The following is a 57671-nucleotide window of genomic DNA, read 5'->3' as shown; positions in this document are numbered from 1 at the left end:
TTTATGGCCTTTGCTCAAAAATATGATTTTACAAAATATAAAACGCTGATTGATGTAGGCGGTTCGGCGGGGTTGCTTTCACTTATGGTTGCAAAACATAACCCCCATATGCATTGTACAAGTTTTGACCTGCCACCGATTGAGCCTATTGCAAACGCTACCATACAGCAATTTGGCTTATCGGATCGTGTAAAAACCGCAAGCGGCGACTTCTTCACAATGCCAATACCCAATGCAGACATTGTGGTAATGGGAAATATCCTGCATGATTGGGACGAAGAAAATAAAATATCATTAATGAGAAAAGCTTATGACGCACTCCCAGTGGGCGGGGCATTTGCAGCTATTGAAGGCATAATAGATGATGAAAGAAAGCAAAATGCTTTTGGCATGATGATGAGTTTGAATATGCTTATTGAAACAGGAACAGGATTTGATTACACATTTGCCGACTTTAACAGGTGGGCAAATATTGTCGGGTTTAAATCAACGTCAATCATTCCGTTAGCAGGGCCATCAAGCGCGGCAATAGCATACAAATAAAACCGCGTTAACATTGCCACCCTTGGCACAATTCGTGACCTGTGGCTTATGCAGTCCCCGCGGGTTCTCTCGGAGAGGAACCTGCGGTTGTACAAGGCCGTCGTGGTTCCCCAAAGCTGCGTTTGTGTAAGATGATCGCGAGTATTGTCCACTCAAGCCCAAATCGCTCCTGCAACTATAAAAGTCCGCTTTGATGTTTTTATATTAGTCCAATAATCATACTTCATATAATACCTTAGCCCAATCACACCTACAACCCCAAACCATGCCCGATATAAACGACAAGCTAACCACCCTCTACGAAATTTTGATTGATAACTCAGAGACGTTTGAGCAAGAGATAATTGACCTGATTAGCGAACCAAACAAAATAAACAGCTGCAATAGTTTTGCATCCTTAATGGTCCTCCTTAAAAACGCCAGGTTTATTGAACCACTGCTGCTACAAATTAGCCGTGGCGAAAAAGGTGACGTTTGGTTATGCGAATTTTTGTATGCCGCGAGTGGATTATTAGGAGAGCTTCCGGAAGACGAGGACTTTGACACGCCAAAGAACTTAGTTTCCAAATTGGGCTCATGGATTATTAATTACACGGGCGAACTTGCCTGGATGGCTGCGAGCTTGTTAAAATTCAGCCCGGGCAAATCGGCAGAAAAAATCCAGCTGCAAAAACTGGAAGAACGAGGAGATTTCTTTTTAACTTATGTTGAGTGTATTTCGGGGCTTTTACGTTACCATAAAAGCAAGTACCTCCCATTGGTAAAACAAATTGGGGCAGATGAAACAAGAGACATTAAACTGCGGGAGTTTTGTCAGGGTCTTATCGATAATGAACAGTAATGGTTGTATAATTAAATAGTCGCCATCCCTTTGTTACTGCAAGTACTTCCCGCTTAGCCCGATAGTTATCTCGGTGCTTTAAAATTAAAACCCACATTTCCCCCCTCATCGGCTCTATCCGCCAATTCGTCTATTCATTCCGGCCCAATGACGATTACACAAAGCGGTACCAGCACTAACGTTCTGATATTGACTGGTCAAACCTTTGGTACGGGATAACTGTTATTGAAGCAATAATATTTATTTATACCATGCCATCAAATTTGCTTATTAACTGCCAACGGTTACTTAAAGAACAACACCTTACTATTGCCTTTGCAGAAAGCGCGACTGCCGGCCGTCTTTCTGCTGAATTTTCCCTGATCCCGGAGTGCGGTGATATATTAAAGGGCGGTATTGTTTGTTACGACGCTTGTATCAAGCAGGATGTTTTAGGAGTGCCTGCAGAACTGGTAGAGAAATACACACCGGAATCGGCAGAAATAACCAAAGAACTTGCCGTACGGTTGGGAAATTTGATGAAGGCAGATATACAGGTAGCCGTTACCGGACTAACCATGCCCGGCGGCAGCGAAACACTTGAAAAACCCGTAGGCACAATGTTTATTCACGTTTGGATTAAAGGGAAGCACCTGGCCACCAGGGACGTTTATAAAGGATCGCCAGAAGAAATTGTATTGCAAACAATAGACAAGGTAGCGCAATTACTCATTAATGAACTATCCTGATCGTATTAAAAACTGTAGTCATGCCATCTTCAGTTATTTCGGTTATAAGCTATGATGCTGCTTCGTTGACATTAAAAATAACGTATGTATCTGGGGCAATTTATGAATATCACCACGTTCCGGAAACCATTTATAGGGAAATGAAAGCTTCGGGCGCTAAAGGAATTTATTTAAATCACCATATAAAAGGCAAATACCCGTTTGAAAAGATCGGTTAAATTATGAACTGTTTAATATGCCGATCCCCCGCCGTAACTCATATTGGAGTCCTTTATCGCCAGGTAGGCTCCAACACATTTATTCCATCTACTTGCTCTAAATTATTACGGGGTTAGGCCTGTCTTATCAGATGAAAAATATCTTTTTAATTAAGTTAATTTCCAATAATAACATTACATACTTTAAAAAAGAAAACAGAATAGCTCCTCCATTGTATAATTTTTAGCATGAAAACAAAAGCATATACATCCAATTCAAGAGATGGGCTTCGGGAAAGTCCCTGGCAGGAAGCTTTGCCCCCATTGGCAGCGGCGCACTCCGAATTTGATCCTGCTGCTATTTATGATTGCCTGGTAGCCGGAGGCGGCATTACCGGATTATCGGCGGCATTATTGTTGCAAAATGCGGGTAAAAAGGTATTGCTGGCAGAGGCCCGCAATATTGGTTTTGGAACCACCGGCGGCACCAGCGCGCATATCAATACCTTTGCCGACACTACATACAAGGAAGCAGAAGACGCGTTTGGAACAGAGGGCACCATTTTATTTGCAGATGCTATAAATGAAGGTTTCGGGATTATTAAGCAAAATATAAAAACGTACCGTATTGACTGTGATTATGAAAGCCGGGCTGGTTATTTATATGCCGAAGATGAAGACCAGGCCAAACAACTGGACGATGTATATGCAGGCGCCGTTAATGTAGGTGTGCCTGTCCAATACACGGATAATGTACCAACCCCCATACCATTTCAAAAAGCATTATTATTTGATGGCCAGGCGCAGTTTCATCCACTAAAATATTTACTCGGCCTGGAAAAGTCTTTCCTGGAAGCGGGAGGAACCATTTTAGAAAACACCAGGATCAATCAACTGAGCAGCGATAATGGCATCCATATAGCGGCGGCTGGTTTATTGCGTATTAAGGCTAAAAAAGTTATTTATTCAACCCATATCCCGCCAGGCATTACCTCATTTAATTTTCGTTGTGCACCTTACCGTAGTTACGTATTGGCTGTTAAGCTGAAAAGCGGTACCTATCCCAATGCGCTCATTTATGATATGGAAGAGCCTTACCATTACTTCAGAACACATATCATTGATGGCGAACCGCTATTGATAGCCGGCGGCAATGATCATAAAACCGGACACGATGATCCTGAAAAAGCTTTTGCCGACCTGGAAAAATATATTCGTAAACATTATAGTGTTTCTTCTGTGAAATATAGCTGGTCGTCCCAGTATTATGTTCCGGTAGATGGGTTTCCTTATATCGGCCAGATGCCCGAAGCTTCTGACGGTGTTTATTGTGCAACCGGCTACAACGGTAATGGCATGATGCTGGGTTCGGTAGCTGCTAAAATACTAAGCGATTTGGTATCAGGGAAAGAAAATAAGTATACGGCCGTTTTTAGCCCGGCGCGGATTAAACCAATTGCTGGTTTTACTGAATTTGTAAAAGAAAACTCAGATGTAGCTTATCATTTGGTAGCAGATAGATTTAATATACCTGAAACCGACTCTTTAAAGCGCCTGCGCCCTGATAGCGGTAAAGTAATTGAAGTGGATGGTAAAAAAATAGCGGTTTATCGCGATACCGCTGGAAACGTTCATGCCCTTAGCCCTGTATGTACCCATGCTGGGTGTATTGTAAACTGGAACCCGGAAGAAAAAAGCTGGGACTGCCCCTGCCACGGAACCCGGTATGATATAAATGGCGAAGTACTGAACGGCCCTGCTGATAAAAGCTTACAAAAATTCAAAAAGGATGAATAAGTTGGAGAAAATAGCGATTTCGGGCGTAGCCGGTACCAGCTTTATGACACTGTTCAGCTACCTGGTTTCGCTTATTGAAAAGGAAAATTATAGTGAGCCCGAGCATCTGGGCACACTAATACACCGCCTGCTACCAGGCACTAAAAAACTGAACCAGGCGCAGGGATGGGCTGCACATTATGCGGTTGGGTTAATATTTGCAGCGGCTTTTACCGAACTATGGGAACGGAAAAAGATAAAGCCCTCATTAAAGAATGCTTTAATACTTGGCAGTATTAGTGGCGCTTTAGCCGTTGGGGTATGGAAACTCACTTTTAAATTACATCCCGCTCCGCCGTGGATCAGGTATACTAAATACTATACCCAGTTGGTGCCCGCCCATTTTGTTTTTGCGTTGTTTGCAACAATAAGCTATCGTTTAATTAAACAAATAGAAAGCAAGGGTAACAGCACACACAATTAATGAGTGCTTATACCTACCGTTTTTAAACATCCCGGATAAACGGCCAACCTCATGGCGTCTTTTTCTGCCCATCCCGCCTTTGTTTTCTTATTTAAAACCATCCTTTGTTGTATAGCAATTTATACAGGGTTTTCTATCAAATGGTACAACAGCTTGCTTAACCCGCTATGCGATACAATGACGCCATTGGTTGACTTCTAATTTACCTATTATATAATTTCGTTTCGTTCAAATTTAATTCAAGCAAAAATTGGCATGGTTTTTACAATCTTATAAGTACATCAAACCATAAAAGCTATGAGATCATTATTGTATATCATCGCAGTTATCCTGATTATAGGATGGGCGATCAGTGTGTTTGCTTATTCAGCAACCGGTTTAATTCATGCCTTGCTTGTTATCGCAATAATTGCACTTTTACTTGGCATCATTCAAAGATCATCTTCAACAATTTAAGCTGAACATATGTCATTTAAAAAGTATTAACGCGGGTTAACAGCCCGCGTTTTATTAAATAAGCAGAATACAATGGAAGCAACCTCATCTGAGCCAAAGAAGAATATATTTGAACAATTTGCCAATGCCGTTACCAGTTGGACCGGCAGTTCTTCGGCATTTATTTTAGCCGCGCTTACAATCGTGGTTTGGGGAGCAACCGGCCCGGTTTTTCATTATTCAGAAACCTGGCAGCTGGTGATCAATACAGGTACTACTATCATTACGTTTTTAATGGTCTTCCTGATCCAGAAATCGCAAAACAAGGAATCTAAAGCGATCCAGTTAAAACTAAACGAATTGATAGCTGCCAACCGGTTTACCAGTAACCGGATGGTAGACGTGGAAGACCTTACCGAAAATGAACTGGATGAGCTGCGCGCCTTTTATGCCAGAGTATCCAAGCTTGCAGAAAAAGACCGCGATATTCACCAATCACATTCCATTGATAAAGCAGAACGCCTTGAAAAAAAGAAAAGGGAAATAAGGAAGGTAACCAGGAATAATAATGAAAGAAATACCCATGAATCTTCTCCAGGCCAAAAAATGGATGACTTATAATTATTAAAAACCATATTGTACTGCATAAAATAATTTACCGTCTCCTCGGGTTTTCTCACCGGTGAGCTTGCCACTGTTTTAAGCCCAAAGTGTTCCCAAAACCGCGTTTTGCAAAGTGATTGTGATACCGAAAAACCATATTGCAGCGCACAGCCAGCCACCGCCAAAAACGTAAAACCTAACCTACCCTGATTTACACCGGCCACAGCCGCTCTTTACCCTTTTTACTGCCTTAAATAAAGGGTAAATAAACCCTTCTAAATACCCCATAAACCACCATGCCTGCCCATGGCCTTCCCGCTACTTTTACTTCATCAGGGATCACCAATATCCCGAATTGAAAAAAAAATTTTAAAACACTTAACACATCAAAAAAATGACAAACGAGAAGAACGGCAATCTGGATGACATTCATCAGTATGCTATTGCAACAGGAAAGAATTTTTCTGTTGAAAAAGGAGCGGGAGCTTTCAGAGGGGTACAAACGGTAGTAAACCTGGGACTATTAGCTTCACCGCTTGAGTTTAGTTCCATTAAACCATCAGAGCCAACAAGCCCCGAAACGCGGTATAAAGTTGCCGCCTGTACCAGCGTATACAAACGCGACGAACTGCAGCGTGCTTCTACAGAAATTACCGGTTCGTACGGTGCGGCATCTGGTTCTGTAGCTGCCAGTTATGTTAAAAATATCAGCATATCAGAAACGTCGTCGAGCTATGTGGCGTTTTTCCGCAAGTCATACGGGCATGTGCACCTTAACAGCGATGCCAAGTTAACCGCCGATGCCATCACCTTATTAAAAAAAGACGCGAGACAATTTATAGCAAAATATGGTACCGTGTACATATCTGCCTACCAGCTGACTACCGAGCTTTACGGCGAGGTAAAAATTGATGCCTCCAGCATGGCCGATAAGGTTAAAATGGACGTGGCAGTTAGCGCATCGTACAACTCACTTTTAGATGCCAAAGGCAATTTTGAGAGCGACCTGCAAAAATCACAGGCCAAATACAACATGTCTGTTATGGTGAATACTATGGGTACCGATATACCAGGTGGCTCATCAATAAAGGAAATGGCCGAGGCTGTTGCCAAAATCAGAGAACAGAATACGCCAAACCTGGCAATCCTTACTGAGGTTACACTTACCAGTTGGATGCACCTGGCCAACTTTGCAAAAAACGTTAACAACGATGATGTAAAACTGTTTGATTGCCGCATTACGCCTGCACAGTTAGATTTGCATAGCGCAAATTACGAACGCGTAGAATGGATGGCCAATTTCACAAAGGAAAGCATAGAGAACCTGGACAATAAACTGGTTAGACAATGGCATGTTGACGACAAACCACAAAGGACCGAGAAGCTTAAAGAAGCAAGAGGTTTTGCAAACGATTGGGTAAACAAACTTTCAAAAATCACCGAAGAAGAGGTTGCAAAACCAGATTTCATTAAAGACCTTACTAACGCGATCATCCAGGTTCAGGAAGAAAAAATTGTACCAGCTTTAAAATTGCACCCTTTCAAGTTTAACATAGTGGCATCGATTGCTTCCAGTTACGACGGATATAGGCCGCTAATGTTTTACCGATTCTATGTAAAGGTTGACCCGAACGATAAAATCGCTGTGGTTGAAACTGTTATTGATGTAGATAATGATCATAGTAATTGCAGGCATTTTCATGGTCACCTGCATGCTAAATATACAGATGGCAGCCAGGGTAAAGACGGCACCGTAATAAAACCAACCCTTAGCTTCAGTAACTGGTGGGATCGTACCTGCGGCGGCACAGGCTGGTCAAACACGGTTACCTTTAACAATGGCACAAAAGAAAAGTGCGAATTGAACTACAATGATACCGTAAGAACCAATATTGAATACGAGTTTACACTCGGAACGTTAAAGACATTGCCTTCTGGTAATGAAGATAATGTAACCGAATTAGCGTACACATACTAAAATAACATCCAAGCCATATCTGCTTGTAGATTTTATGAGCAAAGCCTGTAGATTAACTTCTGCAGGCTTTCATATTTTTGTTTAAGCCTCCCCCACTTAACGCAAAATCATACGAGGCTGCCTGCGGGTTGATGACCAGCGATTTATTTTAGATTTTTGTACCGCCGGGGAGCAAAAAAATTCCGGGCCAATCATACTTAAAATCAAAGCACCAAATTGACTAAAAAGGAACCAGGTATTATTAATGCTGATAGCCCGGCAACAACGGCTATGTATGAAATACAATCATATATAGAGGAAATAGAAAAAGATACCCTGCTGCGCCAGGAGAAAAACTTTGATAAGCGGATGGAGGTTATAGATTTCATCGGTTTCCGGGTTATTGATCAGATTGAAGAACTCCTGCAGAAAACAGGAGAACCAGACAAACTGCTTTTGCTGAAATACTGGGTTGAAAAAGTAAAGGCCGAACTGGAAGAAATTGATATTAACCTGTTTCAAAAACTGCAGGCAAAGATCAGGACAGGGAGATATACAGGAAAAGAATTCAAAAACCTGGTTAATGAATACACCGGTTTTAATTCAGACCATAAACACCAGGAAGAACCAGGTTATGATAACCTTGATGTTTTTATCAACGGTTTATTCCCCCTTCAGACTATGCCGGAGCAGACTAAAGATTTAGCGCCGGAAATGGTATACTACCAAAAAACGTCTGCCAGGATCGTTTTCGAACTTGCAGAGAAATCCCATTTCACGAAAGACGATGTTTTTTTTGATTTGGGCTCAGGCCTGGGCCAGGTAGCCATCCTGATTAATCTCCTCACCGGGGTTACAGTCAAGGGTGTAGAGTTTGAGCCGGCCTTTTGCGATTATGCGGCCGATTGCGCGGCAGCGCTCAATTTATCCAACGTGACCTTTATAAATGTCGACGCACGGAAAGCAGACTATTCTGAAGGGACTGTATTTTTTATGTTTACGCCTTTCATGGGTGAAATGCTGCAGGAGGTTTTAGAGATCTTGAGGAAAGAATCGTTGCAGAGAAAAATCAAGATTATTACCTACGGACCTTGCACGGCCCAGGTAGCTTTACAAAGCTGGCTTGATTTTGCTACCCCGAAAGACAATAATAGTTATAAGCTGGCTGTTTTTACCAGTTTATAAAATGAATGTACCAGGCCCGGCTCCTATAAAGAAGACAGGGACTGACACATCATTTGCAGGCTATTCTTTTTTAAGCCAGCAAGTTAGCTTCAGCGCCAAATGCCTGGTCTATTACTATTTTCCAGGTACCATCGGTCTGTTGTTTCATTACTTCGATGCCTTTGGCAGCTATTTTTACTTCACTGCCATCGGTAATGCTCCATTCAGATCGCCCCAGGGCAATATCGCCTGTTTGAAGGCAATAAACGGTTTTAATTTCCATTTTGCCTTTAATGGATAAAATGGCTTTTATCGATTGTTCAAATTGATCTTTGCCGGATACCGGCTTGTTTGGTTCAGGTACAATAATACCTGTAACATCGTACATGCTCATTACTGTGGCTACATCGCCAGTGTTAAACGCGGCGGCAAGTGTGGCATGAGCATCCTGTGCTCTTGTTGGTAGGTTCATCTTTTTTTGCTTTTATTGGTGAATAGAAAATTATGACAGAATGGATGAGAAGTTTTGATCGCTAATGACAGCCTTTGCCAGTTTCCCGGCGGTATCATAAACTTTGTTAAAAAGAAATGGCCCCATGCTAATCCTTTTTACACCCAGGCCCCCCAGCTCTTCGAAACCTGGCAAATCGGGCATACACATAACATTAATGGGAAGCTTGGTGGCGTTCACCACCGCCTTAATGTCATCCCCGTTGGTGATACAGGGCACAAAAATCCCGCTGGCGCCCGTGTTTTCGTAGCTCTTGATCCGGGTGAGCGTTTCTGAAAGTGCTGTTGGCAAGCCTAAAAGAAATCCATCCGTCCTGATGTTTAAAAACAATTTCAAATTGTTCCTGTTGATATGGTCAGCTATGGCCGCAAGGATTTTTTGAAATTCATCAACAGGCAATAAATTACGGGTAGCGCCGGCAATCGTATCTTCCAGGTTTATGCCAGCCACACCGGCATCATGCAGTTTATTTATATTGGTGATAACACCTGCTATTGTGCGGCTATAGCCGCCTTCCAGGTCTACCGAAAAAGGGATATTAACTACCTCAACCACCCGTTTGGCTAATTGCAGCAAGATTTCGAAGGGCAGGTTTTCTCCGTCTTCATAACCCCATGAATTTGCCAATGCCTGGCTGGAAACGCCAATAGCTTTATAACCATTGGCTTCAAATAGTTTTGCACTATTTACATCCCATATATTGCCTAACAGGAAAGGCGTTGGGTTTTGGTGCAGCTGCGAAAATGTTTCGAAAGTATTCATACAATAAATGTTTAATATTTAATTATACCAAAGGTATGGCAGTGGTAAATCTTAAAATTGTATAAACCGGAACCGTTTGAAATTTTATTGAAGTAACAGCTGGTTAACAGGAGTTATGTTTTCCATGTACGCTGAGGGTGTAAGGCCGGTAAAAGATTTAAAATCCCTTATAAAGTGTGATTGGTCGAAATAACCGGAGCTATAGGCAATGGCAGTAAAAGGCTGTTCGTTTTTGGCAATAAGCTTAAGGCTGAACTGGAATCTGTTTATTTTATTGAACGATGTTGGCGAGAGGCCAGTATTCTGGTAAATTAATTTGTGCAGGTAGCGTGGGGTAATACCGTGTTTCGCTGCAATATTACCAAGGTTATTTTCTGCCGGGTTCTTTTTTATGCTTGATAAAATATGGGCTACTTTATCAATCTTAAAAGATCTTTTTTCGCTGCTTATTAATCTTTTCAATAAAAAAATCTCTATCAGCTCTATCCTTTTATCCTGTTCTTTTGTTTCTAAAAGCTGCGCGTGTAAAGTTTTTGCCGGGCTGCCTATGATATCAGTAAGATCGGAGATCTGGTCGTTAAATACCCCTATTTCGTCATTAAAAAAATAAGCTGCGGAATGCGTAAAAAATTTAATTCCCAACATGGTATGCCTGCCCTTTGACCTGATAGCAAGGGGTTTTGTGATCTGTCCCCATAATTCTATTGGCGGGGTTTTGAGGAATTTATTTTCAACTGACGATTCCCACGTACCTTCACCCAGGTTAAAGATCACTTCCATATCGCCGCTTGGAAATACGGTGTCCTCAAATTCAATGTCCGAATCTGATTCAAAGATATAATAGTGCCTGATGTAAGGCTTTAAAATATCTGATGGAAAAAAATGCTTAAATTCCATATCGTGAATTTATGATTTTTATATTTCTTTTACATCAACAGCAATAGCAGATATTTCTATTTATTCCTGTCGCTGCTGAAAGAATCCCTGAACATTTTCCAGCCTTTTGCAGTTTTCTTCCACAATACCAGGAATTTACCTTCATCAAACAGTTTATTATTAATATCAAACGACTGCCAAAACCCCACTTCGGTTACAAATTCTTCACCATCGCCAAAAACATCAATGGTAATAAACTTACCATTCCTGAGACCGATTTGCTCATAAGCTATTTTAAAAAATTTGAGCGGCGCTTCTGTACCGCACATTGCCGGTGCATTTGGTGGCATAATCCAGCAATCTTTTGCATAGCGATCAATAAATATGGATGAATCGCCTTTTGCAAAAGCCTGGAAATAGATGCTGTTACTTTCGGCTATCGCTTTCTTAGCCTCTTCAAGGCTGGTGTTTTTCTTTGCTTGCTGCGCATCACAATGGCTAAACAAAAATAGCAGGACAAGTAATTGCATCGCAGCGGGAATATTGTTTCTATTGATCATAACATTAACTTAATTTGAATTTATTTATCAAAATTACCGCTGCTATCGGCCTTAAAATTGTACAAATCGGAACAAGCATTTAGGTTTATCGCCGATACTTTCACCGTACCATTTTTCCATATCCGTCTCCCGTCAAAACATAATAGGGCGTCCCCTGTTTACCCTTTAAAATTTCAGTCCCATGACCGATCAACCTACATCAACCTGGCCCGTTTTGGCTTACCACGATCTGAAGGAAACAATCGCCACAGCACATATGTATACCCAGATAGTTGGTAAAATAAGGCTGCAGAAAATGCCCTGGATCAATCATTCATGGCAGGTAACGCTGTATGTAAGTTCAACAGGGCTAACTACAGGCAGTATGCCCTATGATGGCGGCGTTTTCCAGATAGACCTGGATTTTATCAACCACCAGGTACAGATCACTACCAGTGAAGGGATCAGGCTTTATTTTGCACTTGGTGGCCAAACAGTGGCCGGTTTTTATGGTGAACTGATGGATAGTATTCAAAAAGCAGGTGTAGAGGTAGCTATTTACGCGGTACCAAACGAGGTAGACCCCGCTATACCATTTGCTGAAAACCATGCACCCTGCGGTTACAACGCCGCGGTGATGCATAATTTTTGGCAGGCTTTGGTCAGGATCCATAATGTATTTACCGATTTCAGGGCCGGTTTCCAGGGCAAAAACAGCCCGGTACACTTTTTTTGGGGCGCATTTGACCTGGCTGTTACACGTTTTTCGGGCAGACCGGCGCCATTGCACCAGGGGGCTATGCCCAATATACCAAAAGAGGTGATGCAGGAAGCTTACTCACAGGAGGTAAGCTCATGCGGTTTCTGGCCGGGCTCAGAGGAGTTTCCGCACCCTTCTTTTTATTCGTACTGTTACCCTGCACCGGATGATTTTGGCACTCAACAGGTGGCACCGCCGGAAGCGTTTTATAGCAGCGAAATGGGTGAGTTTTTTTTAACCTACGAAGCCGTACAACGATCTGCCAAACCAGAAGAAACGTTGCTGAAATTTATGCAATCTACTTATGATGCAGCCGCCAAAACCGGCAACTGGGACAAAAACCTTCAATGCGACCTGTCCAAGCTGAAAAATAGCCGGGATTGATAAGGGATGAAAGAAACTTTTGCAATTGCGAGGCATAATTCGCGAAAATCTGAAGATGCTGTGTTTCTCTAATCGTGCAAAAACTTACGAAGATTTGAAACTTCGTAAGTTTGGTGCTAAGGTTAAAACCCTTTACTTAAAATCCAGATCTCCGATATATACCGCTCCTTTCGAATCCTTTTTCATTTGTAATACAATAAGCTCCTTTTTTTCCTGTGGGGTTCCGTAATGGGTAAATAGTTCGGCCATAATGGTTGTCGGCCCCGCAATGGTTGCCTGCCTGTCGCCATAATAGTTAATCTCAATTTTGTAGGTGCCTTTTATCGCCTTTTTTAATAAAAACTGCTCCGGGCCAAATCCCTGGGTCATGTCATCCGAAATGCGTCCGCCAATTTCGGTGCGGTTGTGGCCGTAGTAACATTTCTCGTTATTCGGATCGGTTACCCAAAGGTCAATATCGGTATTATTCATATTCCAGTCCATTACTATGCGGATATCTGCCGGTAAGGACTTTATAACTGTTTTAGAAATTGCAGAAAGATTAAGGCGCTCTTTATTTAAGGCGATGATCCTGTTTATTTCGGGTAAAAATATTTCCTGTATGCCATTATAAAGGCCGTCGGCTTCGGCCGTATAACTCTTTTTCATGGCAGCATAAAGTACATCTAAAGCCTTCTGGTGTTCGCCGGCATCCTCCAAAGCCAGGCCATAATCGCGGTAACTTTGCGGATCTAAGGGGCGCAATTCGGTAACTTTTTTAAAGGCAAATACCTCACCCTCGAAATCTCCGGTTTGTTTTAATTTATAGCCCAGCATTTTATATAGCTCATAGCTGCCCAGGTCTAACTCGGCCAAATTACTTAATATGCGCTGGCCCAGTTCTTTGTTCCCGGTTTTTATAAAATAGTCGGCCACATCAAAATAGTAAACAGGGTTGCCGCTAAAGGCCTGCCTTAACTCCAGGTACTTTTGATACTGCCCGGTTTTGGCTGTTTTTTGGATAGTTTTTAAATAATCGGCATTTGCTGGATTGTAGGTAATATTGATTCCCTCTTTTTGTTTTAATTGGCTAACAACAGAGTCGGGGTTGGCTGCCCGGCCATTTTTAGTAGTTACCACAATTACTCCATTTGCGGCTCTAACACCATAAATGGCTGTTGTATTGGCATTCTTTAATACATTTATTGATGCAATATCATTAGCATTAACATTGGGTGGATTGCTGGTTGCCACTCCATCAACAACGTACAATGGCTGCGTGTTACCCACGCTGGAGTTACCACGAATAAGTACTTTGTCGGCTGAACCCGGAGTACCTGGATTTACCGATAAACCTGCTACCCGCCCTTGTAAATAGGCCGGTTGTATTGCTTGCACAGCCCCTGTTGCAGATGTTTTTCTTTGTCCTCCGTATCCAATCACAACAACTTCATTAAGCTGGCTGGAGCCTGGTGCCGCCTGGTTTGCTTTATACCTGGCTACCTCGTTTGTTGTTGCCTGCCTCACATCCGTATTTCCTACGGGTTCATCTATAACCACAGCTGCAACTGCAGCAACTGTATTTTGACGAGGTGTTTTCCTGTTCCTGGGCCTGGGTTTAACCTCATGCTTAATATCGGCATTCCACCATTGCGTTAAGTCCTTTAGCATATATTGAGCAGTGCTAAGGTTTTCTCGTTGAGGTTGCACATTATTGGGTGCCCTTTGCTTCATAATGGCATCATACTGTTCGCGCAATTCGGCAGGCGGTTCAATCCCGTATTGAATATAATCGTGCACGGTTTCTAAAACAATGAGGGACGTGTTGCGGGTTACTATACCAAAACGTTTACCTAATGATTCGATGTCCTGCCGGTTGTTGTCGTAGTTAATATCCAGTTCGCTTATCTTTTTTTGCGCCCATAGTTTGGCCACATCAACATCTTCAACCGCGTTTTTTGCCAGGTCGAGCGTGATGACTTTTTCGTAGCTCACTTTATCGCCATAACCATATTGTAAAGTGATGGCCTGGTTAGGGTTTCGCGTAATACCTGCAATTGAAAATGTACGGCCGACCGCAACCGGCAAAGAAGGGTAATTTTCTTCGACTGAAGCACCGGCCTTTATCCCTAAAAAATGCAGCGGCTGCGTAGTTAAACTTTTTAGCGCCTTGTCGTTATCATCCCTGGTAAGGTCAATAAGTTCGCCATGCGTTTTCAAGGCTATCAGTTTCAGGTTACTATAATCGGCCGATGCTGATGAATTGATACAATAAACAGGTTTGCTACTCAATTTTATGGTCTTTTCGCCAAAGGTTTGATGCCCATCGCTCATTAATAAAAACTCGTCTGCCTGGTATTGCGCCAAATTGATGTTTCCCAGGTTGGTAGCCCCGTCATAGGTAATATGTTCCAGGTCGTTTTTAAGTGCCAACCAATTACCATTACTGATGCTATATGCTTTAGTGCTTAAAATGGCGTTACTAAAGCTTACCAAAGTAATTTCGGCATTATTTATCTTTCTGAAATAAGCATCCAGCAGGGCAAATTCCTTTTTGCTGTCGCGGTTGGCACCGCTTAACGATGCATCCCACAATAAACCGATGCGGTGAGGGGCGGGCTTGTTTATAATTTTAGCCTGCAGTGTAGTGTTGACGAAATAATAATACTTATTACCTTGAGCCTGTAACATTACCTCATTTGCATTCAATGGTTTTGGTATCGAGAAAGACAGGGAATGATCAGGTGTATAGTTGATTTTTTCGATAGAGGCAGTATAGGTATTTTGATGGTTATCAAATTGCAGGTTATCACCATTGGAGTTATCGGTAACCGGGGCCGTTATGCTTTGAATTACAGCCGCGTTAAGCGAAAACTTATCTACCGTATCTTTTACATTGAGGGGTAAAGTAAATTTCAGATTGCCGTTATCTGCCAGCGGGATCTCTTCTTCGTAACCAATAATTACAGTGCGCGTGCTGTGCGGATTAATGGGATAAATACGGGTACGAAAAGTGTTGCCCTCAACTTTTTCCAGCAAACCCGGATCAACCCTGCGGCGTTCAATAGCCTCAAAAACTACCGTACCCTTCCCCCTGTCAACCGGAACGGCCTCGCGCATTTTGCCGTTAATATCTAAAGCATACCGGCTGATGCTTACGCCATCTTTAAGCGGAAAAGTTAATGTGCCTTCCAAAATACGGGACGTGGTATTAAAGAAAGTCATTTGCCAGGTGGTACGGCTGATATTACCGTAAATGGCAACGTCAATTTTTAGTTGCTGCAGCTTTACGCCGTTATTGCTTTTACCATCTACAGTAAGTTGCGGGCTTTGGGCAAAGGCAGTTGATACCTGTAGTACTATGAATACAGTTACCGATAAAAAAAATAAATTTAGTCTTTTCATGGATTGCTTATTTCCTGTTAGATGCAGGGATTATAAACATTCCATAAAATGATTTAAAATTATCTCTCCTCCCTCCCTACAGGATCTCTCATCGGGGTCGTGTTTGCAGCATGCCGGGTTAATTTACGGCGGCGCCATAGCTATACAAACTCCGCAATAAAGGTAAATACTCATGAAAAACAGGTAAAAACACGGGGGTTTAAAAACAGGTATTTACACGCTTATCTGCGGTAGTATTTAAAAGCAACTTTGTTATGCAAAAGCTTTTGAAAAGTGGAGATCAGCTACCACTCAAAAAAACGGGCTTACCTGTAAATGCATCGTTACAGGGGCAAATCCCCAAAAGCCTTACGTAGGGGAAAACTAAAGCAATTCAAACATGAGTACGTTCTTAGATTTACAAAATGGTTGGTATAATGGATTCTCACAAGGCTTGGGACAAAGCTCGGATTCCTTCCAAATCATTCAGCCAGCGCCACCTATCGCAAGTGGCTCTGCAGCAAACAGTATATTCTGGGCATATTACAATAATATCCCACCTTTTTCTTTAACACAGCAGTTTGCAGCAAGCGGTGGTAATCAATTCTACAACGATTACAGAGGTTTACTGTCTGCCCTGGTTCCTTCAAGAGAAATAAATGTTAAGGAGGATATCGGTGCAGCCAATTATGCAAAATGGCAAGCCTACGTTTTAAGGCTCCCTACGCTTCCCAGTATGAATCAAATCCCTACTATGTTTAGAAACTGGGCTATGTTTTATGCACCAAGCGTTGCCAATATCGGTTCTTCTGATTATGCCGCTATTTTATTAGATCCTATTGCTACTGCTCAAAACGAACTGGCTTTAATTTATACAGATGCACAAGGACTTCCAATAAATTTCGATTGGCAGCTTAGTTATACCGATATGGTAAACCAGTTAAACAGTAGTCCTCAAAGAGCATTCTCGTTTAACAGCAACTCCATGAATTCTAATGTAAGCAATTCATGGACAGGCGGTTCCGATTCAGGATTCTTTGGACTTTGGGGAGGCAGCAGCTCTACGTCTTCAATCAGTGAGCAATTTGCCGCAAGTAATGTAACAGTTAATGCATCATTCGACAATGTATTGGTTTTTGCTAATACACCTGGCGCCTGGTACTACTCATCTGCAATGGGGCTGGCCTATGCTAACCAAAGCGGAAACCCATGGAGCCCGGGCTCATCTATCAATTGGAATAATACTTTTGGTACCAACGGAAACATGCAGCGTTTTGGCGCCAACGTAATTGTTGCTTCTGGTATGTCGGTAACAATAACTTCTGACGCTTCCTATTCTACATTGGATCAGCAGACTATTACATCAAGCGGATCTGCCGGATTCTGGCCATTCTATTGCGGCAGCAGCGGCAGCTCATCAACCAATACAGCAACCTTTAATGAGAAGGGTAATTTGCAAATTACCACATCAAGCATACAAGGTGTGCCTATTGTGCTGGGTGTTAACGTACTATCTGCAGGAGAATTTGTTGGGCACTCATCAGCGCCTGCAATTGCTCTTTATGCCTCAGCAAAAAATTTCGAAGAGGTGAATGCATAATTTCTTTTGAAGGCTGGCTAAAAACCAGCCTTCATTTTTAGGTTGATTATTATATACCGCTAATGATGACAAACATAAATCTTCCTTGCGACAGCATTACAGCAATTACAGACGCGTGGTACAACCAATTGGCCGGCAGCCTGAACTTGTCGATCAATAATTTTCAGCTGATACAACCTCTTGCCATACCAAAAGATGATGAAGGCCTTTGGGCTTATTTTAATACCGTTCCCCCGCCAACTTTAAAATATAATTACTGGTTATATAACCAGCCCAGCTTTTTTAGCCAATATGCAGCCGTAATAAATCAGCTGGCATTTCCTGACAGTACCTTTAGAAAAGACATCGGTGCTGCTAATTATGCAAGATGGACTGTTTATTTAAAGAGTTTATCGCCCCAGCCACCTGCCAATACATTACCAACTGTGTGGTTTCAATGGGCTATGATAAATGCGCCGTCTGTAGCTAACATAGGGCGTACCGACCTCTCCTATCAGTTGCTTATTAACAGCGGTCAGGCAGCTTTAAAACCCTATGAAGGGTCAAATGCAAAACCGGTTGATTATTCACCTTCTTTTTCTTATTTAACATYAACACTACGGACATCGGCACCCGCAAATTTCTCATTTAACTGATTAAACGATAATCCCAATGTATCAAAGTCATGGATACCCGGTTATGACCCTAATTTTTTTGGATTATGGACCGGGAGTTGGTGCGGCTTACATTTGAATAAAAAGTTTGCACTAAGCACCATTTCTATTACAGTAAGTTTCGCCCATTTTTGTGTTGTGCCCATAACACCCGGTGCATGGTATAACTCGGGATTGCTTCATCTTGCATTGGTGTCCAAAACGACTCCCCCATGGACAACGCCCGTTAACTGGGACAAATTTTTTGGCAGCGATGGAACGTTTAATTATGCTATTGGATCTGTGCTGGCTGTGGATGGAATTACGCTTAACCTTACTTCGGATGCTGACTTTACCGCCGATGAGCAAATATTAATTAAAGCAATGGTTGAAATGGGTTATTGGCCTCTTTACAGCCTTCAACAATCTTCTATTATAACCAACAACATTTCCTTTGAATCCGGAAAAATGACCATCCAGGTTCAATCTGCCCCTGGTAATCCTGTTTTAATAGGTAATAATGTTTTTGGTATAAACCAATACTTAGGTGGCAGTTAAATTGTAACAGCGGGATGCCGTCAACGTACCTGGGGCCAGGCAATAACATAATGCGATTGCGGTTATATCCTGTTAGTTTTCCTCGTCGGTAAAACGTATATTTTGCTTAATTGATTGAAGGTGGTGCTGGTTAATTTGTTGTTTCAATGTATCAAAGTCGAAGTTGTGATTTGTACCGCAATCCAGCATATTGAAATATACCGAGGGACTTATACTTTCAAAGTATTCGATAATATTGCTGGTCCATATGATCTGGCAGTTCCCTTTAATTAACGGGATTATTTCGGCAATACCCTCCTGGAACTTAATCGACCGGATATGACAGCTTTCCAGGTTTCCCTGCGGAAAAAACAGCAGCAGGTTACCCGGTTCGGCCAGCTGTTCGGCAGCATATGCAAAACTTTCCCTGATGGACTTTTTACCCGGCTCAACAGAAAAACTACCGCAATACCTAAGCCAGCGGTTCTTTTGCATCTGCTTTTTTAACGACATGATGTATAAACGCTTCATTTGCCCCTGCTTTAAAATTACCTTCCAGGCTAAATAGAAGCCTAAAAAACCATCGCCAAAGCCGAAGTGATTACATAATAAAATATAGGAATGGCCTGGCTTAATTTCAATTGGGTTAATAACCAGTTTATTTAAACGCGATTTTAAAACCCTTTCAACCAGGTACCCGGCAATGTTCAATAAAAAAAGGGGCAGTGGTTTTGATTTAATGATCATAACAACAGGCCTCCTAAAACTGCAGCAAAACGTTTATTAATTATTTCGTGGCTTTCATCCATATCTATTATTTCCGCGTTTTTTATCCCGGCTAAAAAAGCTTTCCCGATAGCAAGCGGGTACTTTTTATCACGCTTCCCAAAAATAAAAATGCTCCGTATAGCATATTCGTTAAGTAACCTGGTCAACTTAGCTTCATCGGTTATTAAAAACCGCAAATAAGTAAAGCATGCGTACATGTTAAACCTTAACTCTTCTGTTTCAATTTCTTTTAACAAAATATTATAGCCTTCGGCATCCATAAGGCCAACTCTTTTGCAGGTAACCAACAGGTTTACCATCGCGTTTTTACTTAAAACTATTTTCTCTAAAATTTTATTCCCGGCCGCATTCCTGCTAAAAAAACTAACCAGGCTACCCGGTTTAATAGACGATGGCGCCGCAACAATGTATTCGTTGATCAAAGACGGAAGTTCTTCAACAATCGCTGTTGCATAATGCGATCCCATGGAATAACCTATTACCGAAAACCGGTCTATCTGCTGGGCTTTGCAAAAGGAAACTATTAAATCAGCCAGTTGTTTTTTGGCAAGCCCGGTTTTTACAGCAGCTAAACTGTTATCCTTCAATTTGGTTTCCTTATGAAAGAAAAGGTCAAATCCCCAAAAGGTATATTTATTGCTAAGTTCGGGCGCTAAAGCTAAAAATTGTTTGCCATGCATACCAAAACCATGAAAACACAGCATATGCGCTTCCCCTGTCCCAAATTTATAATAATGGAGATCTACTAAGTCGGTTTGATAGTAATGTGAGGTCAATGGCTTAAGCTATTTTATCAATTAATGCCAAAGCCCAGGCGTAGTCACCATCATGCGATATGGTAAGACTTACCTGGTAACATTTAAGATTAGGTTGTAAAACCACATGCGGGCGACCGGAAGCTTTTGTCCGGATAATTTCTATTTTTTTCCAGCTTAAAGGCGACGGATCAATTTGCTTAACCGCCTTGTAAACGGCCTCTTTGGCTGCCCAGGTAGATGCGTAACGGAGAATTGAATCGCTAAAACTATCGCAGTAGTCCATCTCGGCAGCGGTATAAACTTTATTTTTAAACAGGTCGGTTAAAGAGTTTTTAAAATCGGCTAAGCATACCAGGTCGTTACCTACTGCAAATCGCTGCAGGGCTGTTAATTCCTTCACCGATGATTCTAATTTATGCTCCATCTACAGGTATTGCCATAATATTAAACCCGCCGTCAACAAAATGAATATTGCCGGTTACCTTTTTTGAAAGATCTGAAAAGTAATACAGTGCTGTATCCCCAACATCCCCGGCATCAATATTGCCCAACGGAGCCGTAATTTTTCCTAATTTCCTGATCTTGCGAATCCCGTTTATGCCTCCGGCAGACGATGTCATGACCAAGCCGGCCGAAATCGCGTTCACCCTCACCTGCTTATTCCTGAAATAACTGGCCAGATATAATACAATGGTTTCAAGGGCCGCTTTGTTGATGGCCATACCCGCATATTCGGGGAATACCCTGCTTCCGGCATTGTAAGTAAGTGTTAGGATAGATGCATTTTTTTGCAGCAGGTTTTCGGCCACCCGCGCTATCCTTAACAGCGAATAGGCGCTGATATTGAAGGAATCCATCAGGTCTTCAAACGGGATATCTATATATGATGGTGCGGGCTCTTTGCTGCCTGGCAGGGAAGAACACATCACTTTTTGATTGCCAAAAGCTACGGCGTGCAATATATAGTCAATGGGCCCCAATTCCTGGTATACAAAGTTTAAAAACGCTGTAATTTCGTCTTCATTCCTTACATCTACCTGTTTGGCAAAGCGGGTATCAATATTTAGCCTTTCCATCAGGTAAAGTACATCGTCTTTAGTATCCTCAACATAGCTAAGCGCAAGCTTACAACCAGATTGATTTAGTTTTAAGGCAACATCATAAGCAATGGAGCTATCGTTCCTTACACCAAATATTACGGCTACTTTATTGTTGTTACTAATCATATTTTATGCTTCGATACTTTTAAAGCACTATTTGTGCCGCCAAATCCGTAATTAAGGCAAACAACACTATTAATCTCTTTTGAAAAACTTTTTTGCGGCAACAGGTTCCGGTAAGCTTCCAGTGGTTTGGTGGGGCCTGTCCATTGGCTTGTTTTTTGGTAGCCTTCCAGTTCGGGGTTAAGTTGTACCGAATTTAAGCATGGCAAAACTTTCTGCTCTTTAAGCATCAGCAAAGCCGTAATAAACTCAACCGCTCCGGCTGCGCCAAGCATGTGCCCAAATTGCGATTTTGGCGCCGAAATATGGTAGCCGTCCTCGCCTAAAACATCTACTACGCTCAACAGTTCAATGGCATCTCCTGCCGGTGTAGAAGTACCGTGTACCTTTACAACATCCGGTTTACCATCCGACTCAGCAAGCAAACCCTTCCATAAGCGTTTCTGGCCGGCAAGGGATGGGAAAAACATATCGCCGTCACCATCAGAGTTATTAAAATAATCATCAATAACACCTAATATTTCGGCTCCCCTGGCAATAGCCTGCTCGTACTCTTCAAGCGCTACAATGCCTGCACCAAATGAGCATACAAACCCGTTCCTGTTTATATCAAAAGGGCGGGAACTTTCTTCGGGACCAAAGCCTTTGCTTAATACCTGCATACCATCAAAACCAATAAAGGTTTCTAACGATGTACCTTCAATCCCGCCGGCAATAACCCGGTCCTGTAAACCAAATTTGATTAACCGGTAGGCATAACCTATATTGCCAAGCCCGGTTGCACAGGCCGATCCGATAGCTTCACAAACACCTTTATTTTTTATCAGTATGGATACATTGGCAGCCTCGCGAAAAACCATGGTACGGTCAACAGTGTGCCCGCCGCTTAATCGCGTTTTTTTACCCAATTCATAAAAATTATGCCAGGCGTTCCGTAATATCACGTTACCGGCTCCACCAGAGCCTATAACCACACCGGTTTGTTCTGATTGGGTTTCTATGTCCGACCATCCTGCCATTTTTATGGCATCTAAAGTAGCCAGCATCGCCCAGATACTCCCAACATCCGCAGTGGCTAAATTGGCGGGAGGTATCCTGTCCAAAGTATCAACATAGGTTTCCGGGTAGTTTGCGGCTAATGATGAATAGATCACATCAATATTCATCTCCTGTTCTGTTATATAACCAGATACCGACGACCGGATATTTTTGCCATGGGCCAGGGCCTGGTCCCATGAACGGATCAGGCTTTGGTCTGCAAATATTTTCCGGCTAAAATCATCCAGATTTTCACAGGCAGGGAAAGCTCCGCCCATTCCTACAACCGCTACTTTCCTGCCTTTCATATTAGTCTTTTTCTTTTGATTTCAATATCAGGTTAACAATATCTTTAACCTGCGACCCTAAATCATCAATATCATCATCTTCAAACTCAACATCAAACTTCTGCTCGGTTTTAGCCACAATATTTATCATCTCGGTTGATGGTGTGTTCAGGTCTTTTATAAAATCAGTTTCTTCTGTGATGCCCACCAATTTATCCGGATTTATTGTTCTTACGGTTTTAAGTATCTCTACCAAACCATCAATAATTTCTTGTCTTTCCATTAATATTTTAATTGCTGTTAAATTAATTCTTTTTTAATTGATCTTCCTGTTATGTCATTAAATTCGGCAATAAGGGTAAAACCTTCTCCTATATCATATGCCAGTAAACGTTCTTCGGTAAAATCCTCAAAATGCTTATCCAGGTCAATACCCTCGGGGCATTTATAGATCCTTCCATCGCAAACTATCTGCCTGAATTTATAAAATTTTATATTCCCGATACTTATAAATGTATCGCCCTTTTCTAAATACCCTATAAAATTCACCTGGCCAATGCTCAAAAACCTGGGCATGAATTTTTTGGATAACTCTGCCGGAGTTGAGGCTAATTTCTGGCATTCTAAAAATACACTGCATGAACCGGAAGTGGCCTGCGCAAATGCTTCTATCTGGTCAACCCCTCTAAAAATATTGAAATGGTCTTCCACATCCCGGTCATTCGGCGTATAACTTGCAACAATACCTACATTTGGCGAATGCCAATGATAGTTGTCAACCAGCAACTTTGTTGGTCCGTGGTTAACCAGTACATCTTTCGGGTCCGACTCACTTAAATTGTGTATCAATACTCCCTGATCATAATAACCCGCCATTAATATGTATGTTAGTTCCGTTTATATAAGATGCTTTGTCTGAAACAAGAAAAGCCACCACTTCTGCCACCTCGTTTACGCTGCCAAAGCGGTTAGCCGGTATCGATGTTAAGAATTTTTGCTTTTCAGCTTCCGGGATCCGGTCAGTCATATCTGTTTCAATAAAACCCGGCGAAATGCTGAGTATTCTTATTGCATGCTCTTCATTAAGCGCTGCCACTTCTTTAGCCAGCGATTTTGAAAACGCTACCAAACCGGCTTTGGTAGCCGCATAAACTGCCTGGAACGCATTGCCTGTTTCGCCAACAACAGAGCTTACATTGATAATTACACCCCTTTTTTTTAACGTGAAAATTTTCATTGCAGCCTTGCAGATCATGACAGGGGCCTTAAGATTTACCTGCAGAATCCTGTCAATATCGTTTTCGGGCTGGTAAATTAAAGATTTGTCTAACGTTATGCCCGCGTTATTAATTACAGCTACCAGGGTATCCCCATGCTCTTTTTTTAAGCGGGTGCAAAACTCATTAAGCTCCTGCCGGTCGCTCAAATCGGCACAAAGTAAATGGGTTCCGGGCTCAATATGGGTAAAACTTTCTTTGCGGGTAGCATGTAATATTAAAGTATATTCTTTTGAAAGTATTCTTGATATTGCCAGGCCCAAACCCCTGCTTGCTCCGGTTATCAATATCTTTTTTTCAACCATTTGGTAAACGATTTTTTACGTATCAATTAAAAGTTATTTCGGTAGATGTATTTTCAATATTGCATTACGTTAACCAATGGATGATTAAATCAACATAAACCAAATTGTGGTTCGGAACAATAACTTACCAATACATTATTATACTTAACAGTGAAATCGCTTTTTAAATTAAATTAAAACTTTTACCATAGCGATGGCTTTCAAACCCATCGCTATTTGCCAATATGCTGGCCAAACAGTTTCATTTAATAGATTTTTCTGGCGTTTGACCCCTTAAACATTTTAAAAGCGATTTACCTGTATTATACTCAACAGTGAATCTGTATTTCAAATGTAAGTTTTAAATTGCAATTCTATAAACAGTTTGGCCCCATTTACCATTAAATAATAACCGGTACTGCTATAAATATGTACAATATTAGCAGGTATTAATGATTTATCCTGTTAAGGCCTTCTTTTGCCTGGGTATCTATGCTGTTTTGATATTCATGGTTCTTCATCTGCAAGGCCTGGTTGTAATAGTCGGCAGCTTTTTTATAATCCTTTTTTTGTTCGTAAATAACACCGGAGAATAATGCCGAATTGGCCGCATAATAATAGGTTTCTTTTTTGCCGATGTTAATGGCCCTTTGATAGTTGGTTAAAGCATCATTGAAAACATTCATACGGTCATATGTACGCCCAAACCTGTAATAAAGCTCAATTTTATCCCTTATGTTTTTAAGATCATTTACCTGTTTTGATTTTAACTGTACCAATGCATTGTTATAATAGCCCCCATCAAAATACAACCTTGCTTTTAAAAGCTCAAGATCGGGTTTAACATCATTGGCTTCCTTTAAAGCCTGTTTGTCCTTTTCGTCGGTGGGGTATCCTTTGGTACGCGTCAGCTTTATATAATTATTATAATTGTTTAAATCATTCCTTAAAAGATAATAGTAGGCCAATTTTTGATAGGAGTCTTTAATATAATTGATCCCCCTGGTTTCTTTTAAAAACTTTAATAAGTAAACATTGGCATCAGTATCCATTCGGCATAATTTTGCATTACCCAACAAATAACTTATTGCCGGCAATGCAGGATACTGGGCTGATTTTGGTGCGTTTTGAAGGTAATTAATAGCCTCGTCGTTATGCCCGGTTTTGTAGGCAACATAGCCTTGCAAATAAGCTTTCAACAGGCTTTTATCAGCCATCCCATCTAATAACTGCGCCAGGCGCGCATAGTTGTTCCTGCTGTGCAATACATCTATATCAGTAAAGCAGAGCAAAAAAACAGCCTCATCGTTATAATAACTATATGGCGAGCCTGCTATCTGGGTTCTGAATTTTTCCAGCTGTTTGTACCCGCTTGCAATATCCCCCCGAATGCCAAAAAAATTCGCTATCCCTCTTAAGTTCGATGGAATGGCTCCAAAAATCACATCCAGTAAAGCCAGGCTTTTTTGGTTGGGTAAAAAATCTTTGTATTTCTTGTTGTTTTCATTCAGCAGGTTTTTAGCCTTGTTTAAATCCAGGGTAGAGGCGGTGTAATCGCCAAACTTGGCTTTTAACATTCCCCATTGAAGATAGATCTCGGCCTGGGCAAATAAATAATAAGGGGAATTTTCATCGTTATCTTTTATGGCATCAATCCTGTCCGACTTCAGGTCTTTTAATTTTTCATATTCACTTTTATTTTCTGAAGTAAGCAGGTGCAAATAATCGGCGTAATTATCAAGCAGAACAGTAATGCCATTTTGAGGATTTCTTGATTTTTCGTCCTGGATATATTTTTTAGCATCATTAAATTTTAACTCATATATGGCTTTATAAGCCGCGATTGAATTGTTATTGAATACAAAATTCGCCTTTACAGACAATTGAAAACCTAATAAGAACGATAGTAGTAAAACAGATTTATAAAACATTTTAAAAAGATAACGATCAGCTTTAAGCTTTGTTTACGATTCAATATAGATTGGCCTCAAAGCTATAGGTTTAAATGCAGTTTTAAGCTTTATTGTTTATTTTTTGTCTTATACCGAATAACTTTCGATACAATCAGTTGAAGAAAAATATCATAAAATAGTTTTGCAAAAGTGTAAAAAAACAACTCCCACGAGGTTGGCGTAGCCTGACTTGTAGAAGGTCATTGGTTTAAGCTTCCGGCTTAATTCAGCTCTTTGAAGGGTATTATTCCGTAAGCCATCCTCCAAACATAGCGTAATACTACTCGCCCGAAATCAGTAGTAATACTAAGACTATTGCCTGCAGCCACCTATAACTTTACAACAAGGAAGCAAGCCGAAAATCCTGCAACAAAAAAGAGTAAGCACCCGGGGAGCCGAAAACGGGACAAATAGATTAGGCACAAACTAAACCTAAATGAAAAAGTTAATTTTTATGACAGCCGCTATGCTCATAATTGCGGCCAACAGTTTAAATGCGGCCGACCGTAGTGAAGGCGGATACGCCGGAACACGCGACCAGGGACATGATGAGGTGGTTTACAATTTTTTGAAGCACTTCAGTTATGAACAGTATTATTATGCGTACGATTTTCAATTCATCAGCAACAACAACGCCCGGGTTGATGCTATGGACTTTTCAATATTTGCCGGTCATGGTAATCAATGGTACATCGCCACTACATCGGGTGGGGTAAGCTTTCCATCTGCCGGTACAACGTCCGCCAAAGGATATGGTGACTGGAACTGCGAGTTTCTTGCCTTTGAATCGTGCGATGTAGTGCCCAGTCCTATTGAACAGGCCGACTGGTACACCAACTGGACGCAGGATGGGGGGATATTTGATGGCCTGCACCAGGCATGCGGTTTCAGAACGCTGTCATGGCAATCAACAGACCAGGATGTTACAGATTATTATGGCGGCGCCATTCATGCAGGTTACGCGGTTTGGCAGTCATGGTTTGATGCTATTAACAACGAAGCCCGGTCTGACGAAAAGGGTGCCTGTGTTATGAACCCTACCTGTGAGTTTGATACCCACGCCTCCTTTGCACCAGACCCCTCACCTAACGATAACAGTTTAAAGGTATGGTACCAATACTAATATTTAAAAAATAAAAAACTTATCATGAAAAATTTATTCAATATAACAAAAGCAACCCTGTTTACTGTTATTGTACTAACGGTTGCAGCCTGCCACGGGGTTGATAAATCTGAACCGGGCAAAAATAAGATCAGCTACGGTCCGGGTGCTACTTTTCCCGACTATGAAAAAATACCGTTGAACACCTACACAACAGATGAGGCCAAACTGGATGAAGGCGCTGCGCAGAAAATATTAACCCAATCACTGGAATACGCGGGTGCGGCAGGTAAATTTAATTTGAAGGAACCTGTTAGAGAAGGCGGTATGCTTTGGTATAAAAACCCGGCAGATCCATCGGCCATGTTGAACATTAATTTAGATAACGGCGATATCGCACTGAGTACCGGAATGCGCGCCTATGCCGGTAACGAATCGACAAAGGATCTTTTAAAGAAAGATGCGGCGGCGGCAATGGCTTTAACCCATTTAAGAAAACTATCCCTTACCGGCAATACCAAGGATGAGTATGTAATGGCACATGTTGGCGGGCTAAACGTGGGTGTACATGATAACAATGGTAAGAACACGGTTTTTGAAAAATTCACCACCGTAAGGTTCGACAGAAAATTTGGCGACATCCCTGTGGAAGGCCACTCCAGGATCATCATTCAAATGGCCGAAGGTGGTAAATTAACCGGCCTTACCCGGCATTGGGCCTCCTTTAAGGGCAGCAGGGTGCAGCCAGAGGCTATGGTTGTTACAGACGATTTAAAAAGATCGTTTGAAAAGCACATCCTGAGCGAAAATACAGACGCTATCAGCATCACTGTTAAAAAAATAAGCCTGGTGTATTTTGACCAGGGTCATGGTTTAATAGAACCCGCCCTGCGTGCCGAATGCGAAACTGTTTATAAAACCAGCAAAACAGATACTACCACCAGGGTTTTCCCTTATGATATTATCGAACCTATTTTAAAAGATCCGCGCCAAACGTATTCATTTATGCATGATAAGGCCCGTGCACCAAAAAATACAACCGACGATGGTAAAAACGAGCAACCAATTCCAAGAGGTAAAGACGAGGGCCGGCGAGATACAACCCGCTATAATCAATAATAAAACTTAATAAAACCCTATAAAACTTAATAAAACTTAAACTTTATTACATAAAACCCTGCCGGTTGATTTCCAGGCAGGGTTTATTGTTTTGATAGATTTCATTAATGTTTTTAAAAGTCGTCCCTTTCAAATACAAAACAGATAGATGTACGACAACCTGTGTCGTACATGTATTAAAAAAATATTAAAGTAATAAATTGATTATTAATTACTTATATGAGAAATTTATTTATTTCCGGATTTTTATGCACAGGTGTTCCACTTTTGAAACGGAACACCTTAAGCTTTCCGCTTATGCCGGTATTAAATCACTTCTGCCATCGGTGCCAAAACCTTTTCTTCACCCTTCCCTATCATTCCGTTTATCGAAAAATGCATTTTTAAACACTCTAAAAAGTTTTGGATGGCTGGTGTTTGCTTGCAGGTAGCGGCATACCAGGCCCGTTTTGCAATGCTGTGATGCAATGGTTTTGTAACAATATTGCGACCAGCAAGGTATGGTTTCACAATCCAGTCGGCCATAACGCTGATGCCGAGGCCCGCGTTCACCATCTCGATGGTGGCATCGGTGTAGTGGATCCGGTGCAAAGTTTTGGGCTTTACCTGCTGCGCCTGGATTAACGATTCTATCACCGGGGTGTCCTGGTATGAGGGATCATAGAGCGGTAAAATCAGCTCCTCATCCTGGAAATCGGTAACGTGAATTACGTCTTTTTTTGCCAATGGATGGTCCTTACAAATGATGGCCACCAGGTGGTCTTCGAAGATATGCTCGTACGTTATTTTAGGGTTGATCATCTGCGTACGCACGATGCCAATGTCCAGTTCGCCGCGCATCAAATACTCCAGCGGGCGTCGCGTTGCATCAGATAAAATGTGGATATTGATATCAGGCCAGCGGTTTTTGTAATATTTGATGATGCCTGGCAGCCAGTGGTAAGCCGTATAACATTGCATGCTGATGGTGAGTTTTCCGGTCTTCCCGTTCTTGTAATTCTGGATATCTTCCTCCAGCGAATTGATCTCCGCAAGGATCTTTTCGGCACTCCGCAGGAAGCGGTAACCATGCTCAGAAAGGTGTAGTTTTTTCCCCTGCCGATGGAAAACCTCGATGTCCATTTCGCGTTCCAATTCTTTCAATTGATGGCTCAGTGCCGACTGTGTAAGGTGCAAAGTTGAGGCCGCTTTGGTGAGCGATCCTTCCTTTGAAATGGTATCAACCAAACGGAAATGATGCAGCGCGATATTCATATATTAGTTTTTCTAATGATTATGACAAAATTAATTCATTTTCCTAATATATGCTATACCTCTACATTTGCCGTGTACAAAATACACCACAATGTTACAAATACCTTCAAAACGATTACTTCTGTTTTTAGGTGTTTTTTATGTCATCCAGGCTCAGGCTCAGCAAAAGGTTCTCAATATTAAAGATGCTGAACAAATGGCGCTCGCTAATTACGGTACCATTAAGTCGAAAGCAAACCAGCTAAACGCTGCGAAGGCATACTTAAAAGAAACACGTACAGAATATTTACCAGATGTAAGCATCTCGGCCCAACAGGACTACGGAACCGCTAATGGCCAAAATGGCCCTTTATTTGGTTATCATGGTTTATCAGTCGCGTCATCAGGCCCTGCACTACCTAAGCAGAACTGGAACTCGGCATTCGGCTCTCTTTACCTCAGCAACGTAAGCTGGGATTTTTTCAGCTTTGGCAAAGCCAAAGAGAAAGTAAAAGTGCAGCGCTCTGTAGTAACCCGCGAAGAAAGTGACCTTTCGCAGGAACAGTTTCAGCACCAGATACGCGTAGCAAGTACCTACCTTAATTTATTGGCAGCCCAGCAACTGGCAAAGGCCCAGCAGGATAACCTTAACCGTGCAATTGAGCTGCAAAAAGTAGTGACCGCCCGTGTAAAGAACGGTCTTAACGCAGGTGTTGATTCATCTTTAGCAAATGCCGAAGTATCAAACGCCCGGATAGCTTTAACCAATACGGAGCAAACCGTACAGGAGCAAAGCAACCAGCTTTCTATCTATTTAGGCGTTCCGGCACAGGAGTTTTTGTTAGATAGTGCTTTTATTACCAAAGCCCCGGCTAATCTTGCCGCACAAAGCGCCGTTGCAGCTACCGATCATCCCTCATTGCGCTATTTCCAGAATCGTATTGGTGTAAGCGACGAGCAGGCAAAATATTTAAAAACCTTTGCTTATCCCACCTTTAGTCTCTTCGGTGTTTACCAGGGCCGGGGATCGGGTTTTAATTATGATTATGGCTCCAACCAAAACAGCTTTAGCAGCAGCTATGGCGCCGGTGCCGATCCAACCCGCTATAACTACCTGTTTGGCGTGGCAATGGTATGGAATTTTACTACCCTGTTCAGAACGCATTACCAGGTGCAGTCGCAAAAATACACTTCGGCCCAATTCAAAAACGATTACGACCTGGTAGCCCAGCAATTACAGGCCCAGCAGGTATTAGCCGAAACCCGCATCAGCAACGCGCTTAAAAATTACCGGGAAGTACCGGTTGAAGTTAAAGCCGCCAGTGATGCCTATATACAAAAGTATGCCTTGTATAAAAACGGGCTATCAAACATTGTTGATTTTACGCAGGCTCTTTACACACTTAACCGTGCCGAAATTGACAAGTATATAGCATCAAACAACGTATGGCAGGCACTGCTTTACAAAGCTGCCGCTACCGGCGACTTTGGCTTATTTATAAATAATTTTTAATTACAGATACACATATATAATGGGAATGATAAAAGGGGCGCTTCAAAAACCAATTACCATATTGGTTATAGTAGCCGGGTTGTTTTTTTTCGGGATAAATGCGGTACGTACCATCAAGATCGATATTTTCCCTGATCTTAACCTGCCGGTTATCTATGTATCTCATCCTTACGGCGGTTTTACCCCAAACCAGATGGAGGCTTACTTTGGTAAGCAATATGTTAACCTGCTGCTGTTTGTTTCGGGCGTTAAAAGTATCGAAACAAAAAACATACAGGGTTTAACATTAATAAAAGTTACTTTTTACGAGGGAACCAATATGGCCCAGGCCGCGGCCGAAGTCACGAGTTATACTAACCGTGCCCAGGCTAACTTTCCGCCTGGGTCGCAGCCGCCTTTTATTTTAAGGTTTGATGCTTCCACGTTACCGGTTGGGCAACTGGTACTAAGCAGCCCCAAACGTAATAATAATGAATTGCTGGATTATGCGCTGGTATATGTAAGGTCGTCCTTTACATCAATACCCGGTTTGGTTGCCCCTGCCCCATTTGGTGGCAATCAGCGTACCGTAGTTATAAAGGTTGATCCGGGTTTGCTGCGTTCGCACAATTTAACCCCCGATCAGATTGTGACTGCCCTGCGCGAAAACAACCTAAATACCCCTGCCGGTAACGTACGCATTGGCGATTATAATTACCTTACCCCTTCCAACACCACCATTAAGGAGATCAAAGATTTTGGTGATATCCCGCTGTATAAAAACGGGATTCAAACGGTGTTTATGCACGATGTAGCCAGTGTTGAAGATGGCGCCGATATAACAAACGGTTACGCCCTCATTAATGGCAAGCGTTCGGTTTACCTGCCTATTACCAAATCGGCTACAGCATCTACATGGGATGTGGTACAAAATCTTAAAAAAGCCCTACCGCGTTTCCAGGCTTTACTGCCGCCGGATGTTAAGCTGTCCTTCGTGTTTGATCAATCGGTATATGTAATAAACGCGGTTAAAAGCCTGGCCGAGGAAGGAGCCATAGGCGCGGTACTTACAGGCTTAATGGTGTTACTATTCCTGGGCGACAGGCGCGGCGCGTTAATTGTAATATTAACCATCCCAACCTGTATCATATCTGCCATATTCTTTTTGGCCTTATTTCATCAAACCATTAACATCATGACACTGAGCGGCCTTGCGCTGGCCATCGGCATCCTGGTAGATGAATCAACGGTAACCATCGAGAATATTCACCAGCATTTTGATATGGGCAAACCCAAAGCGTTAGCCATATGGGATGCCTGTAAGGAGATAGCCTTTCCAAAATTGCTTATCCTGTTTTGTATCCTGGCAGTATTTGCACCTGCCTTTACCATGACCGGGATACCCGGCGCGTTATTCCTGCCGTTGGCTTTGGCTATTGGCTTCTCCATGATCATATCATACTTTCTGGCCCAAACCTTTGTACCTATCATGGCCAACTGGATAATGGTGAACAAACATGAAGACCATAGTCATCCTGATGGTTTTGCCCTGGAAGACGAAGGGGAGCCATGGGAGCAAAAGGAAAAAGCTATGAAAATAGCCCTTGAACATCACGGCGAAAAAGCAACCCGGTTTGATAAGTTCAGGGACAGCTTTATGCACCTGATGGACCGCATGCTGCCTTACCGGAAATTATTGGTAACCGGATATGTTATTTCGGCAGTCGGACTTGCTTTTTTACTCTTCAACATTATTGGCCGCGATGTATTGCCTAAAATTAACACGGGCACTTTCCAGGTACGATTGCGCGCCCCCGATGGTACGCGATTGGAACGTACTGAAATTATTGCGGTTAAAGCTCAGCACATTTTGGCCACGCTTGTAGGTAAAAACCATATTGCTATAACCTCCACCTTTGTAGGTTCGCACCCGTCGTCGTTTTCAACAAATCCTATTTATTTGTTTATGGCGGGGCCGCAGGAGGCTGTGATGCAGATTAGTTTAACAGAAGATTATAAAGTACCCAACCTGGATAATCTGAAAGAAAGATTCAGAATCGCGATTCACAAAGAACTGCCCGGCATCAAGCTTTCTTTTGAGCCGATAGAACTTACCGATAAAATTTTAAGCCAGGGATCGCCAACACCTATTGAAATTGCACTATCGGGCAAAAACAAAAAACAAAACCAGGAGTTTGCCTTTAAAATACTGGATAAATTAAAAGACATCAAATATTTACGCGACGCGCAGATAGCTCAATCATTCAATTATCCGTCTATAGATATCAACATCGACAGGCAACGGGCTGCTCAGCTGGGCGTTGGTTTAAATGACATTTCCCGTTCGCTTGTAGCATCCACTTCCTCATCAAGGTTTACCGAAAAAAATGTATGGCTTGATCAAAAGATAGGTTTAAGCTACCAGGTACAGGTGCAGATTCCGGAGTATCAAATGTCGAGCCTGAACGATGTACGCGAGATCCCGGTACTGAGTAACCAGGCCAGGCCGGTACTAAGTGATGTTGCCGATATTAAAACAGGAATAACCAATGGCGAAAATGATAATATCGGGGCCATACCTACACTATCGGTAACAGCCAACCTGTTTAACAAAGATTTGGGTACCGCAACAACCGATGTGCAAAAAGCAATCAACTCGTTAGGCATGCCACCCCGTGGTTTAACTGTGGAATTACGTGGCATGAGCCAGACCTTAACTGCTACGCTGGATAGCCTGCAATCGGGTTTAATAGTGGCTATTTTGGTTATCTTCCTGATGCTGGCGGCCAACTTCCAATCGTTCAAAATGTCATTAGTTGTATTGTCAACGGTACCGGCGGTATTGTTTGGTTCATTACTACTGGTTAAAGTTACAGGCGCTACGCTTAACCTCCAATCGTATATGGGCATGATCATGTCGGTAGGTGTATCCATATCAAACGCGGTACTGCTGATAACCAATGCCGAAGAGTTGCGCAGACACAATGGCGATGCCTTAAAATCGGCCCGTGAAGCTGTTGCTTTACGCTTACGCCCCATATTAATGACCAGCCTGGCCATGATTGTGGGTATGATCCCGATGGCATCAGGCCTGGGTGAAGGTGGCGACCAGACATCACCGCTTGGCCGCGCCGTTATTGGTGGTTTAATAGCCTCTACCTTTGCAGCCTTGTTAATACTACCTTTGGTTTTTGCCTGGGTACAAGGCAATGCCAGCACCCAATCTGTATCATTAGACCCTGAAGATAAAGAAAGTAAATTTTATGTCCCTTTGCATCATCATGAATAAATTTAAAAATACATCAATACTAATCCTTGTGGGGTTAGCTATTACTATAAGCTCATTGAGCTCATGCCAGTCGGGCGCCAAAGAAAAAGAGCAGCCAACCGAAGAGGAGCAACAGGAACAGGCGGTTGAAACACCATCGGTTGATCTTGTGCCGGTAACCAAAGGCAAACTGAGCAACACTATTGCTATCCCGGGCGAGCTGATTCCTTACCAGCAGGTTGACCTGTATGCAAAGGTTAACAGCTATGTAAAAAAAATACTGGTTGACATAGGATCGGAAGTGCATGCCGGACAATTACTGGTAGTATTGGAAGCACCGGAGATCAACTCGCAGCTGGCAGGTGCCCAATCGCGCATTAAGCAATACCAGGCTGTTTATTATGCCAGTAAAGCCACTTATGACAGGTTGCTAAACACCAGCAAAACCCCAGGTACCATTTCGCTTAACGACCTGGAACAGGCCGAGGCCAGGAAAAATGCCGATATGGCAAATGTCGAATCGGCTAAATCGGCATTGAAAGAAGTATCGGCTAATTTGGCTTACCTCCAGATCAGGGCGCCTTTTGATGGCGTTATCACCAGCCGTAATGTAAACCTTGGCGCCTATGTTGGTCCCGGAGGTAAAGGATCCGATCCGTTGTTTACCTTGCAGGATCAAAAAAGACTGCGCTTAGTGGTATCAATACCAGAAAACTACACCGGCTCATTAAGTAACAAAAGCGAAGTGAATTTTACTGTGAAAGCATTGCCAAACCAAAAATTCACCGCCAATGTAAAACGTATGGCCGGCGCGCTTGATGAAAAATTAAGAGCCGAACGCCTGGAGATGGATGTTTACAATAAAGACAAAAAACTGCTGCCGCATATGTTTGCCGAAGTTAATGTACCCCTGCTAGCGGGCGACAGTACTTTTGTTGTACCCAAAACAGCTGTAGTAACCTCAACCGAAAAGGTGTTTGTAGTAAAGGTGGCAAATCACAAAGCAAAATGGGTTAATGTAAAAAAAGGCCTTACCTCGGGCGATATGATAGAGATCTATGGCGACCTTAAACCCGATGAAAAACTGGTAAAAATTGCCAGTGATGAGATCAGGGACGGATCTACAGTAAAGGATAAATAGAGATAGGTGGCAGGCTAAAAATAAAAACCTTGCAACGTTTTGTTGGAACGTGCGTCATATAAAGAAACAAAGTGATCATGAAAAAACTTAGCTTCTCTTTGATGGCAGTACTGCTGCTAACAGTTTCAATGGCTTTTAATACATCCGCGCAAACGGTTACCAGGAATGTTTCGGGTTATACCGGTATTAGTTGCGGCGGGCCATTTAATGTGTTTATAAAGGTAGACGGAACGGAAAGCATAAAACTTGATGTTGATGCCAATGTAGTTAACGATATAAAAACCGAAGTTGAAAACGGAGTTCTTAAAGTTGAATTTAAAGATCATTGGCGTAACCATCGCAATATTAAACGTGCCAATATTTATATCACTGCAAAAACATTAAAATATCTTGGCAACAGCGGATCGGGTAATGCCACGGTGGATGGTGTAATGAGCGCCCAAAACGCGAAGGTAGCCTTAAGCGGATCGGGAAACATCAAAACGGCTGTTAAATCCAGCACGCTTGACTTAAGCATCAGTGGATCGGGTTCAATTGATATTAAAGGAAGCACCAGCATGGCCGATGTACATATTGCAGGCTCTGGTGAGGTGAACGGGAAATACTTAAAAACAGAAACCGTTGAAGCCAGGATTTCAGGCTCGGGCAGCATAAATATCATTGCCGATAAAACCGTTTCAGCCAGCATTTCCGGCTCGGGCAGCGTACTATATTCCGGCAATGCTACAACCGGAAGTACACACTATGCAGGGTCTGGAAGAGTAAGTAAGGTTGACTAAAAGATATAACTTGTTTTAAAACATGAAAGGACTGCTTAATCAAGCGGTCCTTTTTTATGAATGTTTAAATTGATGACCGGTGCTGTTTCCTACTGCAACTTTCTTAAAAGATTTATGCCCACACTATCTGCATTATCGCCGCAATTGGATAGCACCACTACAGCCAGGTTTTTCTCTTTATTAAAAGCTAAAAATGTGCTGCTTCCAAAGGTGCCGCCATTATGAAAAATATATTCAACCCCATTTACAGTGATGATATGCCAGGCCAGGCCAAGTTTGGCATCTTTTTTAAAGGTTACCTGATGTGTTAATTCCAACGCTTTGCCCAGCTTGTTGCCTACTGGCACCATATTGGCTTTTGCATAGATCAACAAGTCGTTCAATGATGAATGCAATGCCCCGCAGGGAGCAAGCGCCTCAAAATCCCATGCAGGGGTAACATTTCCTTCGCTGTTATAAACAGTGGCGAAACGGGTCTGCAAGGCAGGGCTTAAATGCTGTGCGGTGCTTTTCATGCCTAAAGGCTTGCAGATAACATCTGCCACCAGTTGGTCGTAGCTTTTACCGCTTATCTGCATTAAAATATTCCCCAATAAACCAACCGCCAAATTGGAGTATGCATAATGCTCACCCGGAACACTGTTTAGCTTACAGGTTTTAAGGTAAGCAAACAGCAGCTTTTTATCATATAATTTATATGGATTCAGCTGATCTGTAGCCGGGCTCAGGTTATCCGGTATCCGTGAAAGGCCCGAAGTATGGTTGCTCAAAGTAAGTAAAGTTACATTTTTAAGCGCCTGGTTGGCAGCAACAGAATCGGGCAGATATTTGGTTACAGGGTCTGTTAGTTTTACTTTTCCCTCGTTTACATAATAAGCCAGGATGGCTGAAGTGAATGTTTTAGTAATAGATCCTATTTCGAACAGGGTATTGGCATCAGGCAATTTACCATTGCCTTTAGTGGTTTCGCCATAGCCATAGTTGGTTATCTTGCCATCCTTTAAAACACCGATACTTAAGCCGGCAGTATTTGCTTTCTGAATATATGCCCTCGCTGCCGAATCTACTTTTTTATCCATAGCAGTAAGCATTTTATTTGAGGTAGCTGCATTTCCAATTCTTTCGGCATTAGCTTCTTTAAAAGGTTGAAAAAGCAGCATATCCATCTTGTCGCTTTGATCAATGCTCAGTAAAAGCTGGAGGGTTACACCACCAAATATCAGCTTATAAGTAGCTACTTTATTGTTAACAAAGCTGATGAGTGATGAACCCTTTATTTCGCCCAGCGGGAAAACCTGCTGTGTGGCAACGGTTTTAAAAGCATCCTGGCTTAACTGCTTCTTAAAACCTTCACCGGCAAGTGAGTATAGTGAATCGGCTTGCTTATCGTTAAAATAGGTTTTAACTAAGGCAAATACTGAATCGGTTTTGCGTTGCTGAAGGCTTTGGGCAGAGGCTACAGATGAAATTGCAATACAAATGGCTATAAAGCTTAATTTGAAAAGGTGTTTGAATTTCATCTGCAATGTTTTTTTAATTTGTAATCCTGAAACTATTTCGGCAGATAATTATTACCGTATTCAAGGCGTTTGCCCGGCCAGCAGGTACAGTACAGCCATCCTTACAGCCACACCGTTCTCTACCTGGTCTAATATAATCGATTGCTTGCTATCTGCCACGTCGCTGGTGATCTCCACGCCACGGTTTATAGGGCCGGGATGCATTACCGTGATCTCTTTATCCAATGAATCCAGGATGGTTTTATTCAACCCGAATAACATGGTGTATTCTCTTAGGGATGGAAAATATTTAATATCCTGGCGTTCCAGCTGGATACGCAGCATATTGGCAACATCGCACCAGTTAAGGGCTTTGATAAGGTTATGCTCTACCTTAACGCCTAAGGAGCCTATATACTTAGGGATAAGCGTAGTGGGGCCGCAAACCATTACTTCGGCACCTAATTGTTTCAAGCAAAGGATGTTTGAAAGAGCTACACGTGAGTGCAATATATCCCCCACTATAACTACTTTTTTCCCGGCCACATCACCATATTTTTCGCGGATAGAAAAGGCATCCAACAAGGCCTGTGTAGGATGCTCATGAGCGCCATCACCAGCATTTACTATCTGTGCTTTTACATGTTTAGACAGGAAGATGCCGGCACCGGCGTAGGGATGGCGCATCACCACCATATCCACTTTCATGGCCAGGATGTTGTTTACGGTATCAATCAGTGTTTCGCCCTTGCTAACCGATGATGAGGAAGCCGCAAAGTTCACCACATCTGCCGAAAGACGTTTCTCTGCCAATTCAAACGACAAACGGGTACGGGTGGAATTTTCAAAGAAAATATTGGCAATGGTTACGTCGCGCAAAGATGGCACCTTCTTGATCGGTCGGTTTAAAACGGATTTAAAAGTATCGGCCGTTTCAAATATCAGCTCAATATCTGCCCGGTTTAAATCTTTTATGCCTAATAAGTGCCTTGTGCTTAGTCCTGCCATTTCTTTTTGATTTCGGATTTTTTATCTCCGTTATTTTCTTCTATCCGTCATTGCGAGGTACGAAGCAATGACATTTTTTATAATTAGTCTTCTCTTTCTGATAACAGTACTATTTTATCTTCCCCATCTGTATCCTTCCAACTCACCACCACTTTTTGCGATGCGATAGAATCTACCTCAATTCCCACATAATCTGCGGCAACTGGGATATGTCTTGAATATCGCCTGTCAACCAAAGTTAATAGTTCTATTTTTTCCGGACGACCAAAGGCTTGCATCGCATCCATGGCTGCACGGATGGTGCGGCCTGTCCAGAGCACATCATCCATCATGATCACTTTTTTACCTTCTATAATAAAATCTATCTTGGTTTGATTTGGCACCAGCGGCGATCCTTGTCTGCGAAAATCGTCGCGATAAAATGTGATGTCAAGATCGCCCTGCATAATTGTTTTTCCGGGAAGGATCTTGCGAAGTTCTTCAGCAACCCGGCGTGCTAAATAAATGCCACGCGGCTGTATACCTATCAATACCGAACCTGAAAAATCGTTATGATTTTCAATTAACTGGCGACATAAACGTTGTATGGTAATCTGAAATTTTTGACCGTCGAGCAGCGTAAGATTTTGCATCGTATGGGTGGATTTGGGCAAAAATAGTAAATAGTTTTCAGTTTTAGGTGATGAGTTTTTAAACCCGGATTCAGCCTAAGCTAGCTAAAGCGCATTTATTTTTTTAACCTGCCAATTTCTTCAAAGCCAGCATCGCCTTATCCGCATCCTTCTTCGCAACAAAAATATGATCATGATAATAAGCTGCTACAACATTACAGCTAATATTTTCGGCTGCCAATGCATTGGCAAATGCGGCAGTAAGCCCGGTTGCAGCTAATGAGGAGTGAATGGTTAAAGTTATCCAGGCGGCAATGTATTCGTATTTTAAATCCAGTTGATCAGCAACTTCCTTTTTAAGAATGATGGTGATTGCTTCCTCTTCCCTGAAAAAACTTAAAATATCTTTGATATCAATAGTATTAATATCGGCTACTGTACAATAAACATAATCACCTTGGTTAAGTACAGGCGTCATGTTTTTTAGCAGGTTATTGAGGTTGGTTTCTCCGGGCATATCGTTGCAAATATAAGAAACCTCCCCTTTGAAGAGGACGGGAAAAGGCATAAAAAAAGCCCTCCCGAATTAACGGAAGGGCTTGTAAAATATGCTTCAGTTAAAGCTTATGCTTCTTCTTCGGGTTCAACTGCTTTTGTAGCAGGAGCTGGCGTAGCTTTGCGGGCTTTGTTTTCAGCACCTTCCATTTGCTCTTTTAACTGAGCTAATACGCTAAGGTCACCTAAAGTTGATTTCTCAACTGATTCTTTCACTTTTTTAACCGCGTTGCTTGCAGATTTTGCTTCTTTTTTGCGGTTTTCAAATTCCTGTACGCGGGCATCAGCACGGGCTTCTTCCCAAATACGTGAGTGTGAAATAACTATACGTTTGTTTTCTTTGTTAAATTCAATGATCTTGAATTCAGCAGCTTCTTCAGCTTTTACGCTTTTGCCGTCTTCTTTAACCAGGTGTTTGGTTGGCGCAAAGCCTTCAACACCGTAAGGTAAAGCTACGATGGCACCTTTGTCAGTCACTTTTAACACGGTACCTTCATGTATTGAATCAATAGTGAAGATGGTTTCAAAAGTATCCCAAGGGTTTTCTTCAAGCTGTTTGTGGCCTAAGCTTAATTTACGGTTATCTATGTCAAGTTCTAAAACAACCACGTTTAATTTTTCACCAACTTTAGTGAATTCATTAGGGTGATTTACTTTTTTAGACCATGATAAGTCAGAGATGTGGATTAAGCCGTCGATGCCGTCTTCCAGTTCAACAAACACACCAAAGTTGGTCATGTTTTTAACTGTAGCAACGTGGGTAGTGCCAATAGCGTATTTCTCGCCGGCATTTTGCCATGGATCAGGGGTTAATTGTTTAACACCTAATGACATTTTACGCTCGTCGCGGTCAAGTGTTAACACTTGTGCTTCGATCTCATCACCAACTTTCAGGAATTCCTGAGGATTGCGTAAGTTTTGTGACCATGACATTTCTGATACGTGGATTAAACCTTCAACACCAGGGATGATTTCAAGGAATGCACCGTAATCAGCAACAGTAACAATACGTCCTTTAACTTTAGATCCTATAACGATAGTTTCGTCAAGACTCTGCCAAGGATGCGGAGTTAATTGTTTTAAGCCCAAAGCAATACGTTTTTTCTCGTCATCAAAATCAAGCACAACAACGTTGATTTTTTGATCCAATGATAAAATTTCGCGCGGATGCTCAATACGGCCCCATGAAATATCAGTAATGTGTAATAAACCATCAACACCACCAAGGTCAATAAATACACCAAAGTCTGTAATGTTTTTAACAGTACCTTCCAATACCTGTCCTTTTTCCAGACGGGCGACAATTTCTGTTTTTTGGTTTTCTAAATCGTCTTCGATCAGCACTTTGTGCGATACTACAACGTTTTTGAATTCGTGGTTAATCTTAACAACCTTGAATTCCATTGTTTTACCTACGTACACATCGTAATCCCTGATAGGTTTAATATCGATCTGTGAGCCAGGTAAGAAGGCTTCAACGCCCATAATGTCAACAATTAAACCACCTTTAGTTCTGCTCTTCACAAAACCAGTAATGATCTCATCATTATCAAGGGCTGAATTAATGCGCTCCCATGATTTTTGAGTTTTTGCACGTTTACGTGAAAGTACCAACTGACCGTTAGCATCTTCCTGTGATTCTACAAATACATCAACTGTGTCACCTATCTTAAGATCAGGTGTATCACGGAATTCTGAAACTGAAACTAAACCATCTGATTTAAATCCTACGTTCAGAACTACATCTTTGTTGTTAACGTTAACAACAGTACCGGTGATAATTTCGCCTTTGGTGATAGAGCTGAAAGTTCCATCATACATTTTCTCAAATTTTTCACGGTCGCTATCGCTGTAGTTACCAAATTTTTTGTCATCTGCATCCCAGTCGAAATCTTCGCTTGGTGTAACTGCAATTTTTGACTTGATCTCTTCGATAGAGATTGAATCAGCCTCTGATTCAATTGTTTCCTTTTCGCCAGATGCGGTAACTGTACCCAGTTCTGCTTCTTTCGCTTTTAATTCTTTTTCTGCTTCTTGTTTTTTTGCCATTAAATAATTTTTCTCCTTTTCCCAATTTGTTAATTGGGACTGCAAAGGTACAGACATAATTTTATTTAAAAAAGAATATTTTAATGTTAATTACTGATATTTAAGGCTTTTTGAGCTGATTAGACAAGAATTGAGGCATTTGGGAGCAGGGAATAAAGGCAAAGGACTGATTTTATGCGTATGATGCGCAGGGGCATTGTATTAAGTAGTTGATAATTTCACCTCTATCTCGGCAAAAATCGACATAAAACCCTCCAGCAAGTAATTACGGTAATTATCCAGTACCTCATTCATAGCGGCTTCCTGCCGGGTTGTAAAAGGATTTTGCCATATGCGCATACAGATGCGTTTAAGGGCATAGGCTATCTGGTGGGTTTCGGCATAGGTATGCAGATACTGGCTTTTTTTAAACTCCCCGTAAAATTTGAAGAATGCATTACTATCATCCAGGCCCGAAAAGGTTAAAAACTCATCAATAATCCCGATTTTACAACCCGATAAATGCGCGTAAAAATCATCAACCTTAATTTTACCGGTGGTAAGCAGCAGGTTATCAATAATAAGCTCCAGCGCTATATGCCCCAAAAAGAAAGGTTTTACGGGGGAGCCCTCAATAGCGGGCAGCAATTGTTTTTTTAACTCGTGCGAGTGGGTTAAAAAAAAATCGGACGAGTGAAAATAACGGTCAACCGCCAGGTGCTTGTTCCAGCCGGTTATAATTGAATTAACATCATTATCCGCGTGATGAAGCTTTTCGGGGTGAAGAACAATATGCTTATCGGCATTTTTCAGCAGGTCGGGCAGTACGGTTCCCAATACATGGTAACAATTACCGGTATCCTTGTCGAAATAATAATGCGATAAAAAATTCATAAGCGCTGTGATGCAAAATACCCTGTTTTGCTCAATATACAAAGATTAAGTAATTATTTGAAATAGAATTTACCTGCAGTTAACCGTTCATGAATTATTCTGAATGTATCATTTTAGAATAATCTGCTTTAGCTTTATATCTTTGCAGCTTTTGAAACAGCACTTAATATGAACTTTGTTGAAGAATTACGCTGGCGGGGCATGCTGCATGATATTATGCCCGGAACCGAAGACCTGTTAAATAAAGGGATGGTTGCCGGTTATATAGGTTTTGACCCAACTGCAGACTCGTTACACGTTGGCAGCCTGGCGCAAATCATGACCATGATCCACTTTCAGCGGGCAGGCCACAAACCTTTTGCGCTGGTTGGCGGCGCCACAGGTATGGTAGGCGATCCATCGGGTAAATCGCAGGAACGTAATTTACTTTCCGAAGATGCTTTAGCGCATAATTTAAATGGCATTAAAAAGCAACTGGAGAAATTTTTGAACTTCGATTGTGGCGCCAACAGCGCCGAAATGGTGAATAACTACGATTGGTTTAAAGATTTTTCGTTCCTGAACTTTATCCGCGATGTAGGTAAACACATTACTGTTAACTATATGATGGCCAAGGATTCGGTTAAGAACCGTATCGGGGGTGATACTGGTATGTCGTTCACCGAGTTTAGTTACCAGCTGGTACAAGGCTACGATTTTTACTACCTCTGGAAAAACAAAAATTGCCTGCTGCAAATGGGCGGAAGCGACCAATGGGGAAATATTGTTACCGGTACCGAGCTGATTCGCAGGAAAGATGCGGGTGAGGCTTATGCTATAACCACCCAATTGATAAAAAAATCCGATGGTACCAAATTTGGTAAAAGCGAAGGCGGTAACATATGGCTTGACCCAAAAAAAACCTCGCCAACAGAATTTTATAAGTTTTGGCGCAATTCCAGTGATGTTGATGCAAAAACATACATCAAGATTTTTACATTATACAATAAGGGGGAGGTCGACAAATTAATCGATGAACACGATGCAGAGCCACATTTGTGGAAATTACAAAAGGCCCTTGCAAAAGAGATTACAACACTTGTGCATGGCTCAGAAGTGCTTGAATTGGTTATGTCAGAAATTAAATTTTCAAATGATCCTAATTATAAATGGCAAGACCTATCTTCTCTCTCTGAAGAAGCGCTTTTGAAAATGTTTGTTAAAAATGATGCCGCAATAAGAACCTCTTTGTTTTTTTCTGGAACTGGCTTTGAGCTGATATTTTCTGACGATATAGTTTCTTTTTTATCAGAGCTAAAATCTTACAATAGCATTTCCCAAGAATTTGAAAAACTATTTGAATCAAAGGGGGAAATTAAAAGACTCATCCAAAATGGAGGTCTTTCAATAAACAAAAAGAAAATATTTTTGGAATCTAAATTGACGGACTTTTATCGTTTATATGACAAATATATTTACGTTCAAAAGGGTAAAAATAAATCAGTATTAGTCGATTTTTGTGAGGATGTGAGTTTTGAGATTGCAAGGATAAAAACGTTACTAAATGATTAATTAATCTTGCTATTACTAAATAGCGATGGATTTAAACCCATCGCTATTTTTGTTTGAATAAATTTGAAAATCAGACAAATGGTAATTATATTTGTATATATGTCGTACAAAATAAAGCCAGAAACCAAAAATGAACTTAAGGAGCCTATGGTAGCTTATGGCATCCAGGGTACAATGCCTTCATTTTATAATTTATTGGGTGGTACAAAATCCTTAAAACTCACTACCGATTTCGATATCATTAACCTGGCCCGCAAGGGTTTCCCCAAAAGTGTCTTGCTTAACCTGGCAAAAAAAATCTCCTTAAACATCCAGGAACTTGCCAATATATTGCATATCAGTGAGCGTACTTTACAGCGTTACGAGGATGATGTCATTATTAAAACCGAGTACGCCGAAAAGGCCGTGGAGCTTGCCCGTTTATACACCCGTGGCGAAGAAGTTTTTGGTTCTATGGATAAATTTAAGATCTGGATAAAAACTCCCTCACTAATTTTTAAGGGCGAGGCGCCTGTTACTATCCTGGATACTTCTGCCGGCTTTGATATGGTTTTTAAAGAGCTCGGCCGCATAGAACACGGCATTTTTGCCTGATGATACTATACCGTATTGTTAATTGTAAATATGCCGATGACCTGAGCGGTAATGGCGCACGCTTATACGGCGGCAGATGGAACAGCGAAGGTAAACCTATGCTGTACCTGGCTTCGTCGAGGGCATTGGCTGTACTTGAGGTACTGGTACATTTAACGCCAATGATTATTCCCTATGATTTTTGCCTTACCGAAATTAAATTGCCAGCCGATAGCATTACCACGCTTGACACAACTTTATTACCTGCAAACTGGCGGGATGTATCCCCGCCGATAATTTTACGCGAAATTGGCGATGATTTTTTAAAGAAACAGCAACATTTATTAATGAAGGTACCCTCATCAGTTGTACCAGCCGAGTATAACTACCTGCTTAACCCCCTGCATCCTGAAGCCAAAGCAGTAAAGCTTTTAACAAAAGAACCTTTTAGTTTTGATGAAAGACTCCTTTGAGAATTGTTAAACCTTTCCTGCTTTTAATTGCCACATGTCATTTTCTCCTATCCCCTGCCCTTCAATTACAAAATACACCATAAAACAAAAAAGCTGCCCCTTTTTTGAGACAGCTTCTTTTGTTTTGGTTATACTATGTGATTATTTACCCAGCTTTGCTTTCAAATTTTCATCAATTGCAGCTAAAAACTCCTCGGTATATAAATAATCGGTACCATGTTGCACTTTTGGTTTAATGGTAATGGCCAAATCTTTGGTCATTTTACCGCTTTCAACAGTTTCAATACAAACTTCTTCCAAAGCTTTGCAAAAGTCAATAAGTTCCTGGTTTTTATCCAATATACCACGGAACTCCAAACCTCTTGTCCATGCAAAAATTGATGCGATTGGGTTAGTTGAGGTTGGTTTGCCAGCCTGGTGTTCACGGTAGTGGCGTGTAACGGTACCATGTGCTGCTTCGGCTTCCATTACAGTACCATCTGGCGTAACCAGGGTTGAGGTCATTAATCCTAATGAACCAAAGCCTTGTGCTACAGTGTCTGATTGTACATCACCATCGTAGTTTTTACAGGCCCATACAAAGTTTCCATTCCATTTTAAAGCCGATGCAACCATGTCATCAATTAAACGGTGCTCATAGGTAATGCCGGCATCAGCAAACTTTTGTTTATAATCTTCCTGGTAAATAGCTTCAAAAATATCTTTAAAGCGGCCATCATATTTTTTAAGGATGGTATTTTTGGTTGATAAGTATAAAGGCCAGCCTTTCATCAATGCCTGGTTAAAGCATGCGTGCGCAAACCCTTTTATTGATTCATCGGTATTGTACATAGCCAGGGCTACACCATCGCCCTTAAAATTATACACTTCAAATGATTGCTCTGCAGCACCATCTTCGGGGGTGAAAGTAATGGTTAATTTACCTTTACCTTTTGTTACAAAATCGGTAGCGCGGTATTGATCGCCAAAAGCATGACGGCCAATACATATAGGAGCTGTCCAATTGGGTACCAAACGCGGAACGTTTGCCATAACAATAGGCTCGCGAAAAACTGTACCATCCAGTATATTACGGATAGTTCCGTTTGGCGAACGCCACATTTGTTTCAGGCCAAACTCTTCAACACGCTGCTCATCAGGTGTAATGGTGGCACATTTTATACCTACACCATATTTTAAAATAGCATTTGCGGCATCAACTGTAACCTGATCGTTGGTTTCATCGCGATACTCAATACCAAGGTCATAGTATTTTATATCCAGATCAAGGTAAGGGGTAATTAATTTGTCTTTGATAAATTTCCAGATTATCCTGGTCATTTCGTCGCCATCCAGCTCAACTACCGGATTTTCTACTTTAATTTTTGACATATCAGATGTTGTTGTTTTATTTAAATGGCTCCAAATATATTAATTTGAGTTTATCAATTTAATTAAATAGTACATGAAAATGATTGATTGCGTTATAGTGACGATTTATTAGCATAGTTTATTGTTTTTATAAACTTTGATGCTATTTTTATAAAATTAAACGTTAATAACTCAAACCGGCTGCTAAACCAAAGCCCGGTTGTTACATTATGATAAAACTAATATCAAAAACCATCATTATACTAACCTTATGTACAACTTCGTTTTTGGCAAAAGCTCAAATTGGATATGATTATGCTCAGTATGATCTTGGTACAGCAGTTGGTGCTAATGCCGCTGTTATGGCCGATGTAAATACCATCAGAATTACGCCATCGGTTCATTTTAATTTCAATTATAACCAATCACCATTTGTTAACTATGTATTTGAGCTGCAGGTTGGTCGTATAGAGGGTGGCGATTCACTTAAATCCACATCGGGCCGGCAGTTTGAAAACCATTTTGCGGCTTTTTTATTCAGGGCACAGTTGCAAGCGGGCGAATTTATAGACTACTCAACAAGCCCGTTTATGAATGTGATGAAAAACTGGTATACATCGGTTGGCATTGGTTACATGGTAAATCACATAGTTGCCAAAAGCAATGATATCCGCAGGGTAGATCCTTTACCTGGCGATAATAATGCCCAGGTACCTTTTATACCGTTGCGTTTAGGTTATGAGTTTAAGCTATTTAACAGCTATAGCCAACCAAGTGTTAAAATTGATATTGGCTATCAATATAATTTGGTATTGAGCGATAATCTTGACGGTTATGCCACAGGGACAACTGCTCACGATGCTTATGCCCAATTTACAATAGGTGTAAAATTCGCCATCGGTGGGGTAACATCGTACCGTAAACAGATCCATTATTAATTATCCCTTTATTTTATTTTTAGTTACATTTTATTGATTTTTTGGCAAGGTTTTTTCTGTACATTTAATATAAAATACCAAACCCATGAACAACCAAAATATTATTGACGGCTATGATGACGACGATGACGCATCAACTGATAATATCAATGACCGGGACAGGACATTGCGAGATGAACTTGGAGAAACCACTGATAAAGAAGATCTGAATTATAACGCCGACGAAGACAGCTTTGAATACGATGTAAAAAGCGATGACCCGGACTATGATCATCCCGACCCTTACAAAACATCGGTAAAAAACGGTGAGGATATGAACTCTACCTATGATGAGGCTAACCCCTATGATACGGCTGATGGTGAATATTCGGGAAAAAGATCAATTGAAACAGATGTAGATGACCTGGCCATGCACATTGATAACGGCGATATCACCGAGGTTGATCCTGTAGACGCCGCACTGGCCCATACCCCCGAGGATGACAGAGATGACCTTGACGAAGAAGGTTACCCAAAGAATGATGAATTTTTAAAATAGAGTAGTCAGTTTTAAGAATTAAAATTCACTACTCGGTCCATCAATCAAAATCAAGATTAAAGCGGTTACGCAACTCCATCAATTGCGGATTACGGGATGCCATGTGCTGAAACTTCTCGCTTGTTGTATAAGGCTTCCGCACAACTTCCTGTTCATCAACCCTGGCATTTACCTCGATAGTAAAGTTGTTTAACCTGCTCCGCAAAAAGTTATGCATCTCTGCCCGTTCCTCCTTAAATAGGTTTTCCTGTACTTTATTGCCTACTAAAACTTCAAACTCATACGGTTTTATCATTCGGGGGGCATTGGAGGTAAAAATGGTAACAAGGTTCTTTTTACCATCGGCCTTTACTTTAGCTGCAAAATCACTCCAATGTTTTAAAAAACTATCCATAGTAAAATCATCACGGGCGTCGCCTTTTAAATAGGGGTCTTCTTCCTCAAGTATCTCCTCTTCAGTTTTGCCGGCATCCGTTAACGATGGTATAGAGAAAGAACCTAAGCTGGGACTGGGGATAAATATTTTAGGCTTTTCGGTCGCAGCATGAGCAGCTTCTTTTACCGGTGTTGATACATTTACCGGTGTCGGCGGATTACCCGGAACCTGCGTGGTTTTATTATAAACAGGAGGTAAATCGCTTAATACACCTGTTTCATTAATGATTTTGCTCTCCTGCGGCGGTGCTATTACTGAGGTATCAGGTTTTTTTTTTAATGGCCCTTCGGTAGCGGGCGTTGCGGTTAGTGGTGTGGTAGCCATATTAAAGGCTGATGGCAAATGGCACATCTTGAGCAAAGCCAGCTCAACCTGCAGGCGCTGATTTTTACTCAGCTTATAACTCACATCGCATTGGTTGGCAATATTCATGGCCGAGAGCAGGAATGATACCGAACCTGCCTGTGATTGCTGCAGGTATTTATTCCTGATCCCTTCACTTACCTCTAACAATTTCAACGTAGATTGATCCTTACTTACCAGCAGGTTACGAAAATGCTCGCTTAGGCCGGCAATAAAATGCGCGCCATCAAAACCCCGCGACAGGATCTCATCAAAAAACAACAGCACTTTTGCTGTATCCTCTTTAAGCAGGCTTTCGGTTATATTAAAATAGTAATCGTAGTCAAGTATGTTCAGGTTATCAATAACAGAACGGTAGGTTACCTTACCGCCAGAAAAGCTAACGATCTGATCGAACATCGATAGTGCATCCCGTAAACCCCCATCTGCCTTTTGAGCTATAATATGCAGCCCGTCGGTTTCATAGCCGATGTTCTCTTTCCCGGCAATTGAAGCCAGGTGCCCGGCCATATCATCAACCCTGATACGGTTAAAATCAAATATCTGGCAGCGCGATAGTATAGTAGGCAGTATTTTATGCTTCTCGGTAGTGGCCAATATAAATATGGCATAATGAGGCGGCTCTTCCAGCGTTTTCAGGAAGGCATTAAAAGCCGCCTGCGATAGCATATGCACCTCATCAATAATATAAACTTTGTAACGCGCAGCTTGTGGCGGTATGCGCACCTGTTCAATAAGGCTACGAATATCATCAACCGAGTTGTTGGATGCTGCATCAAGCTCATGTACGTTAAAGGAGTTGCCATTTTCAAATGCTTTGCATGAGGGGCACTCGCCGCAGGCTTCGCCATTTGGCTGTAAATTAGTACAGTTAATGGTTTTGGCCAATATACGCGCACAGGTAGTTTTGCCCACACCACGCGGACCACAGAACAAAAATGCCTGCGCCAGCTGGTTATTTTTTATAGCATTTTTGAGCGTATTGGTTATATGCTGCTGACCAACAACGGTTTCAAAAGTAGCCGGACGATACTTACGGGCCGAAACAATGAAATTATCCACAGCCGCTAAGTTAACAAGAAAATGCTTTAAGTTAAAGTAGCAATGAAACGAATGTTAAGATATTGACGCTCTTTTATTGCAGGTCATCATCGGGCAGGTGATCATCATCCCCGGGGTCGGGTTCATCAGTGTCATCGGCCACCAGTACCTCATGCAGGTTATCCTCGGCATCCAGCTGATCGTCAAAATCTTCGTCGTCCTCATCGTCCCAGTCGCCTTCTATAGGGTYGTCACCACCACCGTAGGATAAATTTGCCATAGGGGCATATTCTAAAGCTGCTGTGTTATTTTGAAGTGTGATAAATTGCATATTGATGTTTTTAATATTAAKAGTTACAGGCAATTTACTGATGTATTTTAATTATTAACGGTCTTTTTATTTAAAAACGGATAGTGTTTTTTGGCGCAAAGGCCCAGGGGTGTAAGAATGTGGAGTCAAACAGCGTAATTGGCCCGTTTTTCTTAGCGTCGTCGCGTCTTTGCACCAAATTTATGAACATAATATCCCCCCGCTCATACACCAGTAATAAATACTTCTGTATTAACCAATAATCATATTTTTACATCAACTTAAACATTATGAAAAATATTATTACAAAAGTGTTGGTTTTATGCGCCCTGATTTTATCCGGAAGGTTTGCCCTGGCGCAGAATCATCCCAACAATATCGAGATCATGGACTTCGAGATAGCCCAACCCGGTAAAAAGGCCATACAAATGAACTCCAGCCGGGAGGACCTCGTAAAGGCCTTTGGACAGCCCTTAAAGGTGGAGGATTATTATTTTGAAATGGACGAACAGACTGGTACTGTGGTAAAATACAAGGGGGCTAACTTTTATTATTCTAAAGATAATAAATTGATGGGGTTTGACTTTGGTGCCGATGGCGCAGGCTTTCTATTGAAGTTTAAAAGTCAGCAGTCGGCTACCGGTATTGGCCGATCGTTAAATAAGCTTAAAAAACTAAAAAAAGTTACCGGCGGAGCGTTTTATAACATTCAGTCGGCCGGCGCGGATAAGGACGAATCGATATCGTTTGAGATTGATAAAAATGGCCGGGTAAAAAGAATAATTTATGGTGATTACGATGCTAACCAGGATAAGAATACCTTAACACTCGATGATTTGCGAAAACCATTTGATTTATAAACAATTCTTCTTACATTTGCAGCCCCGTAATAGCGGGTAATTAATTAAAAATCAAAGTATAATAATGCAACAGTACGAAATCGTGATCGTTCTAACCCCGTTGTTATCAGAAGAAACAGCTAAAGAAGGCATTGCCAAATTTAGCAAAATCTTAACTGATGGCGGAGCCGAAATTGTCCAGGAGGATAATTGGGGTTTGAGAAAATTAGCGTACCCTATTCAAAAAAAGACTACAGGGTACTATCACTTAACTGAATTTAAGGCTCCGGGTGAATTAATTAACAAATTGGAGATTGAATTAAGGCGCGATGAGCGTGTTTTGCGTTTCCTGACTATAGCTTTGGATAAACATGCCATTGCTTACAATGACAAAAAACGCAGCGGTGCCTTTAACAAGAAACCTAAAGCAACAGAGGAGGCTTCAAACTAATGGCAAACGATCAAATTAAATACGTTACCGCTCCTAAAGTGGAGGATAACCGTAAAAAATACTGCCGTTTTAAAAAGAATGGTATTAAGTATATCGATTACAAAGACGCTAACTTTTTATTAAAGTTCATTAACGATCAGGGTAAAGTATTACCACGCAGGTTAACTGGTACTTCATTAAAATTTCAGCGTAAAGTGGCCCAGGCTGTTAAACGTGCCCGCCACATTGGTTTATTACCTTACGTTACAGATTCATTAAAATAATAGGAGATTTAAGAAATGGAAGTTATTTTAAAACAAGATGTAAAAAACCTGGGTGATAAAGACGATGTAGTAAACGTTAAACCAGGTTATGGCCGTAACTACCTTTTACCTAAAGGTTACGCTATATTAGCTACTGTAAGCGCTCGTAAAGTTTTAGCTGAAAACTTGAAACAAGCTCAGTTTAAACAAGAAAAAATCCGCAAGGATGCTGATGCGATTGCTGCCCGTTTAGAAGGTGTTAAACTTAACATTGGCGCCAAAGCCGGTGAAAGCGGAAAAATCTTCGGTGCTATCAACACTATCCAGATTGCTGATGCATTGAAAAAAGAAGGCTTTGAGGTTGACCGTCGCCGTATTACTTTTGATCAGGAACCAAAGTTTGTTGGTGATTACATCGCAAACGTAAACCTGCACAAAGAAGTTAAGGTACAAGTTCCTTTCTCGGTAGTAGCTGAGTAATTTATATTTCGGAATTCGGATTTATATTTCGGATTTTGAGTTTAATTTTAGATTTTTAAAAGGTGTTTTGCTATGCAAAGCACCTTTTTCATTTTATTAGAAACTTATTATAAATAGTGCAGCGCAATTACAACTCCCCCAGGAAAACAAATTCAAAACCCAATAACCGGCCCACAAAATCAAAAAGCAGGTTTGGTGGCATATTTAAGCTCATATTCAGGTTAGTTAAACTGGCATTTATCCTTTTTGTTGGCCTTAGTTTGTTTGGGGTACTGTTATTCCGCTTTGTACGCCCACCCTTTACCTGGCTCATGATAGAGCGTGGTTTTCAACAAAAAGCTCGTGGTGTGGATTGGAAGATTGATAAGCAATGGAAAAGCTTCGACGAGATCTCTGATAACATGAAGCGCGCTGCAGTAGCGGCCGAAGATCAGACCTTTTTAGAACATCATGGTTTTGATTTTCACGCTATAGAAAAAGCCATCGAAAAAAACCAGCATAGTAAAAAACTGATAGGCGGAAGCACCATATCGCAACAGGTTGCAAAAAACGTTTTCCTGTGGGAAGGTCGTTCCCTCCTGCGAAAAGGCATTGAAGCCTATTTTACAATACTGATAGAAGTTTTTTGGAGCAAAAAACGCATTATGGAAGTTTACCTCAACGAAATTGAAATGGGCGATGGTATTTACGGTATCGAGGCTGCATCACAGGCCTATTTCCATAAACCGGCATCCGATCTTACTAAACATGAAGCGGCAGCTATAGCTGTTATTTTTCCAAGTCCGCTTAAGTGGTCGGCAACTAACCCTACCCGTTATTTAAAACACAGGCAGTACTTAATTATGAAGAACATGAGAAGGCTGGGACCATTGGATTTTTAGGCCCCCTAACCCCCTAAAGGGGGAATGATTAGCAGGGTTTATTTCGTTTTGATATTGTCATCGTATATCAACATACCGATAAATATCGGGAGATGCTATGCTTTTACCCCTTCTCCCTCCCAAATATTGAGTTACTGACAGTGCTTTGTCACCAAAAGGCTTACGTTTTATATTTAAATTTGAGGCGAGGTATTGCAATAACCAAACTTAAACCATTCATCGGTTTAAAGTTGTTTTACTAAAAAGAAGGAAATCAAAAAAAGCTCCTTCAATAATTTATAAACGCCTAAAAATAAGCAAATTAATACATTTTCAATTTAGTTCAATGGTATAACATCGGTGTACGAAAGGATATCGCAAGTGTATTGAAAGGGATAAAGTTTGGTGCATGAAAGGTGTTAGTTTGGTGTTTATCAGGTAACGGTTTTGCGGCGGGTTAAAATGCACTTTGTGGCCCCTATTTATACTTCCAATTCCTTGATTTACCCTCCGCAAGCCACTCAGCAGCGGTCTCCATACGCTTTAAGCGGGTAGCATCGCTTTTAGCATCAACAATCCACTCTACATACTCTTTTTTGTGTGAATAGCCGGATTGCTCAAATTTTAGTTTGGCCTCGGGGTAGCCGGTTAAAAATTCAGTGAAATATTCTGGTACAACCAATTCTGTTTTCGGCGCCGACGCTCTCTTTATTGCTTCGGGTGTCTTTTTGCCACTTTCATTCAATGCAATAGCCTGCAGTATAAAATCCTGTAAAATTTCTTTTGAAGGCAGGTCTTCTATTTTGGTAATACGGCCAAAACTTCCGGCAGAACCATCTCCAATACTTAATGCGTTATTAGGATCATTTAGTAACGAGGCCTTCCAAAAACCAAATGAACAATGCTCTTTGAAAGCCGCCATCTGGCATACCACGCCTTTGTAATCAAAAAACGGGAAACCCCACTTAATTGCTTCAGTCAACAAAGGGGATGTTTCGTGTACAAGTGCCCTTAAATAATTCAGGATTGGTTTGGCAAAATCGGGAGCCTTTTCAATAAAAGCATCTACCCTGCTATCATATTGTTCCATCAATAAATTTAGTAACAAATTGTTAAACTGCAATGAAGTTTGTAACCTTTAAAAGGTATTTTGCATCTTAGCTAAAGTAGATAATCCCATTACATAAAATGCTGTAAAACTATGGCCACAAGATCATTTAACCTATTTGCAGGAATCATTACCCTGTTATTTTTTGTTCAGACCGGCTACTGCCAGGTAAAAAGCACTTCACCCAGTCCYTTTACCGATAAAGATATGGTTTCATGGGATTACAGCTCAAAAGTGATTGGCGAAGATTATACCATATATGTACATTTCCCTCCCGGGTATGATACAACAAAAACAAAATATCCCGTGCTGTACATGACGGATGGCGACTGGAATATGACCGTTGCCATGAACTGCTTTAATATGCTAAGGCAGGACTATGAAACCACCGAAGCCCTCATTGTAGGTATAGGCTACGGCAGCAGGCCAAACAAACGAAACCGCGATCTTGACCCAAAAACAGGCGGACCAAATTTTTTATCGTTTATTGAGCAGGAAGTGATCCCTTTTGTTCAAAGCAAATACCGGGTAAATGATAATAAAGCTTTATATGGCTATTCCTTTGGCGGAATGTTTACAACTATGGTGCTGTTTCAACATCCGGGTTTATTTAATATGGTGTTTATAGGCGCCCCCGGAAACAATGGCAGGGAATTGGTTCCATCGGCACAAAAATATTTTGCCAATAACAAAGATCTTAACTGTAAAGTGTTTGCCGGTGTAGGATCATACGAACACGAAACAGCCCAAAATATTGAACTATTTAAGAGCTATATGGAAAAGCAAAACTGTAAAGATTTTGAAATTGCCACAGCGATAACCCCAAATGCAGGTCATGGCGCTGCATTGGCACAAGTGATGCAAAACGCAATAGCCTTTGCCTATTGTAAAAAACACAAAGCCATCCCGGTAATGGTAAAGGAGCTTGAACAATATACCGGCGACTATGTGATTGCAGGAGATGCCAAAAATAAATTTAAACTATACTCAACCGGTAATAAACTATATTTCAGGCAGAATGACCAGTTACCTATAGAATTTACCCCCTATGCCAAAGATTCGTTTTTTATGTATGAGGATGAAAGGGCCGATATCACTTTTAAAACAGAAGGGGTTAAAATGTATATATTATTTAGTTTCCCCAATGAGAAACCAACACGACTGGATAAAACCAAATAGCTTATAATCTTGAGCCAAGCAGCCCGTTTAATTCCGGATGATGTTGTGAGGTTAAAAACTCGGTAATGGTAAACCTGGCCAGTTCATGTTTATAAAAAGGATCTTCGGTGATAATTTTTTCTATTTCTTGTTTTGAAACAGCCAATGCCAAAATAATTCCGCCTGTGCGCGGTACTTTACGACCTGACGCTATAAATACATTTTCTTTATAATATTTTTTTAAATATGTTACATGAGCGGCCATGTGGGCATCCAATTCTTCAAGAGGGACAATGTAGTTGAGATCGATGATAAACATACTTTGTAATTTCAGAATTTCGATTTAAAGCATTCGCTATTGAGCAACCAAATCCCTAAACAACTGTATGTGCCAGCTGTTTTTAAACGGCACTTCCCATTTGGTTTCCAGTTCGGTTAGGTTTTGTACCATGTTATTGTAAACAATGGTTTCGGTATTTATTTTGCCTTGCTTAATCATATCCTCAAACGCGTGCCGTGGCAACGATATTATTTCTTCGCCATCACGATAAGCCAGGTTAAACCTGTCAAATAGGTTAATGTTAAAATGCTGCTCTATCTGCTTCATAAAATGAACCGACTTATCAATAGAGCAACCACTCGCGCCGGCCTGGCTTTCATCAACAATCAGGATCAGGAAACGATTATGCCGCACCTCCCCTTTTGCCTTCAATTTATTATTGTGGGCAGTCCAGTCGGTGGTAAATTTATCCAGTTCCTGCTGTATTTGCTGTACCTCCTGGCCGGTTAATTTTTTATCGGCCTGGTAGATCCAAACTCTTGAGTGTTGAGAAAATTCCATTTACAAAAATATCAATTTATTAACTTCGGGTTACATTTTGTTGTCATGAAAACATCAATCTTGCCATCAATTAAAAAAAACATAGTAATTATAGCAATATTGGCCTTCAGTGGCTTCATTTACGGTTTTAAACCGGGCATGGGTGAACAGGAGTGGCTAAGCTGGAGCAATAAATGCCTGTTGGAGTCATACAACCCTCCACCAGATATACAGCTAAAAAAGTGGGAACTCACCCTTACCAACGATTATTTTTTGCGTTTGAGGAAAACTTATCCACATGACCGTCAAGAGTATTTTTCGTTCAATTTACACCGCCTGAACAATGTTGAATACCTGGGAAACGACACAACAGGAACCCTTAAACTGAGCACCTTAGCCGACGATATTATTGTTCAAACTTATGAAGACCCTAAGGGCGATATTGATTCTATGGCGACTACCATGGAACTGCCAGTAAAGAACATGAGCCCGGCACGTTTAGATAGTTTGAAAAATGCGCTAAATTATTTTAAGGTTAAGGGCTTATAACCCATTCGCCCTAACGGTGATCTCGGCAATATCCAGCACCTGTATCTGTTGATCCTTTTCATTGAGTTTAACGCCATCTGTAAGCATGGTCATACAAAACGGACATGCGGAAGCCACCACCTGGGCTTTGATGGCTATAACCTCCTGGATCCGCTCCATGTTGACGTCCTTTTTACCCGGTTCCGGTTCTTTAAACATTTGCCCACCGCCCGCACCACAGCATAAGCCGTTTGATCTGCAGCGTTTCATTTCTACCAGCTCGGTATCCAGTATCTCCAGCGCTGCACGCGGAGCCTCGTAAACATTGTTGCCACGCCCCAGGTAGCAGGGATCATGAAAAGTGATCTTTTTGCCTTTAAAGCTTTCGCCTCCCTCGGCTTTTAGTTTACCCTCATCTATCAGCTGCTGAATAAGCTGGGTATGGTGGATCACTTCGTAATTACCGCCCAGGCCCGGGTATTCGTTTTTAATGGTATTAAAACAATGGGGGCAGCCGGTTACAATTTTTTTGATATGGTAGCCATCCAATACCTGGAGATATGGTAGCCATCCAATACCTGGA

60 protein-coding genes (1 of these 60 running past the window's edge) are annotated in these 57671 nt (G+C 41.5%); 32 read left to right on the top strand and 28 right to left on the bottom strand.

What is annotated here, in order from left to right; translation table 11 throughout:
• The 10 genes from AC1DO4_RS00300 to AC1DO4_RS00255 all read left to right on the top strand — a co-directional run.
• Positions 1–543, top strand: the 3' portion of a protein-coding gene (locus AC1DO4_RS00300) for a methyltransferase (RefSeq protein ID WP_477411857.1). 498 nt of this gene lie to the left of the window's left edge; only the last 543 of its 1041 coding nucleotides appear in the window; its start codon lies off the left edge, out of view; it ends in the stop codon at positions 541–543.
• A gap of 265 nt (positions 544–808) precedes the next feature.
• Entirely contained in the window at positions 809–1384 is a 576-nt protein-coding gene (locus AC1DO4_RS00295) for a hypothetical protein (protein ID WP_477411855.1), read from the top strand.
• A 251-nt stretch (positions 1385–1635) separates the two neighbouring features.
• A complete protein-coding gene (locus tag AC1DO4_RS00290; RefSeq protein ID WP_477405015.1) occupies positions 1636–2112 on the top strand; it encodes a CinA family protein in 477 nt (158 codons plus the stop codon).
• Positions 2113–2132: 20 nt separating this feature from the next.
• A complete protein-coding gene (locus tag AC1DO4_RS00285) occupies positions 2133–2330 on the top strand; it encodes a KTSC domain-containing protein (RefSeq protein ID WP_477411853.1) in 198 nt (65 codons plus the stop codon).
• Between the two features lie 228 nt (positions 2331–2558).
• Complete coding sequence (locus AC1DO4_RS00280) at positions 2559–4106, top strand: FAD-dependent oxidoreductase (RefSeq protein ID WP_477411851.1); 1548 nt, start codon at positions 2559–2561, stop codon at positions 4104–4106.
• Positions 4099–4569: a hypothetical protein gene (locus AC1DO4_RS00275; protein WP_477411849.1), complete on the top strand. Its 471-nt coding sequence runs from the start codon at positions 4099–4101 to the stop codon at positions 4567–4569. The genes AC1DO4_RS00280 and AC1DO4_RS00275 overlap by 8 nt, the downstream gene beginning before the upstream one ends.
• A gap of 297 nt (positions 4570–4866) precedes the next feature.
• On the top strand, positions 4867–5025 hold the full coding sequence (locus tag AC1DO4_RS00270) for a lmo0937 family membrane protein (RefSeq protein WP_477405023.1): 159 nt from the start codon (positions 4867–4869) through the stop codon (positions 5023–5025).
• Positions 5026–5097: 72 nt separating this feature from the next.
• Positions 5098–5625, top strand: coding sequence for a low affinity iron permease family protein (locus AC1DO4_RS00265; RefSeq protein WP_477411847.1), 528 nt, complete (start codon positions 5098–5100; stop codon positions 5623–5625).
• Positions 5626–6001: 376 nt separating this feature from the next.
• Positions 6002–7585 (top strand): hypothetical protein, encoded by a 1584-nt coding sequence (locus AC1DO4_RS00260; protein ID WP_477411845.1) that lies wholly within the window; start codon positions 6002–6004, stop codon positions 7583–7585.
• A 216-nt stretch (positions 7586–7801) separates the two neighbouring features.
• Positions 7802–8749, top strand: a complete 948-nt coding sequence (locus AC1DO4_RS00255) for a class I SAM-dependent methyltransferase (protein ID WP_477411843.1) — start codon at positions 7802–7804, stop codon at positions 8747–8749.
• Positions 8750–8819: 70 nt separating this feature from the next.
• Here AC1DO4_RS00255 and AC1DO4_RS00250 read toward each other — a convergent pair whose 3' ends face one another.
• The 4 genes from AC1DO4_RS00250 to AC1DO4_RS00235 all read right to left on the bottom strand — a co-directional run bounded on the left by AC1DO4_RS00250 (position 8820) and on the right by AC1DO4_RS00235 (position 11437).
• Entirely contained in the window at positions 8820–9200 is a 381-nt protein-coding gene (locus AC1DO4_RS00250; protein WP_477411841.1) for a YybH family protein, read from the bottom strand.
• Positions 9201–9230: 30 nt separating this feature from the next.
• Complete coding sequence (locus tag AC1DO4_RS00245) at positions 9231–10001, bottom strand: isocitrate lyase/PEP mutase family protein (RefSeq protein ID WP_477411839.1); 771 nt, start codon at positions 9999–10001, stop codon at positions 9231–9233.
• Positions 10002–10085: 84 nt separating this feature from the next.
• Positions 10086–10898, bottom strand: a complete 813-nt coding sequence (locus AC1DO4_RS00240) for a DUF6597 domain-containing transcriptional factor (protein WP_477411837.1) — start codon at positions 10896–10898, stop codon at positions 10086–10088.
• A gap of 56 nt (positions 10899–10954) precedes the next feature.
• Complete coding sequence (locus AC1DO4_RS00235) at positions 10955–11437, bottom strand: YybH family protein (RefSeq protein ID WP_477411835.1); 483 nt, start codon at positions 11435–11437, stop codon at positions 10955–10957.
• A 181-nt stretch (positions 11438–11618) separates the two neighbouring features.
• Here AC1DO4_RS00235 and AC1DO4_RS00230 point away from each other — a divergent pair, with 181 nt between their 5' ends.
• The gene (locus tag AC1DO4_RS00230; RefSeq protein WP_477411833.1) at positions 11619–12560 is read left to right on the top strand and encodes a DUF5996 family protein; all 942 of its coding nucleotides are present in this window, start codon (positions 11619–11621) and stop codon (positions 12558–12560) included.
• Between the two features lie 132 nt (positions 12561–12692).
• On the opposite strand, the gene AC1DO4_RS00225 is transcribed toward AC1DO4_RS00230, so the two are convergent.
• Complete coding sequence (locus AC1DO4_RS00225) at positions 12693–15944, bottom strand: VIT domain-containing protein (RefSeq protein WP_477411831.1); 3252 nt, start codon at positions 15942–15944, stop codon at positions 12693–12695.
• Positions 15945–16323: 379 nt separating this feature from the next.
• Between AC1DO4_RS00225 and AC1DO4_RS00220 the strand changes: the two genes are divergently transcribed.
• From AC1DO4_RS00220 to AC1DO4_RS00210, 3 genes are all read left to right on the top strand, one after another.
• Positions 16324–17523, top strand: a complete 1200-nt coding sequence (locus AC1DO4_RS00220) for a hypothetical protein (RefSeq protein WP_477411829.1) — start codon at positions 16324–16326, stop codon at positions 17521–17523.
• Between the two features lie 62 nt (positions 17524–17585).
• Positions 17586–18158 (top strand): hypothetical protein, encoded by a 573-nt coding sequence (locus AC1DO4_RS00215; protein ID WP_477411827.1) that lies wholly within the window; start codon positions 17586–17588, stop codon positions 18156–18158.
• Positions 18159–18251: 93 nt separating this feature from the next.
• Complete coding sequence (locus tag AC1DO4_RS00210; protein ID WP_477411825.1) at positions 18252–18713, top strand: hypothetical protein; 462 nt, start codon at positions 18252–18254, stop codon at positions 18711–18713.
• Between the two features lie 72 nt (positions 18714–18785).
• Here the strand turns inward: AC1DO4_RS00210 and AC1DO4_RS00205 are convergent, their stop codons facing one another.
• The 9 genes from AC1DO4_RS00205 to AC1DO4_RS00165 all read right to left on the bottom strand — a co-directional run bounded on the left by AC1DO4_RS00205 (position 18786) and on the right by AC1DO4_RS00165 (position 26279).
• Positions 18786–19439, bottom strand: coding sequence for a lysophospholipid acyltransferase family protein (locus AC1DO4_RS00205; protein WP_477411823.1), 654 nt, complete (start codon positions 19437–19439; stop codon positions 18786–18788).
• A complete protein-coding gene (locus AC1DO4_RS00200; RefSeq protein WP_477411821.1) occupies positions 19436–20185 on the bottom strand; it encodes an alpha/beta fold hydrolase in 750 nt (249 codons plus the stop codon). Before AC1DO4_RS00200 ends, AC1DO4_RS00205 begins: the two co-directional genes overlap by 4 nt.
• Positions 20186–20261: 76 nt before the next feature.
• A complete protein-coding gene (locus tag AC1DO4_RS00195) occupies positions 20262–20663 on the bottom strand; it encodes a holo-ACP synthase (RefSeq protein ID WP_477411819.1) in 402 nt (133 codons plus the stop codon).
• Complete coding sequence (locus AC1DO4_RS00190; protein WP_477411817.1) at positions 20653–21465, bottom strand: enoyl-ACP reductase FabI; 813 nt, start codon at positions 21463–21465, stop codon at positions 20653–20655. Before AC1DO4_RS00190 ends, AC1DO4_RS00195 begins: the two co-directional genes overlap by 11 nt.
• On the bottom strand, positions 21462–22808 hold the full coding sequence (locus tag AC1DO4_RS00185; RefSeq protein ID WP_477411815.1) for a beta-ketoacyl-[acyl-carrier-protein] synthase family protein: 1347 nt from the start codon (positions 22806–22808) through the stop codon (positions 21462–21464). Before AC1DO4_RS00185 ends, AC1DO4_RS00190 begins: the two co-directional genes overlap by 4 nt.
• A 1-nt stretch (position 22809) precedes the next feature.
• Positions 22810–23070: an acyl carrier protein gene (locus tag AC1DO4_RS00180; RefSeq protein ID WP_477411813.1), complete on the bottom strand. Its 261-nt coding sequence runs from the start codon at positions 23068–23070 to the stop codon at positions 22810–22812.
• A 17-nt stretch (positions 23071–23087) separates the two neighbouring features.
• Positions 23088–23663 carry a hypothetical protein gene (locus AC1DO4_RS00175; protein ID WP_477411811.1) on the bottom strand — a complete coding sequence of 192 codons (576 nt, stop codon included), beginning with the start codon at positions 23661–23663 and terminating at the stop codon, positions 23088–23090.
• Complete coding sequence (locus AC1DO4_RS00170) at positions 23647–24369, bottom strand: SDR family oxidoreductase (protein ID WP_477411809.1); 723 nt, start codon at positions 24367–24369, stop codon at positions 23647–23649. Before AC1DO4_RS00170 ends, AC1DO4_RS00175 begins: the two co-directional genes overlap by 17 nt.
• Positions 24370–24797: 428 nt before the next feature.
• Positions 24798–26279, bottom strand: coding sequence for a tetratricopeptide repeat protein (locus AC1DO4_RS00165; protein ID WP_477411807.1), 1482 nt, complete (start codon positions 26277–26279; stop codon positions 24798–24800).
• 457 nt (positions 26280–26736) lie between these two features.
• On the opposite strand from AC1DO4_RS00165, the gene AC1DO4_RS00160 reads away from it, so the two are divergent.
• Entirely contained in the window at positions 26737–27423 is a 687-nt protein-coding gene (locus AC1DO4_RS00160; protein ID WP_477405769.1) for a DUF6345 domain-containing protein, read from the top strand.
• A 24-nt stretch (positions 27424–27447) separates the two neighbouring features.
• Positions 27448–28521 (top strand): hypothetical protein, encoded by a 1074-nt coding sequence (locus AC1DO4_RS00155; RefSeq protein ID WP_477411805.1) that lies wholly within the window; start codon positions 27448–27450, stop codon positions 28519–28521.
• 306 nt (positions 28522–28827) lie between these two features.
• Here the strand turns inward: AC1DO4_RS00155 and AC1DO4_RS00150 are convergent, their stop codons facing one another.
• On the bottom strand, positions 28828–29775 hold the full coding sequence (locus AC1DO4_RS00150) for a LysR family transcriptional regulator (RefSeq protein WP_477411803.1): 948 nt from the start codon (positions 29773–29775) through the stop codon (positions 28828–28830).
• A 91-nt stretch (positions 29776–29866) separates the two neighbouring features.
• Here AC1DO4_RS00150 and AC1DO4_RS00145 point away from each other — a divergent pair, with 91 nt between their 5' ends.
• The 4 genes from AC1DO4_RS00145 to AC1DO4_RS00130 all read left to right on the top strand — a co-directional run bounded on the left by AC1DO4_RS00145 (position 29867) and on the right by AC1DO4_RS00130 (position 36434).
• Entirely contained in the window at positions 29867–31267 is a 1401-nt protein-coding gene (locus tag AC1DO4_RS00145) for a TolC family protein (RefSeq protein WP_477411801.1), read from the top strand.
• 19 nt (positions 31268–31286) lie between these two features.
• Positions 31287–34535, top strand: a complete 3249-nt coding sequence (locus AC1DO4_RS00140) for an efflux RND transporter permease subunit (RefSeq protein ID WP_477411799.1) — start codon at positions 31287–31289, stop codon at positions 34533–34535.
• Positions 34528–35655, top strand: a complete 1128-nt coding sequence (locus AC1DO4_RS00135; RefSeq protein ID WP_477411797.1) for an efflux RND transporter periplasmic adaptor subunit — start codon at positions 34528–34530, stop codon at positions 35653–35655. Before AC1DO4_RS00140 ends, AC1DO4_RS00135 begins: the two co-directional genes overlap by 8 nt.
• Positions 35656–35732: 77 nt before the next feature.
• Positions 35733–36434, top strand: coding sequence for a head GIN domain-containing protein (locus AC1DO4_RS00130; protein WP_477411795.1), 702 nt, complete (start codon positions 35733–35735; stop codon positions 36432–36434).
• Positions 36435–36523: 89 nt separating this feature from the next.
• Here the strand turns inward: AC1DO4_RS00130 and AC1DO4_RS00125 are convergent, their stop codons facing one another.
• From AC1DO4_RS00125 to AC1DO4_RS00100, 6 genes are all read right to left on the bottom strand, one after another.
• On the bottom strand, positions 36524–37954 hold the full coding sequence (locus AC1DO4_RS00125) for a serine hydrolase domain-containing protein (protein ID WP_477411793.1): 1431 nt from the start codon (positions 37952–37954) through the stop codon (positions 36524–36526).
• A 60-nt stretch (positions 37955–38014) separates the two neighbouring features.
• Positions 38015–38941 carry an aspartate carbamoyltransferase catalytic subunit gene (locus tag AC1DO4_RS00120; RefSeq protein WP_090467170.1) on the bottom strand — a complete coding sequence of 309 codons (927 nt, stop codon included), beginning with the start codon at positions 38939–38941 and terminating at the stop codon, positions 38015–38017.
• 83 nt (positions 38942–39024) lie between these two features.
• A complete protein-coding gene (gene pyrR / locus AC1DO4_RS00115) occupies positions 39025–39573 on the bottom strand; it encodes a bifunctional pyr operon transcriptional regulator/uracil phosphoribosyltransferase PyrR (protein WP_477402551.1) in 549 nt (182 codons plus the stop codon).
• Between the two features lie 103 nt (positions 39574–39676).
• Entirely contained in the window at positions 39677–40069 is a 393-nt protein-coding gene (locus tag AC1DO4_RS00110) for an ACT domain-containing protein (RefSeq protein ID WP_477411791.1), read from the bottom strand.
• A gap of 107 nt (positions 40070–40176) precedes the next feature.
• Positions 40177–42156: a 30S ribosomal protein S1 gene (rpsA, locus tag AC1DO4_RS00105; protein WP_477412478.1), complete on the bottom strand. Its 1980-nt coding sequence runs from the start codon at positions 42154–42156 to the stop codon at positions 40177–40179.
• A gap of 201 nt (positions 42157–42357) precedes the next feature.
• A complete protein-coding gene (locus tag AC1DO4_RS00100) occupies positions 42358–43029 on the bottom strand; it encodes an ACP phosphodiesterase (RefSeq protein WP_477411789.1) in 672 nt (223 codons plus the stop codon).
• A 168-nt stretch (positions 43030–43197) separates the two neighbouring features.
• On the opposite strand from AC1DO4_RS00100, the gene tyrS reads away from it, so the two are divergent.
• The 3 genes from tyrS to AC1DO4_RS00085 all read left to right on the top strand — a co-directional run bounded on the left by tyrS (position 43198) and on the right by AC1DO4_RS00085 (position 45626).
• A complete protein-coding gene (tyrS, locus tag AC1DO4_RS00095) occupies positions 43198–44580 on the top strand; it encodes a tyrosine--tRNA ligase (protein ID WP_477411787.1) in 1383 nt (460 codons plus the stop codon).
• 99 nt (positions 44581–44679) lie between these two features.
• Positions 44680–45174: a type II RES/Xre toxin-antitoxin system antitoxin gene (gene parS / locus AC1DO4_RS00090; RefSeq protein WP_477411785.1), complete on the top strand. Its 495-nt coding sequence runs from the start codon at positions 44680–44682 to the stop codon at positions 45172–45174.
• Positions 45174–45626: an RES family NAD+ phosphorylase gene (locus tag AC1DO4_RS00085; protein ID WP_477411783.1), complete on the top strand. Its 453-nt coding sequence runs from the start codon at positions 45174–45176 to the stop codon at positions 45624–45626. Before parS ends, AC1DO4_RS00085 begins: the two co-directional genes overlap by 1 nt.
• Before the next feature lie 141 nt (positions 45627–45767).
• Here the strand turns inward: AC1DO4_RS00085 and AC1DO4_RS00080 are convergent, their stop codons facing one another.
• Positions 45768–46997 carry an NADP-dependent isocitrate dehydrogenase gene (locus AC1DO4_RS00080; RefSeq protein ID WP_477402545.1) on the bottom strand — a complete coding sequence of 410 codons (1230 nt, stop codon included), beginning with the start codon at positions 46995–46997 and terminating at the stop codon, positions 45768–45770.
• 209 nt (positions 46998–47206) lie between these two features.
• Here AC1DO4_RS00080 and AC1DO4_RS00075 point away from each other — a divergent pair, with 209 nt between their 5' ends.
• Both AC1DO4_RS00075 and AC1DO4_RS00070 read left to right on the top strand, forming a co-directional pair.
• On the top strand, positions 47207–47914 hold the full coding sequence (locus AC1DO4_RS00075) for a hypothetical protein (protein WP_477411781.1): 708 nt from the start codon (positions 47207–47209) through the stop codon (positions 47912–47914).
• An 85-nt stretch (positions 47915–47999) separates the two neighbouring features.
• The gene (locus AC1DO4_RS00070; protein ID WP_477411779.1) at positions 48000–48452 is read left to right on the top strand and encodes a hypothetical protein; all 453 of its coding nucleotides are present in this window, start codon (positions 48000–48002) and stop codon (positions 48450–48452) included.
• A gap of 40 nt (positions 48453–48492) precedes the next feature.
• Here the strand turns inward: AC1DO4_RS00070 and AC1DO4_RS00065 are convergent, their stop codons facing one another.
• A complete protein-coding gene (locus AC1DO4_RS00065; protein WP_477411777.1) occupies positions 48493–50313 on the bottom strand; it encodes a DNA polymerase III subunit gamma/tau in 1821 nt (606 codons plus the stop codon).
• Positions 50314–50386: 73 nt separating this feature from the next.
• Complete coding sequence (locus tag AC1DO4_RS00060; RefSeq protein WP_477411775.1) at positions 50387–50623, bottom strand: hypothetical protein; 237 nt, start codon at positions 50621–50623, stop codon at positions 50387–50389.
• 269 nt (positions 50624–50892) lie between these two features.
• Between AC1DO4_RS00060 and AC1DO4_RS00055 the strand changes: the two genes are divergently transcribed.
• The 5 genes from AC1DO4_RS00055 to mtgA all read left to right on the top strand — a co-directional run bounded on the left by AC1DO4_RS00055 (position 50893) and on the right by mtgA (position 53495).
• Positions 50893–51462, top strand: a complete 570-nt coding sequence (locus AC1DO4_RS00055) for a hypothetical protein (RefSeq protein WP_477411773.1) — start codon at positions 50893–50895, stop codon at positions 51460–51462.
• Between the two features lie 64 nt (positions 51463–51526).
• Positions 51527–51892, top strand: a complete 366-nt coding sequence (gene rpsF / locus AC1DO4_RS00050) for a 30S ribosomal protein S6 (protein ID WP_477402540.1) — start codon at positions 51527–51529, stop codon at positions 51890–51892.
• Positions 51892–52155 (top strand): 30S ribosomal protein S18, encoded by a 264-nt coding sequence (gene rpsR, locus AC1DO4_RS00045; RefSeq protein WP_067054791.1) that lies wholly within the window; start codon positions 51892–51894, stop codon positions 52153–52155. The genes rpsF and rpsR overlap by 1 nt, the downstream gene beginning before the upstream one ends.
• 15 nt (positions 52156–52170) lie before the next feature.
• A complete protein-coding gene (gene rplI, locus AC1DO4_RS00040) occupies positions 52171–52614 on the top strand; it encodes a 50S ribosomal protein L9 (RefSeq protein ID WP_076377921.1) in 444 nt (147 codons plus the stop codon).
• A gap of 116 nt (positions 52615–52730) precedes the next feature.
• Positions 52731–53495 carry a monofunctional biosynthetic peptidoglycan transglycosylase gene (gene mtgA, locus AC1DO4_RS00035; protein ID WP_477411771.1) on the top strand — a complete coding sequence of 255 codons (765 nt, stop codon included), beginning with the start codon at positions 52731–52733 and terminating at the stop codon, positions 53493–53495.
• A 457-nt stretch (positions 53496–53952) separates the two neighbouring features.
• On the opposite strand, the gene AC1DO4_RS00030 is transcribed toward mtgA, so the two are convergent.
• A complete protein-coding gene (locus tag AC1DO4_RS00030) occupies positions 53953–54564 on the bottom strand; it encodes a YdeI/OmpD-associated family protein (RefSeq protein WP_477411769.1) in 612 nt (203 codons plus the stop codon).
• A gap of 111 nt (positions 54565–54675) precedes the next feature.
• On the opposite strand from AC1DO4_RS00030, the gene AC1DO4_RS00025 reads away from it, so the two are divergent.
• A complete protein-coding gene (locus AC1DO4_RS00025) occupies positions 54676–55761 on the top strand; it encodes an alpha/beta hydrolase (RefSeq protein WP_477411767.1) in 1086 nt (361 codons plus the stop codon).
• Between the two features lies 1 nt (position 55762).
• On the opposite strand, the gene AC1DO4_RS00020 is transcribed toward AC1DO4_RS00025, so the two are convergent.
• Positions 55763–56059 carry a YciI family protein gene (locus AC1DO4_RS00020; RefSeq protein ID WP_477411765.1) on the bottom strand — a complete coding sequence of 99 codons (297 nt, stop codon included), beginning with the start codon at positions 56057–56059 and terminating at the stop codon, positions 55763–55765.
• Positions 56060–56095: 36 nt separating this feature from the next.
• A complete protein-coding gene (locus AC1DO4_RS00015; protein ID WP_477411763.1) occupies positions 56096–56581 on the bottom strand; it encodes an ABC transporter ATPase in 486 nt (161 codons plus the stop codon).
• A 45-nt stretch (positions 56582–56626) separates the two neighbouring features.
• On the opposite strand from AC1DO4_RS00015, the gene AC1DO4_RS00010 reads away from it, so the two are divergent.
• A complete protein-coding gene (locus tag AC1DO4_RS00010; protein WP_477411761.1) occupies positions 56627–57109 on the top strand; it encodes a hypothetical protein in 483 nt (160 codons plus the stop codon).
• On the opposite strand, the gene AC1DO4_RS00005 is transcribed toward AC1DO4_RS00010, so the two are convergent.
• On the bottom strand, positions 57104–57671 hold a 568-nt coding region (locus AC1DO4_RS00005; RefSeq protein ID WP_477411759.1), incomplete at its 5' end, for a (Fe-S)-binding protein. The two genes, AC1DO4_RS00010 and AC1DO4_RS00005, sit on opposite strands and share 6 nt — an antisense overlap.

It is taken from the genome of Mucilaginibacter sp. P5_A6, assembly GCF_056400585.1.
This window is presented reverse-complemented; position numbering and strand designations above follow the sequence as displayed.

Bases quoted from the DNA above. Each gene is read 5' to 3' on its own strand.
- AC1DO4_RS00190 (WP_477411817.1), bottom strand. From the start codon at position 21,465: ATGATTAGTAACAACAATAAAGTAGCCGTAATATTTGGTGTAAGGAAC.
- AC1DO4_RS00170 (WP_477411809.1), bottom strand. From the start codon at position 24,369: ATGGTTGAAAAAAAGATATTGATAACCGGAGCAAGCAGGGGTTTGGGC.
- AC1DO4_RS00220 (WP_477411829.1), top strand. From the start codon at position 16,324: ATGAGTACGTTCTTAGATTTACAAAATGGTTGGTATAATGGATTCTCA.
- AC1DO4_RS00165 (WP_477411807.1), bottom strand. From the start codon at position 26,279: ATGTTTTATAAATCTGTTTTACTACTATCGTTCTTATTAGGTTTTCAA.
- AC1DO4_RS00015 (WP_477411763.1), bottom strand. From the start codon at position 56,581: ATGGAATTTTCTCAACACTCAAGAGTTTGGATCTACCAGGCCGATAAA.
- rplI (WP_076377921.1), top strand. From the start codon at position 52,171: ATGGAAGTTATTTTAAAACAAGATGTAAAAAACCTGGGTGATAAAGAC.
- AC1DO4_RS00195 (WP_477411819.1), bottom strand. From the start codon at position 20,663: ATGGAGCATAAATTAGAATCATCGGTGAAGGAATTAACAGCCCTGCAG.
- AC1DO4_RS00100 (WP_477411789.1), bottom strand. From the start codon at position 43,029: ATGAATTTTTTATCGCATTATTATTTCGACAAGGATACCGGTAATTGT.
- AC1DO4_RS00120 (WP_090467170.1), bottom strand. From the start codon at position 38,941: ATGGCAGGACTAAGCACAAGGCACTTATTAGGCATAAAAGATTTAAAC.
- AC1DO4_RS00160 (WP_477405769.1), top strand. From the start codon at position 26,737: ATGAAAAAGTTAATTTTTATGACAGCCGCTATGCTCATAATTGCGGCC.
- AC1DO4_RS00280 (WP_477411851.1), top strand. From the start codon at position 2,559: ATGAAAACAAAAGCATATACATCCAATTCAAGAGATGGGCTTCGGGAA.
- AC1DO4_RS00130 (WP_477411795.1), top strand. From the start codon at position 35,733: ATGAAAAAACTTAGCTTCTCTTTGATGGCAGTACTGCTGCTAACAGTT.
- AC1DO4_RS00075 (WP_477411781.1), top strand. From the start codon at position 47,207: ATGATAAAACTAATATCAAAAACCATCATTATACTAACCTTATGTACA.
- parS (WP_477411785.1), top strand. From the start codon at position 44,680: ATGTCGTACAAAATAAAGCCAGAAACCAAAAATGAACTTAAGGAGCCT.
- AC1DO4_RS00125 (WP_477411793.1), bottom strand. From the start codon at position 37,954: ATGAAATTCAAACACCTTTTCAAATTAAGCTTTATAGCCATTTGTATT.
- AC1DO4_RS00145 (WP_477411801.1), top strand. From the start codon at position 29,867: ATGTTACAAATACCTTCAAAACGATTACTTCTGTTTTTAGGTGTTTTT.
- AC1DO4_RS00295 (WP_477411855.1), top strand. From the start codon at position 809: ATGCCCGATATAAACGACAAGCTAACCACCCTCTACGAAATTTTGATT.
- AC1DO4_RS00180 (WP_477411813.1), bottom strand. From the start codon at position 23,070: ATGGAAAGACAAGAAATTATTGATGGTTTGGTAGAGATACTTAAAACC.
- rpsF (WP_477402540.1), top strand. From the start codon at position 51,527: ATGCAACAGTACGAAATCGTGATCGTTCTAACCCCGTTGTTATCAGAA.
- AC1DO4_RS00185 (WP_477411815.1), bottom strand. From the start codon at position 22,808: ATGAAAGGCAGGAAAGTAGCGGTTGTAGGAATGGGCGGAGCTTTCCCT.
- AC1DO4_RS00020 (WP_477411765.1), bottom strand. From the start codon at position 56,059: ATGTTTATCATCGATCTCAACTACATTGTCCCTCTTGAAGAATTGGAT.
- AC1DO4_RS00205 (WP_477411823.1), bottom strand. From the start codon at position 19,439: ATGATCATTAAATCAAAACCACTGCCCCTTTTTTTATTGAACATTGCC.
- AC1DO4_RS00285 (WP_477411853.1), top strand. From the start codon at position 2,133: ATGCCATCTTCAGTTATTTCGGTTATAAGCTATGATGCTGCTTCGTTG.
- AC1DO4_RS00270 (WP_477405023.1), top strand. From the start codon at position 4,867: ATGAGATCATTATTGTATATCATCGCAGTTATCCTGATTATAGGATGG.
- AC1DO4_RS00175 (WP_477411811.1), bottom strand. From the start codon at position 23,663: ATGGCGGGTTATTATGATCAGGGAGTATTGATACACAATTTAAGTGAG.
- AC1DO4_RS00110 (WP_477411791.1), bottom strand. From the start codon at position 40,069: ATGCCCGGAGAAACCAACCTCAATAACCTGCTAAAAAACATGACGCCT.
- AC1DO4_RS00200 (WP_477411821.1), bottom strand. From the start codon at position 20,185: ATGCTGTGTTTTCATGGTTTTGGTATGCATGGCAAACAATTTTTAGCT.
- AC1DO4_RS00290 (WP_477405015.1), top strand. From the start codon at position 1,636: ATGCCATCAAATTTGCTTATTAACTGCCAACGGTTACTTAAAGAACAA.
- AC1DO4_RS00260 (WP_477411845.1), top strand. From the start codon at position 6,002: ATGACAAACGAGAAGAACGGCAATCTGGATGACATTCATCAGTATGCT.
- tyrS (WP_477411787.1), top strand. From the start codon at position 43,198: ATGAACTTTGTTGAAGAATTACGCTGGCGGGGCATGCTGCATGATATT.
- AC1DO4_RS00080 (WP_477402545.1), bottom strand. From the start codon at position 46,997: ATGTCAAAAATTAAAGTAGAAAATCCGGTAGTTGAGCTGGATGGCGAC.
- AC1DO4_RS00070 (WP_477411779.1), top strand. From the start codon at position 48,000: ATGAACAACCAAAATATTATTGACGGCTATGATGACGACGATGACGCA.
- AC1DO4_RS00135 (WP_477411797.1), top strand. From the start codon at position 34,528: ATGAATAAATTTAAAAATACATCAATACTAATCCTTGTGGGGTTAGCT.
- AC1DO4_RS00030 (WP_477411769.1), bottom strand. From the start codon at position 54,564: ATGGAACAATATGATAGCAGGGTAGATGCTTTTATTGAAAAGGCTCCC.
- AC1DO4_RS00055 (WP_477411773.1), top strand. From the start codon at position 50,893: ATGAAAAATATTATTACAAAAGTGTTGGTTTTATGCGCCCTGATTTTA.
- pyrR (WP_477402551.1), bottom strand. From the start codon at position 39,573: ATGCAAAATCTTACGCTGCTCGACGGTCAAAAATTTCAGATTACCATA.
- AC1DO4_RS00275 (WP_477411849.1), top strand. From the start codon at position 4,099: ATGAATAAGTTGGAGAAAATAGCGATTTCGGGCGTAGCCGGTACCAGC.
- AC1DO4_RS00140 (WP_477411799.1), top strand. From the start codon at position 31,287: ATGGGAATGATAAAAGGGGCGCTTCAAAAACCAATTACCATATTGGTT.
- AC1DO4_RS00225 (WP_477411831.1), bottom strand. From the start codon at position 15,944: ATGAAAAGACTAAATTTATTTTTTTTATCGGTAACTGTATTCATAGTA.
- AC1DO4_RS00085 (WP_477411783.1), top strand. From the start codon at position 45,174: ATGATACTATACCGTATTGTTAATTGTAAATATGCCGATGACCTGAGC.
- AC1DO4_RS00150 (WP_477411803.1), bottom strand. From the start codon at position 29,775: ATGAATATCGCGCTGCATCATTTCCGTTTGGTTGATACCATTTCAAAG.
- rpsA (WP_477412478.1), bottom strand. From the start codon at position 42,156: ATGGCAAAAAAACAAGAAGCAGAAAAAGAATTAAAAGCGAAAGAAGCA.
- AC1DO4_RS00155 (WP_477411805.1), top strand. From the start codon at position 27,448: ATGAAAAATTTATTCAATATAACAAAAGCAACCCTGTTTACTGTTATT.
- AC1DO4_RS00245 (WP_477411839.1), bottom strand. From the start codon at position 10,001: ATGAATACTTTCGAAACATTTTCGCAGCTGCACCAAAACCCAACGCCT.
- AC1DO4_RS00250 (WP_477411841.1), bottom strand. From the start codon at position 9,200: ATGAACCTACCAACAAGAGCACAGGATGCTCATGCCACACTTGCCGCC.
- rpsR (WP_067054791.1), top strand. From the start codon at position 51,892: ATGGCAAACGATCAAATTAAATACGTTACCGCTCCTAAAGTGGAGGAT.
- AC1DO4_RS00265 (WP_477411847.1), top strand. From the start codon at position 5,098: ATGGAAGCAACCTCATCTGAGCCAAAGAAGAATATATTTGAACAATTT.
- AC1DO4_RS00235 (WP_477411835.1), bottom strand. From the start codon at position 11,437: ATGATCAATAGAAACAATATTCCCGCTGCGATGCAATTACTTGTCCTG.
- AC1DO4_RS00230 (WP_477411833.1), top strand. From the start codon at position 11,619: ATGACCGATCAACCTACATCAACCTGGCCCGTTTTGGCTTACCACGAT.
- AC1DO4_RS00240 (WP_477411837.1), bottom strand. From the start codon at position 10,898: ATGGAATTTAAGCATTTTTTTCCATCAGATATTTTAAAGCCTTACATC.
- AC1DO4_RS00010 (WP_477411761.1), top strand. From the start codon at position 56,627: ATGAAAACATCAATCTTGCCATCAATTAAAAAAAACATAGTAATTATA.